Raw genomic sequence first — 57,671 nt, 5'->3', positions numbered from 1 at the left:
TCAGTTACAATCAACTTGAAGTTGGACACCATTAACTTACTACACAAAAAAGCAAAAGAAACGCAAGAATCGATCAATGAAATTACCGAAGCAGCATTACTAGCTTATTTGCACGGTAATATTACAAAACACAAATAAAGGAAGGCATTAATAATGACTTCGAAAATTACTGTTTTGGTTATATGCCAAGATTGTCATAGACGTATTAATAAAAATACACCCTTCATAAATTATGAGGGACTATATTATTGCGAGCCATGTTTTGATGAAAATGCAGAGAAAATAGAATCTGACTGATAATTCCGAAGCGCTCAATCAACTGCTTCCATGGTCGAAGACTCTTCCTGCAGATTGCCACGTCCCAAGTAAAACTAAATAAAGCATATAATAAGCGCCCCCTGAAAGACAGGTGGGCGCTATTTGGCGCTTACGTATGTTTCGACTTTTCATTGCCATAACTACAGGTTATTTCAATATTGTGTTATTATTATCCTAATTACACAATATAAACCAATACAAAATTATTGAGAGGTAATAACATGAAAAGAAAAACAAAGGCGACTATCGTTATCATTGTAATGTTGGTCATTTTTGGTGGAATTTTTGGTTACATTAAATTCACCGAACAAACGGAGAAACCTGTTCCTGAAAAAGAAAAATCAACTGTTGTTGAAAATTCTGGAGAACCACTTGAAGATAAAAAAGTTACAGAGGAAGAACTGCTATATCCTGATAATTTAGTAGAACAAAAGGTGAGCGAAGCCATTCACAGCATGTCTCACCAAAAGGTTCAGTCTGGTGCTCAGTGGGGTCACACGCAAATAACACAAGAAAAAGTTGACCGATTGTTGGCTGTATGTAAAATGAACGATTATGAACATAACGATCTTTACATTCCAATATTGGAAAGATGGTCGAAAGGTGATTTTTCAAACGCCGTTGACGACCATAACAAAATTTGGAAAATGCATCAGGGCGGAAATGAAGACGCTCCAGGAAAAGCAACTCGTTTGTCGACTCCAGAGGAGGAAGGATATTATAAAAAAGAATATTTCGGAAATAAACCTGACAATCAAAATGAAACAAACTATGGCGCTCAGCGATGAGTGCTATTTTTCTATTTGTAAGCCATTTACCAGTCTGTTATCATAATATTAATTACATAAAACCACCAATTACTAAGATACAAAAAAATATCGGCGGAGGTTTTATATATGTCAGAGGAACAATAATCGCATCTGGAGACATGGTCTTTGTGCGATCAAGTAACAGTCCGTCAACGAATGCCAAGAATGCCTTCACACTCTCAAACTTCAATGGTTTACGAGAACGAGCTACGTTTCGATCTGTTACAGCTTGACCTGTTTCGGCAAGATATTGAGTCGTGTAGATATGTTTTCCGTTAATTTTCTTTACTTGAGTTGTTGTGCCACGAGCGAGCTCATACGTTTATTTTCTAAAAAGCCTTCTTTTAGTATTTGAGCAACTTCATTTCTACGACCAACAGATTCGTAGCTAATAGACAAGTACAGTGCCTTTTGATATGGCTCTTTCTCGATAAGCTTTTCAATCGTAGCTTCAACGTGCTCGTTTTTAATAAAGTGAATATCACGAACCGCTTCTTTAGCCTAGCCTTTAATAGCTCGCATAGCGTTGATTTCATAATCTTCGTACTCATCGTCATCTGAAGCAATAAATTCTAATAAGTTACGGATTGAACATTGGACACGATTGATACGAGCAGATGATGTTCCTTTGTCAGCCATTTCAAGGAAGAATCGTCTGTATTCACGTTTCTTTATACTCAATAAACTTTTATCAATTTCATTGTCAATCAACCAGCATAAAAACATTTTAATATCAGCTGTGTATTGATAAATTGTCCCCGCAGATCGACCTTTTGATTTCATTTCTAAAATGTAGTCGTCTACAATATTTTTATTTTCTTTGCTAACTTTTTCCTAAGACTCTTGGCTGAAAATTTTATCTCCTTTTTGTTTGCTCATTTTCATTCTCCTCTTTTTTTGAATATTAATATTCAATTAGTATGTATAAAAAAAACACGAGCCCAATTAATGGACTCGTGCTCGGGTATTACATATTATCTTCGTTCCATGGGTCGATAGCCCAAGTTTGACCAGCCACTGTTGCTTGAATACGCATTTTAGTGCGGTTAGCATCAGTAAGCTTAGTGAATGTATAGTTCAAACGACCATCGCCATTGAAGTTGCCTGCTGAATTTCTAACAGGAATTGTAGCTGAGATTTCACGATGAGTGTCCCACGAGCCATTTACGATAGATTGAATTCGTAGAATTGCTTTTCCGCCACTGTAATACTCAGTATCCACTGTACAAGCTACATCGTAATTTGAGCCGCTTTTGTCGCTGCCTACTACGCTAAGAGTGAAAGCTCCTGGTCCTGCTAATACACCTGCTGGTGGTTTGATAGATTTACTTCGAGAAAATGATGACATAATAAAATTCCTTCTTTCCAACGTTTTTAACAGTTTAACGACATATTTAGGTCAAATTCGATAATAAAATGTGAATTTTACAAGGGAGTTAACTACGAGAAATGGCGTTTGCTATACTGCTTACACTATATATGTAACGTGAATATCTCCTTTTGTGACGTTACATGGAAAAAATATTAAAATAAAAGAAAGACTGAAGGTTATGAAGGTCTTGGTTTGTATATTTTTTAAAAAAATGTTTAGGAGATGACATCGTTGAAATATCGGAAGGGGACTTTGAGCAGTATCGCTTGGGCAATTTTGAAATTGAACGTACTGATGAATACTTAATTAAAACGGAGGATGATTTAGGGGAGATGGCAAATGATCAGTTCTCAGATTTGAAAGTTGTTGAAATTCCTGACTATGTTAAATGGGGAATAGAAGAATATGTTGGTGACGAATAGGTGGCAGAAGTACATAGAACGTGGAGTTAGATACCGAAGATTTTAGAGGGCAGCGTTTAGTTGCTTTTTATTTTTCATCTTTAGACATCTTTCAAAAACGAGATCGGTAGAACAAAATAAAAAGCAACGAACAATCCCCATAGTCGGTATCATTCGTTGCTTTTTTCTCCTCTCCACTTCAAAATCTAAAAATTTTCAAAAGGAAAAATATATAGATATATACATGAATCAATTTCATAAGTCAGCTTTTTCAAAAGCGTAGGCTTCGCCCACTATCATTTTTCACGTTTTTTTAATTAAGCTGCTTGGGTCATTTCGTTTAGTTGTGCGTTAATCCGATCAACAGCTAGTTTACTGGCATTATAAATAAGCGTCACGAGTTCGAAATGTAGCTTCGCTTTCTTTCCGGTACAATGGCGCACATTATTTAACTGAAAATATAGCTTTAGATAGGCGTTGACGCGTTCCACAGCCGTTCGTTCTTTGTACAATTTTTTCCATATCCCCGAAGATGAAACAGCTTTTCTATATGAAGACACCCTATTCTACTTTAATTACAATATTCTTAATGATAAAAGGAAAAATTATGCTCATTCAACAAATTCAAAAATTAAAAAAATAAAAAGGTTTGTCAATAATGATGAAAGAATCATAGAAGAATCTTCTATAGACAGCATGATAATGCCTTTTAATTTATATTATAATTCACCCAAAGTTACAGGTGGTTGCAGTATCATTAGTTCTAAGCTAATTACTTCAGATCGAGTGGTTACTGATATAAATTTTTCAGATTTCCCTTTCTTAAAACTTTCCAAAAACCAATTAATCATAAGATTTGACAAATTTATCAACGAAAGGAAGTAGGGGGTTAAAGCATTTTGGGACAAGTGAGATTAGCTCCGAAACTATAGCTATGTTACAGTTTACGTATAACTGTATTAGAAAGGGTCATCAAAATGTGTGGACGTTTTAGTCTATTTTCTAGCTTTGAAGACATAATTCAAGCATTCGATGTTGAGAAAATGATCATTGAGGATGAGTATACAAAAACTTATAATATCGTACCGCCCAAAACATCATTTCTATTATTAATGATGGTTATATGAACCGTATGGGGTATTTAAGTTGGAGGCTTATTCCTAGTTGGTCAAAAGATCCAAAAATAAGAACTAAAATGATAAATGCTCGTTCAGAAACGGTAGATGAAAAACCAAGTTTCCGTGAATCATTTAAACGTAGAAGATGCTTAATTCCAATGGACTCATTTTTCGAATGGCAACAAACTAGCTCTTCTAAACAGCCATTTCGGATTAAGATGAAGAATGATCAGCTATTTGCAATCGCAGGATTATGGGATACTTGGAGCTCTTCTACAGGTGAGAGAGTTAATTCTTGTACAATGTTAACAACATCACCTAATGAATTAATGAGTTCTTTACATCACCGTATGCCAGTGATTTTACCAACAAAAGCGTATGAAACTTGGCTCAATCCTCTAGAACAGGATACACAATTGCTCAAATCACTGTTAGTTCCTTATCCTGCTTCTGATATGGAAGCATATGCAGTTTCAACTGCTGTCAATTCTGTTAGAAATAATGAACAATCCTTAATCCAAAAACTGATATAAGAGGAGTGGTTGGGTGCTAGTTGCTGTAGATATGTCGGGCAAAAAGAGAATTGCATTCGTGGGAGATAAAGTTGAATTACGTATGTTATCTAGATCAAATCAATTAAGCTGCCCGCAATGTCACAGAAGAGCATTTTTCCATGCGGGAGTTAAGAAGCTCCCTCACTTTAAACATGAGTCTCATGTAGAGTGTATAATCGATGGAGAACCGGAAACCGTTGAGCATTTAAATGGAAAGTTATTAATCTATAAATGGTTAAAGGAAAATTATTCAAAGGCTAAAATTGAACTTGAACACCGAATTAATAAAACAAATCAAATTGCAGATGTTTATGCTTGTTTTCCTGATGGGCAAAGTTATGCATTTGAAATACAATGTTCATTCATTACAGAAGAGAAATGGACTGAACGAAGCTTATTATATAAACAAGCAAACATTATTGATTTTTGGTTGTTTGGGTCGAAATTTTATAAAGAGATACCAGTTAAATCTGATGAAATAAGAACTAAGTTAAAATTGAAATCACTTCTGTTAGCAGTTAATAGGAGGAAAAGAGACATTTGTTTTATTGATGTTGAGCAAAGGTCTATCAAACAAATAGGATCATACTTAGGGATTTCGTGGCACACCGAAACCCATTTTGAAGTAGATATCCATACATATTCAATTCAAGAAATGCAAATTTACCAAACAAGGATTTTGGGGAATTCGAAGATCTTCTCGAAGTATGAAGAATGGTCTTTAAGCAGAGAAGATGAAGCGTCTAGATTATGGGAAAGACGAAAGAAAAACAGATTATCTATTGCTGCCGGTATAGCTGCAGCAAACGAAAGAAAAAGATTATTTAGAATAAAACAGGAAACTTATACAAAACAATTCTTAAATCATTTTGATATAAATAACTTGATGAGTACAATGACGAGGATTGAAAGAGACTTGTTTCATAAGTTAATTACAAAACATCGCCTAACTACTAAAAACTTCCCTGGAATTTTCAAAATTTTTCTTGAGAATTCCGAATATGTATATACACCTTATCCTCTTTGGCAATTATGGATATATGATAAATATATATACAGTAACAATAACCTTAAAAAAAACGTGTGGCCAGAGTATATTTATAAAGACTTTAAAGGGGTATTCAGAATATCTAAAAAACATGGATATGAGATTGCCATTTTGATAAAAGAGTACCTAATTAGACTTTCTAAAGTAGGGATATTAGAAATAAACTTTTATAATACCCATAAAAGACCTTTCAAAATTAAAAGTTACATAGCTCCTATAATTATTGATTTTAATAAAAATAGTTACTTAGCATTTATTCTTTCGGATTTGTATTCATCCGATTATTTTAAGGACAAGCAAAGTGCTAACGTTATAAATACACTAGAAAATTATAGAAAACTAGTTCAACTAGAAATCGAACGACCTGCGAAAGTTGACACTGCATTATTTGATTATGTATTTTTATCAATCGAAGAAGGTACCATGATTCTGGACAGTAACGAATCCACCTTCTTTTATAAACTTTTTGGAAGGGTGTACGATAGAAAAAAAATTACTGTTGATGAATACAATACATTTACGATTTGGTTGGAATGGAAATCACAAAATCAATAAAGAAGCATGTTAGGTAGGCTCTTGTTGATATATCTTTACTTACATATTTCTCGTGATCACCATTGAGTGACGCAGTAATGTCCAAAAAAGTTGTCATTTTGAACAATCCTTATTCAAAATGACAGCTTTTTATATAAATGTAAATTGTCAATTCAAGTCGAACATGGCAGATAACTCATGAATATCTCAAAAGGCGTATTGAAATTAAGAACTTTTCTAGGTACTTGATTGAAATTCAAAAGAAACGTCATGATTTCATTTCGAGTTAACTTGTTAAAGTCGGTTCCTTTTGGATATGTGCGTCGGATTCGACCATTTGTATTTTCATTAGTTCCACGTTGACCTGGGACGCCAGGATCTGAAAAGTAGAATGGGATTTCCAGTCCTTTTTCAATTTCGATCCACATGTGAAATTCCTTTCCCCTATCGGCTGTTATTGATTTCACTAGTTTTTTGGGGAGGTTTTTCAGAAGAGATATAATTTCTTTAGCTGTTTCGTAGGCAGTTTTAGATGCTAATTTTTGAACGATTGTAAATCTGCTCATACGTTCTGTAAGTGTGAGAATCTGGCTTTTGTGACCTTTACCAATTATTGTGTCTACTTCCCAGTGTCCTATTTCGCTTCGTGGAGCCTGTCGTGCATGAATTTTTTTCAACTGTGGCATTTTTCCACGTGTTTCTTCTTGGTTGTTTTTCAGTTTCTTTCCTTTACGGATGAGGAGCTTTTGAGACAATTGGAATAGTCCTGCTGCTGCGTATCGGTAAATACTTGAAACGCTTATAGCGAATGGTTTTTTGTGTTCTTTTTACAATCATTTCAGGCGACCAGCCTTTCTTTAAATGGACAAGAATATACTTGATATCATCTAAATCAACCATGGGCTTACAACCACAGTTTTCACGCTTATTTTCATAATCCATTTGCGCTTGAAGTGCATTGTAAGGGCAGACACGGTCCAATTCGTATTTAATCGTGCTTTTGCTTCTTTTTAGTTGTTTTGCGATATAGGAAATAGATTTATTAACCAGTCTATATTCTTCGATTAAAACACGTTCCCATGGTAAAATGTGTGTATAGCTCATCGGGAGCACTCCTTTATTAGTTGATTGGCGTTAACTAATGTGTACCCGATTGAGCTATTTTTTATTTATCTTTCGTTCGACTTAATATGATAATCTACAAAAGTAAAATAGAAGATTTAGAGTGATTAATAATCAAGCTGTATTCTAAATCAACAAGAAGAAGGAAATCGCTTCATAAAAGCTAATAAAACTCCTAAGACACCTACTACAACTCCTACAACAATTAGGGCTACAAGGATACGGAATTGAAGAGAGAAAACTACTTAATCCTTCTCAATAAATTGATCAAGCCATGTCTCTACTGCTTTTTTCACGTTTCTTGATTTCTCCATAAATTCATCCATAATATATCCGATTAACCTAGAAAGTGAAGCTTCATCTGCTTCATATGGATTATCTTTCTGTATATAAGCCAATACCAATTCAAGTTGCTTCTTTCTTTCTGGGTCTAAGATGGTTTGTACATATTTACTAATGTAATCGTTGACGATGTTTGTGTTCTGTATGGAACTTTTCAGAAGCAGTGCTGCAGCATTTGAAATTGTAGTGTCTAGTGAGTAAGCAAGTTCAGCTAAGTCATCGTACAGTCTTTGATCGAATCGCATAGATACCCTTGGCTTTATCCCAGGTGTCTTCTTTCTTCTCTCTAATAGTAAATCTTTGTTGCCGATGAATACTGTATTTCTAAATCGATAATCTCTTCGGAAATGAATGGCCAAGTTATCGATTACTATTTTCGTATACAATCCTTTCTTACAAATTGTTTCACCAACAGTCTTCATCGGACTACCTGTGATATGTGATAGCCTTGAAATACACTCGTATAGTTCGTATTCTACACAAGGTTTTATATCAATCTTACGATCTGACCTCACTCTTTTTCCTATCTTTTTTTCTGGCTCTTGTATCACTCTCTCGGCTTCTCTCTCCACTTTTCCTAACCTCTCTTCCAAACTTTAGTCTGGGACACATTCATTTTGTTCTAGATTTAAAAGTGTATGAAATTTGGTAGGGGAGTATGATGAAAGCGTTTAAAACTTTCATAATTGGGCATACTAAATTAAAAACGGGAGGTATGGTCGATGGGATATAAAGTGAAAATGACATCAGAAGAGTCAAAAAAAATTATGCAAGGTTGCAAAGGTCAAGGGGAAAAATATGGCTTACCAGGGAATAAAAAAAAGTCAAAAGCTATAAAGAAATAACGAATTAAATGGGGAGATAATCATTTCCTTTTTATAAATTTAGAGAATTCACGTCTAGAAAAAGCGACATTCCTACTAATTATTTTTTAGAAGTTGTTTTAACTTTTTTGAATTATGACACTGAATTATATATAGTAATGGGCTAACTTGTAAGCTGGTTGGAGTACCACTGGACGGAAAAACCTGTAAGTTTTACGAGGGCAGGGAAGGTATTGAACCTTACATAGTTGCTGACAATTACCGCTAATTATAAGCTTACTAATTAAATAAAAAGGAGAGGGATGTAAATTTACCCCTCTCCTTTTTGTTTTACTAAATAACCTATTTCTATAGTTGAATCTGTTTATACTTATTGAAGTTCAGAACGAATCGATTCTTCAGGATAGTATAAATCTTTACGTAAGCAGACATCTCGATGGGTGAGTGTTTCACTTTTAAAACGAATCCAAATTTCATCATCTGCCATGACTCCATGTGTTTTTCGTACAATGCCCCAGCGATTATACGATTGCATATCCAGTGAAGCCAGTAATTCTTTTGCGTTGACCCGAGTAGGAGGAAAGGTACGCCATTTTAGCCAACGTTCTATTTCATCTAAGCTAATATGCCCTTCCATATTCGGTGAAAATTGTTTGTTAAAATCATCAATATAGTTAATTACATATGGTGTGCCACCATTTACTGGTTTTAAATCAACATGGGCAATAATGTCATCCATCCACATTACGTCAAAAGTCATGTAATCAATCAATGGATTCACTTCCTTCAATGAATAAGTGTTTCAATGCTGGATCCCGCAATTGTGAAAGTAATACGTCCTTAGCACGTCCAAAATCGTACTGAGATTTTTCGATTGCAGTTACTAATTTCTCTTTATCAATGAATCCTGGTCCTTCGTAAAGGCTAAGTTGTTTTGTGAAGGATGAATTCAGTGGTTTTGCCTTTAATCTTCGCTTTAAAATCGTTAATGGTTTGCTAGGTGCATAGTCTTTTTCATCAGATAATAGGCTAAGTCCGTTATCAAAAATCGGAGCAAGCTCCCATGTTTTTTCTTTTGGGTCATATAAGAATAAAATGTTATTTGTATGCCGATCTTCATTAAGAATAAACGCATCGAAAGCGAATAACTGTGCAATCTGATGATTTACTACGAGTCCTGTATACTTTTCCACCTGCTTCATCAATTGCTCGAACTTTTCTATAGTAGAAAGAGTTTTGTTACTTGTAATCGAATCAGTAGAGCTGAAATTTGCTTCAAATAAGCGCTCTAGTGTCACTTCTTGTTTTGTACCACGAAAATCGAGTGAATAGCAGCCTTCAAATTGTTCACCGTCAGCTAATTGAATGATACATGGCTGATAGACGATATATTTAGAGCGGTCAAGAGTTGAGCATTCAAGAACGAGTGAAGCCAATACTTCTGCTTGTCCCTCATAACCTCGCGCATTTTGTTTGACCCACTTGTTGCCGATACGCCATTTCGATTGATCGCCTTTACTAGAAGTACTAATAATACGTTCAGCGTCGATAGGAATATGAATTGTTTCCATTTCATCACATCCAATTTTATATGAGTTTAGTTTATTATATAGTGCAGCATCGATTACCGCACGAAAAGTTGTTCTTCTTATGGTGCTATCTTTTATAGAAGTGAAAAGAAAAGACAATTAATGAGTGAGAACACAAGCTTTGTTTTTTTCTAGGTGTTGCTCTATCAAAATTTTACGTTTCAATTACTTTCTGCATATTCACTATTATTGAAATGTTTTAAACGACATCTTTATAACAAAATTCAAAGGAAGCTCAATCATCAGAACAATTAGAAGTGACAAAAGAATGAAACTATGGTGAGGATAAATAAAAAATGATAATACGATTACTTTTTCTTGTTTTAGGAACACTATCACTAATAGGGTTATATAATGTACTTTTAACTATATGGTGGGACGAAGAAGAGTAGTAGATTTGTTTTTGTACTATTATTAATAGCTACAATTATCGGTGGTGTTGCTACATTCATCATTATGTCTTCTTTTTGCCTTATGAACCGCTTTTTTCATTCTAAATAAATAGAATAACAAGTTTTCATGAGTAATTTAAAAATATAACATGTAGTTTTATGTTCTAACAAAATCTATTTCCCCTGCAAGATACGCTTTGATTGAACGTACGGCTATCGTGTCTAAACCTTAACTTCTGCTGAAGTAACCCCACCTTGGGGTCCAATAGCAAAATGCGGAAAAACATACTCTAAACAAATTTCGACATTAATAAATCTGAGAGTTCCTACGCTAAGGAATCATGAGGCAGTAGAAGCTAATAAAGCAAACAAGTATATGTGGTATTTTTTGGGAAACAAAGATAGTATCAGCAGTGATTTTAAAGTAGTTGGAACTGACAAAGAAGGGAAAGAACATCCCGTGTTGGTATCTGGCAATGATACAGTATAGCAATATTCCAATACTTCCATTAGCCCTAATAACGGTGCCGATTCCCATATCCCATCGAATATGTTGATCCCTACAAGTGGATTATGGAAATTAGAAATAAATTTTAATGATAAATTATTTGATGGAATAGTTATAAACGTCAAAGATAGTTAAATCAACTTCAACTAACGAGTGCTTAGTTCAATAAGGGTTTTTAAAATAAAGTTTGATTAAAATCATCTCTACTCTATAGATTTCTTAGAGGAGAGTTGATTTTTTGTTGGATATTTATGTTAGTATCACTATAAAGATTGTGAAGAAATATTAATACGTAGAAACTCTATCGCGACGGAGAAAAGAGGAATAGGTCATGATAGTTATACAATACATCCAGAAACAATATACAAGAAAGGGTATTACGAGGGAACTAGGGAGCATTCCGATCCCGTTGATTGGTTTGAAGAGCAATATAACTGGATTATTTAGCAGATGAAAAAACGATTGCCTAACTATTAAGGCGATGAATATACTATTTGGGTATAGAAACGACGTCCTGATAGAAATGAACCAGTTCATTTACAAAGAGGAACCAGAGGAGTTATTCTTAAATTAGAAATTTCAAATAAAGATATTCTTTGATAGAATGCTTTGTATTTTTAGTAAATCTTTATTAAGTATAGATTGGAGATATTAAATGTGAGTAATTTATTTATTATAGGAAATGGTTTTGATATAGCCCATGGATTAAAAACATCGTATGATGATTTTCGGAAACATTTAATTTTAGATACTCAAATTGAAATGGATAGTTTAATTATTCCCGAATCGAAACCTACGCCGGATGGAGATATTACATATGATGAAATAGAAGTTTTATCTATGTTGTTCTATTTAATCAGTGAAGCTGAGTCTGATACTGAGAAGTGGAGTAATATAGAAGCTTCTCTAGCAAATTTGAATTTTGATGAAGCTCTTGATTATTCTCCTGAAGTTTTAGATGATGATGGAGATATAGACTTTTGGAAAACATCATATAATAATGAAGATATTGCATCAAATCTTGTTATCCCTACATCAACAGTTCAACAATTATTTTCAGAATGGATTAATACAATAGATATTACTAGAGCAAAATCGAAGATGGATTTTTTTGAATTAGTGGAAGAAAGCGATTTATTTTTAACATTTAATTATACAGAGACATTAGAAGAAATTTATAATGTACCTAGTAAACAAATTTGTTATATTCATGGGAAACAACATGAAGAAATTTACTTCGGTCATGGTGTTACTGATGATGTAACAGATTATTTTATGGAGAATTATATTGGATCGGAAAATAGTTTAGCTGAAATTCATGAAAATTTACGTAAGAAAACTGAAATAGCTTTAAAGAGTAAAATGCATTTTTTTGAAAGATTATCCAATACCAATATTGGAGAAATATACTCTTATGGATTCTCATTCAGTGAAGTAGATAAGGTATATCTAAAAGAGATTTGTAAACGAGTGAATACGCAAAAAATAATATGGTTTTTTAATGATTTTGATGAACAGAACCATGATGATTATATTGAAACTCTTATAAAGTGCGGGTTCAAAGGTGCTTTTAGTACTTTTAATATTTCAAATAACGAAATTATGAGTAGATAAAATTTAAATAACTTTATTATTCTTCTTGAACAATTTAATTTGGTAAGAACCCGCTTATGAAACATCTTTATTATCTCTTTTCATCTAATGGATATAGAGCCTTTCTTATTGTAGTAAAACTCCCCAATTAGTACCATAAGTTCAACGTAATACAAATGAAAAATAATTTATTATTGATGTATAAAAAAGAATAAATGTGTAGAGTATATTATTGTCTAATCCATCGTTCTATATATAGCACCTTTTTGAATTAAACCCTATTTAAGCCGCAACATGTGAAGTATATAACTCCAAATAAGAAGGCAGCGAGCTAACTATAGCTATCGCTGCCTTTTTATTTAAAACACACATTCAACATTTTCCTTTTTATGCTAATATATTCATAGGTATAATGGATGTGATTTTCAATTTAAGGAGAGAATCTAATGGAAGCGACATTTTTTATAGATGAGAGCGGCAATACAGGGACAGATTGGCTAAACAAGGATCAACCGTTTTTTACTTATGGTGGATGGTTAATACCTAATGAAAAGATAGAGATAATAAATCAATTTTTACAAGGCTACATAGAAAAAGAACAAAGTGACGAGTTAAAATCGAATAAAATTTTAAAGAGGTCTGACGGTCTTGAAATCTTTGAAAGAATATATAATACATTTATATTTGAGTTCTCAGCAATTCCAATTTTTATAGTGGTGGATAAAGAATTTATGGTAGCAGCTAAAATTGTTGAAACATTTTTTGATTGCGCTTATAACCCAAATATAAATGAATACCTAACTCATCCTGTTGAATTGAAAACAGCGATAGCGAATTGTATAGTAAATTCTCAAGACAAGACATTACTTAATTCTTTTTCAACATTAATTAAAAAAGGGACAATGCGTGTTGAAGCCTTAAAAGAATTTAATTTTAAATTAGTAAGGTTATTTGAAGAAGCTGGTCATGAACAAGTTGCTAACACACTTCGAAATCTTAACGAGAAAAACCTACTAAGTATGATTGATGAATTTGAGACTGTAACTCAAAATGGAAAAATTAAAAATAGAATTACACTTACACAAACAATGTTACAAGAGATGTTAAAAAATGTGGAAATATACGCTAATATTAAAAATATCTCCGTGAATGTTAACCATGATAAACTTCGAGGATATTCAGAAGTATTTAAAGAAATAGAAGATAAATTTTTACAAGAAGAAGAACCGTTTGTATATCAAAATGAAACTACAATCTGGCTCAGTAAATTTCCTCATATTAAATCTATAGTTATATCTGATTCAAAGAATGTACCATGTATACAAGCGGCAGATATGTTATGTGGTTTTTTAGCGAAATCTTTTCAATTAATCTCTGAGATGAAAAATCTAAAAAAAATTGAAAAAGAGATTCTACGAAATCTTATTAGTCTTCCTGAAATTTATTTGTGTGATATTTGGAAATGGTATGCTCCATATAATTTTCAAAGAAAGTTAATATTGTCACTTAAGCCAAATTCGAAACCGCAACCTATAGATTACAATAAAATAATAAACGAAGATTTTCCAAAAGCCTTATCTCCAAAAGATAGCACGTTGGATTTCCATACTAAAAATGCAATTGTTTATGGGAGTAATCAGAAATAGGAACACTAGTTGTAAAAAAAAGCGTAAACTATCTTACATCCTCAATAAATTAACTGAAAAAGATTACGCAAGGAATAGCAGTCCTAAATTTTTAGAAATAGGCGTTTAGAATTCAATTTATAGAAACAAGTGTAAAATTATAATTTTCAATAATAGTAGAATCCTTCTTGAGCAATCTTTTCAAAATGGATTCTTTTTTTTGCTCAAACTATTGATAAGAACTAAAATGATAAATACTCGTTCAGAAACAGTAGATAAAAAACCAAGTTTCCGCAAATCAATTAAACGTAAGATGCTTAATTACTTAATTCCTATGGACTCTTTTTTCGAATGGCCACAAAATAGCTCTGCAAATCCTATTATGCATTGATTATATAGTATAATACTATTTAACTATATGCATATTTTAGAAAGTGGTGTTTAAACGTTAATGGTATATGAAGATAATAAATATGAGCATGTACAGGATTTATTTGAAGTTTATTCTACATTCGAAAACTCGAGAAAAAACTATGGTAGGTTATATAAGTTTGAAATACATATGCATACTCCTGCTTCTAATGATTATGAAATTGAACAACTTGAAAAAGGTTCAAAAGAAAAACGTATTTATTATAAAGATAGAACAATGAACTGGATTTTTGATTACTCTAAGAAAATTGGTATGATTGATGAAGAAAACTACCAGAATTACTTGAAGAATTATCAAGATGGTATTTATGGAATTGAATACATGCAGAAATTGAGAGAACGTGGATTAGATTTTGATGATTTTAAAGAATATTTTACATACTATTTAATCGCTTATAAGTTATATATGGAACAAATAGAAGGTGTTATAATAGCGGATCATAATACTATAAAAGGTTACAAAAAACTTAAGTCAATTTTATCTTATTGTTATCCTCATGAATTTAAAACAATACAGAAAAAAGATATATGGGTAATATTAGGGGTCGAAATCACTTGTTCAGATAAAAACCACGTAGTAGCTATGTTTGACGATAAGGATCTTGAAAGTGTAAATCAATTTTTAGATGAGTACATTTTACAAGGGGAAGGTACAATTGAACATAGTTTAAGTATTATTGAAAAAGTAAACGAGATTGGTGGAAAGGCTTATATTGCACATATAAACACATCTAACTTTAAGCAAGTCACAAAAGTATACAAGCAGAGGTTATTTGACTCCCCCTTATTTAATTTAGTAGGTGTAACTAAATTAGATACCAATGTTTATAATATTATGAGAAGTTTCACTTCTAAAGAAGCACAGGATTTCTGTACCTTTTATGAAGGTGATGCACATGGAATTAATAATATTGGTAAACAAAATACATGGATAAAATTGGACAATGTAAACTTTTCTAGTTTAAAAAAAGCGATTTTAAATCATCCCATTAGTATCTATAAAGGTGAAAAACCCAAACTTAATTCAAAATTTATTAAAGGTTTATTCATTCCTTTTGGCCATAAAGGTTTCTTGCAGGGTAATAACGGTTTGAAGGACTTTCAATTTGATTTATCTAAAGATTTGAATTGTATTATTGGCGGTAGAGGAACAGGGAAAAGTACGATTTTACATATGGTTGATACGATTCTCTCACAGGAAGCAGCAAATATGAAGACTCTTAAATTTTTATCATTACATGAAAAAATTTTTTTGACGTTTCGGCTGAATGATCAAGATTATATTATTCGTTTTTTAGCTCAAATTAATAAAGATGTACCCGTTGACAGTCCTGATTTTTTCTTAGATAAAGCTTTTGTAGGTAACCCTAAATACTTCGCTGAAAATGATCCAATTAAGCTCAGCAAAGACTGGTGTACTATCTATCGTGTTATACCTTCGAAAATAGAAGATGATTTTTTATTTAACAAAATTGATAATATAAGTGAAAAAGAGAATATTTTAAATACGATGTACAAAAATCATTACTCTATTAATAAAATTGTCTCTATTATTGAACGAGGAAACGTTGGAAAATTCATTAAAGATATTATGTTCTCTGGTGAAGCACAAGAAGAGTTTAAAGATTCTCTAAATGAGTTAGCCTATATGACAAAAGTTGAATTTTTAAAAAATATCAACTTAATAATCAATCGCTTAGAAACTACTGTTCAAATATGGAACACTTCTTTACAAGAAAAAATTGATTTATATAATCAAACTCAAAAAAATATAATTAAAATTGGTTTGACCCCAAATTTAATTAATGAAGAGAATTATTTGGATTATCTATTTGAAAAAATAAAAAATAAAAAAAACAAGCAGAATGTTGCTAATTCTATTCTTAAATGGAGCGATATAGAAGAATATTCGAAGGCTCAAATTGCTAAGATTGGATTATTTAAATATTTAAAATCTTTATTTAGTAAAGACTATTATTTTTTAGAATCCCACTATAAACTAAATGATTTTGTTAAAGTGAAATATACCATGAACCATATTGAAGATGGTCTTATAAATCCAAAAGATAGATCTACAAGAACAAAAGTTTTTAGCGAAATTCTTAATACACTTGCCACAGAACGTTTAGAGTTAACAATAGCAATGGAAAAAACTTATCAAAATTCTAGCAATTTTGAGATGTATTTTAATGTTAATGCTAAAGAGTCTGTAGATACTAGCGCAGTTTGTATGAAGAATGTGGAACTCCTATCTTTAGGTCAAAAGGTAGTTGCGATATTGACATTCATTATGAGTTATGGAAAATATAGCCGAGATTCAACACCTTTAATCATCGATCAACCTGAAGATAATTTAGATAACCAATACATATATAAAACATTAGTTAAAAGTTTGAAAAATATAAAGAATGAAAGGCAAGTTGTCATTGTAACGCATAATTCTACTTTAGTAACTAATGCAGATGCGGAACAAGTGGTCATTTTAGAATCTTTAGGTTCTTATAGCTATCTAAAAAAACAAGGGTATATCAGTAATAAAACTATAATGAACCACATAATAAACTATTTAGAAGGCGGAAAAGAATCCTTTAAAAGGAAAATGAAAGATTATCAAGCTATTTTAGAAAATGATTTTTCAAATTAAGTTAAATGTGTCATTTGTAAATAGGAAGATAGGTATCTCTCCTAAGTCTTTAAGTTTCAACATAAGCTGCGCACTATCTTTTTTAGTAATATATGCGATATATGACAAGCGTATAAAACAGTCAAAGAACATGCTGAAGGAGTACATGAGCAATCATTGAAATCGGACTATCAATCATTAAAGTTGAAGAAATAATATCAATTTGACTTATATAAAAAATTAATATTTCTATTATTGCTTGCAGATTGATTATAAATAAAAAAGACTACCCGGTTGATTGGGACTGACCCCAAAAGTATAGACAAATAAAAAAAGCATCTTCGATTGAATTCGGGTTTAGATACCTACAATTCAATTAGGAGGTGTTTTTTTATGGGAACAAGAGTGAGTTATCCATATGAATTGAAAATGAAAGCTATTGAAATGCGATTAGCTGGTTTGCCTGTGAAACAGGTTTTAACTGAATTAAATATACGAAATAAAACACAAGTTGAAACATGGATGCGTTGGTATAAAAACGGTGAATTACATCGATTTGAAAAACCTGTTGGTAAACAATATACCTTTGATAAAGGTCCTGTATATGAGAATGAACAAACAAGGTTAGAAGTGGAAAACCGTTATTTAAAACAACAGATTGAGGTTTTAAAAAAGTACGCAGAGTTGGAGAGGAAGTGGTTGGAGAAGTAGCTGTACAGTTAGTAGAAACATTAAAAGAAATAATGAGTGTGAAAGCTATATGTATGCACTTAGGAGTTGCACGATCTACCTATTATCGTTGGAAACAAGCATCTACTGATGCAGGATCTCGCCAAGGAATTGAACGACGTATTGGTGAACTCTGTCGTGAACATAAATTTCGATACGGTTATCGGAAAATCACTGCACTCTTACGCCAGGAAATACGAGTGAATCATAAAGTCGTGCAACGCATAATGCAAAAATATGGCTGGCAATGTCGAGTGAAAGTAAAAAAACGTAAACAAACTGGACAACCATACCACATTGCAGATAATATACTGAACCGTAGTTTTGAGGCAACTTCACTTTTACAAAGGCTCGTGATATTACTTACTTGCCTTTTGGCCAGAAACAATTGTATCTTTCAAGTATTCAAGATTTATATAATGGCGAGATTATTGCCTATTCTATCGGTGATTGTCAAGATACTGATTTTGTGTTGAATACCTTATCCCAATTAGATTCTTTACCCGAAGGGTGTACACTGCATAGTGACCAAGGTTCGGTATACACATCTTATCGATATCAACAAGCTGTCAAAGGAAAAGGCATTATCATGAGCATGTCCCGTAAAGGTACGCCCGCTGATAATGCCCCCATCGAATCGTTTCATTCTGCATTAAAGTCTGAAACGTTCTATTTAGACAATTTGAGGAGTACTACGACGGCAATCGTAAAACAAACTGTCAAAGACTATATAAAGTATTATAACTATATCCGAATACAAGCGAAACTAAACAACCAGTCGCCGGTACAATACCGAAAACTGGTTGGATAAATGCTTTTTTGATCTCTGTCTTAAATACAGGGGTCAGTCCCATTTTGGGTAGTCTTTTTATAAGTAATGGAATGTATTATGTAGTAAGAAGTACATTGTTGGTAAACTCTAGTAATAGCTTATATTTTCATTCATCATTCAAAAATAGGTAGAGTTTGCTCATTCTAGATTTAAAACAATTATTCATTTAAATAGTTTGTAATTTCAGTATTTACTCTTTCTATGAGCATTTCTCCTAATGAATCTTTGCTGTTTTTAACAATGTCGACATAGTAACCAATCGAGAAGTGGTTAAGTGTATCTAATGAGAAGCGATTGAGAGATATTAAGTTGTTTTTCGTTACTTCATAATCTTGAAATTTCGTACCAATTGATAAATATGCATAGTGAATAGCAACGGATTCTAATATAGAAATATATTGCTTGTCTGTTTTTATACCAGCTTTCTTTATAACCTCAATAGCATAAATAATATAATAAAATGCAAGTTCAAATTCTAGTCTTTTTTCTACTTCATTAGATGCTCCATCTAAATAACGATTGATATTATATTGCGAATAATGCAATTGTAAATCCGGTCCAAAGTATTGAAGACTTTTCTCTAAATTACTAATCACTTCTGATAACTTGAGAGTTTTTTCATTCATCGGGTCGAATGGACCTTTATATTGATAACAATATTTCATAATTAAATTTAAATTTGGTGATATAAGACTTCCGTATATATCACGATAATATTTTTTATTTTCACGCCTTGAGGTGAAAATGTTATTCAATACCTGTGCAATTATTGCGGCAATAAAAGCTACAGATGCAGTTATAACAGCTGGAACATAGTTTAAATCCATATAATATTACTCCTTAACTATCTAGTCGATTATAGATGTATGGACCAATTCTTCTTATTTATTAATTAATTTGATTTATTTGTACGTTGCTGCTCCATTTTGTCCAAAACTTTTTGACTATCTGTATTGGCCATGTTGGTGTATAGAGAAGTCGTTTTAATATCATTATGGCCTAGTTGATCACGGAGAAGGATGATGTCTCCACCATTTCGTATAAAATCCACTGCAAAGCTATGACGAAGCTTGTGAGGACTAATGCCATTACTCTGTCCAAATGCTGCTGTATACTTATTAACGATGTTTTGAATTGCTCTACGAGACAACGGCTTTGCACTACCACCATAACCACTAACAAAAAGGAAAGGGCAATCTTTTGCACCCTTATAGCGGGATTCACGGATTTGCATGTAATGTTTAAGATCCTGAAGCGCACTCTCCATAACAAGGACAGTATCTTCCACGCCGCCTTTACGAGTAATTTCGATAGTATTTTTATTAAGATGCACTTTTTTTATGTGAATTGTAGCAATTTCTCCAACTCGCATACCTGTACCTAATATTAGCGAATTGATTGCTAAATCTCTCTCCATGTCACGTTCATATCGTAGTTTTGTTGTTGCAGCAGTAAGTTGATTGCCGTATCCATTTTTAATAAATTCGAGATACTCATTTAATTCTTCATCATTAAGTAGAACAGAGCTAATATTCCTAGCACGTCTGTTGGCAGTTTCACGTTTTGTATGTAGAACAATCTTGCTCATCACGTTTCTATAGAAGTAGCATTCACCATCATCGTTTTCGGTCTCTTTTGTTAAATAATTAAAGAGAGCCTTTAAAGCATTCACTGATAGTTCCACAACTGCTGGACCTCTGTGTTCAACGGTACCTTCATCTTGCGAGATATTTTCCTCTTTTAAAAAGTCCAAATATAACTCAATTGTTTCCTTCTTCATTACTTCAAGTTCTGTATAGGGGATAGCAGTTACACTAGGAGTACTTATAATGCCTTCAGAAAGCGTCCAGTTGAAGAAATGCTTATATCTATATAGATACTGTAAAAGTGTGTTAGGGGATAGACCAGCGCGTTTTTTTGATAAGATATATTCTTTTACATAATCCGGCATTGGTTCCTGGTGTTTTTCTATTAAAGCTAATACATGTTGCTGTTCAGGTGTAAGAGCCAAACCGTTCCACTCCATTTCATTGTTCACAAAATATAATTTTAACGAACATTTGTTCTTATTCCGAGTGTGTACTCAAGAAAATATTAACATAACTAGCGAAAGGGGTATCTTTTAATTCATTTGAAAAATTACCCAATTCATATAGTTTTACATCCTTTAAAAATGCATGTAATTCTGGGCTTTCATTAATTAATTCCAAGACTAAGTCATTTTTTGAATTTTTACCTTTGCTAGTACCATTGTAATTTTCAATTATTGTTCGAACTATTCCTAATAAAAGATCTGTGAGTTCAATGCCATACTCTTGTTGCTTAGGTAAATATCGAACCTCACTAAGTTTAAAGTTTTCTCCTCGATAAATAGATTGTATGTTGAGTTGTTCAAACATTCGTTGCTTTAAATCATAATTTTTCGCCTCATATGTATGATCATGTTCTATTGCTACATTAGCATCAACAAAGGTATGACTGCCATATTTTCGAATTAATCCATACACAACGCGTTCGGGGAATTTTGTATAAATGGTATGATCAACCACATCTATGTATTTATCTTTAATATCTTGAGAATCTAATTCGATTTTATTTTGATTAAATGATGATGTTGCATTGCTGTAAGAATAATTTTTTTAATTTTTTTTCGAGTGCTACTATGACCACGATATGAGGTCCAATGTATATCGCTGCTTCGAATAATGCCATTAAGCTCCTGCATTTCATTTAAATCATAATAATTGGAGGGTATCAAAATAGCCCCCATTAAATGTATCTTTTCTGAGTGTTTGCCGCTTTCATCAAAGTAAATCCTAACTGGGAATGTTATTCTGGCTGTCATTGAAGCACCTCATCTATAGTTGTTATTGTTATATTGTGTATCCGTACAAATATCTTTACAAAAAGTGTTTACTAGTGGATAATTAGGTTAAGTTAATAATGCGATAAAGTAATGTTTTATTGGTTGCTCCTTAATTCGCAACCTGTGAAACTTTACTATACACGACCTATTGGCTGCTCCTTAATATGCAGCTTGTAGGTTTTGTACATAAAATAAAAGGAGCTATCTATAATGGATAAGCTCTTTTTATTATATCATAACTCAATTTTCATTATTCGTTAAATTACCCTTTTGCGAACAATGATGATTAGTAGTTTACCATCTTCTCTCTCTTAATTTAGTAGAAAAAAACACCTCTAAAATACTTTTGAGGTGTCGTTATTTTTGAACTAGTTGAACGTATTTATGCTTTTCGGCGTTAAGGATACAAGGGGTTAACGAGATAAAGCTTTAGCTTCTTCTTCAACTAAACTGCCCTGTTAGTTCAATAAAGAAAAAAGAGCTGCATACGCAACTCAATGATCTTCAAGTAAAGCACCCCATTAGTTGAGTAACATCGGCTTAGTATTTAATTGTAATTGCTATTGTGCCCCATTCTTTTTCTTGTTCTGGAGTGTAAATTTCATAAGTTCCGTTTACCATATCTTCCATTGTCCATCCTTCACAATCAAATTCTTCAAAAGGAATATCCTCATACATTTCTTTAAACGTATGGTATGTTCTGAGTTCTGTTACTTGAACTTTTAATGTTTCATCTTGTTCAGGAACCTTAATAAATTCAATCGTATCGCCAGCTTTGATTTTCCTTCTCTCATAGGAGCCAATCTTACCCATAATAAGGGCACCAGACACTCTACCCTCACGAATAGAATGTACCAAGCGCAAAGGTAGTGAAAAATGAAACTGGAAGCAAACAACAAGTTAGTCATGATTGGAGATTCTGTCACGGTGCGAATGCGGCTGTAACGGCCGATAAGAGATTAAGGAACAAATAGAATCTTGTCAATGAAATAGGAGGCTTCTTGGCGAAGCAAAGGTGCTTTGGACCGGAAATCGACTGAACCGTCAGAATTGGTTATTGTGACTGGATCCGTAACTCCGGCAGCAACAAGCTTGCTTACGGCCTTGATAGCCGATTCATCGGTTTGCCCTGCCAATCGCACCTCATCGCCAAGCGGCCATGGAAGAGGAATGCGCGTTAAAATGACGGCCATTTCTTCCCGAGTTATCGTGCGATCCGGTTCAAATCGGCCTCCAGTCTCCTCCCCCAACCAATGCTGCTCGACCGCTGCCTGTATCTCTTTGACTGCAAAATGGTGTTCGATATCCGTATAACCGGATTTCGATTTAGAGGGCGGATAGCCGACAGCATGCAGTAGCATTGTGATGAATTCCGCACGGGTCATGGGCGCCTTGGGGTCAAAGCTGCGCCCATCTCTTCCATTGATGATATCCAGCGAATGGAGCTTTTCAATAGACGGTTGGTAGGGGCTTTCTTTCGAGACATCGAAAAACAGCGCTTTTTTCTGTATTTTGGGCGAATAGGCAATCGGTGACTTGGCAGGTCTGTACATATTAGCAATACCGCCATCCTTTTGTTCAATAAATGCTATTTTCTTCCCGTGGTCATCCATAAACAACAAGGGATCTATCTTTTTCAAAGTAGTCTTGCTATTTCCCAATTTGTATCTGTCTTCCGCTACAAGTTGTCCGTTATTGTACGTGATTCTAGTCACAAATGACGGGGTATGCAGGTCTTTGTATAATCCGACGTAACGCGCGGCTTGCTGTTCTGTCAGAGGTGATACCGATTCAGGCGTCTTGGTGCTCTTCGGATAATAATGGTCCATAAAGGCAGCATACAAATCCGAGCGCAATTCGGAATCATTATTATAAATGACGAACATTCCCGTTTTGCGCTCAGGCAGTAGCCATGTAAATGAGGCATGGCCGGGGATGTTCCCACCTTTGCTGACGACATACTGACCATTCGACAGTTCATTGAAAATGCTTTCAAATCCATAGCTTGTAATAGGTATGGCCGGATGAGCGAAAACGGAAAACTTGCTCATTCGCTGAACACTTTGTTCGCTTAACATTTGCCGATCTCCGGCCTTTCCTTTTTGCAGAAGCATGGTCATGAATTTAGCCATATCGCTTCCGGTGGACAACATTCCGCCCTGAGGCATGTCCGTAGGATAAAGGCCATACTCCGGATATGGCGTGCCTTCCGGATCGTAAGCTGCAGCCATTCGGGCTTTAAGCTCTGGGGTTACAAGATCATGGGAAGAATTCATGCCGAGCGGCTGAAAGATGTTTTTATCCATGTATTCATGAAAAGGGAGCCCGGTAACTTGTTCCACGGCATATCCCGCCAAAGCAAAAGCATAATCGTCATACTGGTAGGCTTCCCCCGGCGTCCGGACGATGGTTGGCATTCGATCCATTAAGAAATCTCGAAGAGAATTCTCTTGATTGAGAAGATCGGGCGAGGCGTCATCGTCTTTTTCATATGGGAAATCGAACCCAGTCATGTGGGTCAGCATATTTTCCATAGTTAGCGGTTTACCTGTCGAATTGGGTATTGTGATACCTCCGAGATAAGATTGGATGTCCTGATCCAGCTTGATCTTCCCTTGGTCAGCAAGCTGCAGCACAGCCGCAGCCGTAAGTGTCTTAGAAATGGAACCGATGCGAAAAACGGTATTGGAATCAACTGGGGTTTTGCTTTCTTTGTTTGCATACCCGTATCCTTTGGATAATACCACTTGTCCGTCCTGAACGACGACGAACATGGCACCCGGGACATTGAACTTCTTCAGGCTTTCCCCAAAGTAATTGTCCGCGAAGGCCTCCACTTCTTTGGGGTCAACCGGACCGCTTGGAGCAGCAGGAACAGCTGCAGGCTGAATCGCTGTGATTGTTTGCCCCTTAAGAGGGAGCTGTTCCGGACTGACACTATCCCCTCCGACCAAAGCAATCAAGTAAGTCACAGCTAGAGACGTGCTTAGCGTTACAGCGAGCACTTTTGAAACTCTTTTTTTACGCATTAAAAAATCCTCCATCAATAAAATTAGTATAGTCTAGAAGTACCCTCTCAGTGTAACCTGATGGATTATTTCCCCACAGTCTTCCGTCCAGTTCATTCCCTAGCCTAAGGTCAAGCAAAAAAAGGGGATGTTGATGGACTAATTTCAAGTTCTATTGATCCACGCAATAAAGACTTGGAAAGCAGAAAAATTGAAAACTACCTAATTACAGATGAGAAGGCTGATTTTTCAACTTCTAAAGTATTGTTTGCAGACATTACCTTTAAAAAATGGTAGCGAATCAATTATTCCTTTCAATGTCGTAAATGGGGCACCTCACGAAACGGAAAATATAGTGCGTTAAGCCCGACAAGGTGACCACATATGTTCATAGAATCGGTGATTGAGCCATATAAAAAAATATAACAAAAATTTGAATATCTGGGATGACGATGTGGTTTCGATCCACGCTAGCGCTCACATTCAGAGTGTTTTCTTCTTCTGACTAAATGCGTGTATATATTTAATTGTAAGTCTCCATAACACTTTCCCCAACAAAAACATCAACACACCAATCACAATAGAAGTTGGTAAGAACTGCATTGGGCTTGGTGTAAATGCTCCAATTTGGATTGTGATTCCGGTAATATCATATCCTCTAAGATGCCTGATAAATTTAATAATTCCGCCTATTGGTGTAATAACTCCACTTATCATTAAAGCAATGGAAAGAGTACTGATAATCGGCAAAACAAACATACCGATGGCGCCTGCAAAGCTGCTACAAAAAGCAAATACAGCGGCGAGTTTACGCCAACTAAATTTACTGTTCTTTGAAATGGCATCACCTAAGTATGCTTTCGCTAATTCTTTTGGGTTTCCTAACCTTTCGATGATTTGCTCAGTAGTAAGACCAGTATTTTGCAACTCAAGCATTGCACTTTTGATTTCTTTTACAATGTCAATACGCTCGGAAGAGGACAAAGCTTTTAAATACTTTTCAATTTTTTCAAGATAGTTATCCATAATTTTATACTCCTTTAATTTCTGCTATAGCAATTAATAAATTATCCCATTCTAAGGACATAGCGTTAGGTATTCGTTTCCTTTTTTTGTTATGGAATAATATTTTCTCGGTGGCAAAGCCTCTGTACTATCTTGCTAAGATGAAGAAACATATTCTTCTTTCAATAATCTTCTAAACAGAGGATAAATTGTATGTTCTTTTACAGCAACGATAGGAAAATGCTCTAACTTAATTATGATTTCATACCCATAATATGGTCTTCTGCAGAAAAAGTAGCGTATTTATACTATAAAAACTATGATGAAATTTTTCCGCTTTTTCCGTTTTTCCTACTTGTTAAATTCAGCAAATAAAATGTTTTTAAAAGGATTAGGACTGTTATCTCTACCCAAACTGTTCAAACTGACGACCAACGTATGATTGCCTCCAAGTGTACCTCCAGCAATCGTAGAAAACCCTAGAATGCCACCTGTGTGTCCCCATATCGAGACACCATTTGGAAGCTTAAATTCAGAGATTCCAAGACCATATCCTTTGATTCCTTTTCTTCCTACAGGAACTGTAGTAAGCATTTGTTTTAGTTGCTCTTCCTTCAGTAACTTGCCACCGAGCAAGTAAGAGAAGAATTTATTTAAGTCGTCAGCATCAGAAATCATATCTCCAGCCGAGCTTCCTGCACTTGGATTATAATAAGTTACGTCTTTTATCTCACTTGTTTCGTCTGGTTGTGAATATCCCCGGGCATGCTTGGTGCCTGGAATAACGCTTGAATTGCCAGGTAGGAATGTATCCAACAATTCAAGCGGTTCAATAATCCGATTTTCAATCTCTTCCGCGTAGCTGTTTCCGGTTACTTTTTCAATAAGAATACCCAATAATACGTATCCTGTGTTTGAATAAGACCAGCCCTTTCCTGGAACAAAGTCTGGGGGCAGAGAAATCCCCAACTTCACTATTTCTTCAGCCGTATACGATTTTTTTGTATCCATAAAATCAGCGTCTTTAGATCTTGAGTATTCGGCGATACCACTTGTATGGTTCAATATCTGCCGGATGGTAATCTGATTACCATTATATCCGTTTCCTTGAATGACACCAGGTAGCCATTTTTCGATGGAGTCGTCTAGATTCAAGCGGTTCTCTCCAGCTAATTGAAGTACAACCGTTGCGGTGAACGTCTTTGTCACGCTGCCAATGCGAAAGCGATAATCTGTTTCCATTGGTTTCTTGGTGCTCAGATTCGCTACCCCAGTGGCATAACCCCACTTTTTTCCACCCTCAGATGTTTTAGCAAGTATCCCCGGGAATCCAAGTTGCAATGTATCCCGCATAGCTTGCTTGACGGAATTATGATCTTGTTGAGTGCTTGTTTGTAAAGAACTAGATGTTTTACCAACGCTATTCTGTCCTAACAAGCGGATCGCATACTGTATTCCACTAACACCATAATCGGACAACAACTTAGAGGCGAGCTCCTGTGCCTTTTCTTTTACTGTATCACTATTCGTTAAAGCAAAAGCAGGGGTGACCGGTAATGCAATAAGCATAGTGGTCATTACTATAGAAATCATCTTCTTCATTATTAATTCCCCCTCGTATTCCTTCTAGATGTGACTTACTGAATTCATCATACAAGGAAGAATGCTGTTAGAATGAAAAGCGCCCTGAAACGCAAAAAACAATCCCTAAACAACATGTTGTCTAAGGATTGTTCGTTTAAAATGGCAGTAGGACCATATTATGAAATACTTTATGTTTTGTTTCAATGGTCATATGACCACCGTACTTGTCGCAGATTCTAGCTATGTTCGTTAATCCAATACCATGAAATTCCGGGTTTGATTTTTGGCTGTTTAAGTGGGCAACTTCATTCTCCATATGATTCATGATGTGAATGAGAAGGGTAGACTCGGTAGAATGTATTTTTATAAGAATGTACCTATCTTCTGCGACTTTCGACTTTTTAGAAGCCTCTATTGCGTTATCTAGCATATTTCCAATGACAACACATAAGTCATAACGGTCAATATGGACTACTTGTGAACATAAGTTAATCTTTGTATCTATTCTTATGCCATTGGCTTGTCCAATACTAAGCGTATTAGTGACAAGAGCATCTATAACGAGATTCCCCGTATTAACCCGCTGATAGGCTCCTTCGACTTTATTTAATGTCGTCTTAATATGTTCCAGTGCAGTTGTTAACTCATTTCGCTTAATACACTCTTCAATATACAAAAACTGCTGATTCGTATCATGAATGATTCTTTTAATGGATTTGAAGCTGTGAACGACTTTTTCGTAATTCGCATCCTGATAGTCCATCTGATGTTGCAACTGAGTATTCTCATGCATGAATTGAAATTTATCAATGATCGTATCAAAAATATAGAAAATCATAACGTTTAAAAATAGTAATACTATGACGGATATGAAAGAATAGGCGTCCTTATAAGTTAGAATATTCAGTTGGTATATACTTACGATAGGAATAACCGAAAAAAATATGTAGTAACGATAATGCAAAGAGTAACTTCTACGTTTTGCAAGTAGTCGTATGATCTGAATGATAGCAAACATGATCATGCAGCTGAGTAAAATAGCTTTCGTGTAGGCTATTGGATCATGTTCATTTACAGGGTCAAAGCTAAACTCAACTGAATATAGGTTATAAAAAAAATAAAGAGATATAAAATTAACTAGAGATATTAAAACACCGTAAAACAAAGAAAAAATGATCTTTTCTTTAATTTCTACTTGATAAGATTGCGCAAAACTAAATATTATGAGCAATTGTAGAATCAAAGATAAAATAGGAGAGATGGGAATAACCAGATAGGTGTAATCAAGCAACCCAAAGATAAGGAAGTAAATGAATCGATTTTGTTTTTTAGCTGATTTATCAAAAACCGAGTTGAAGAAAAAATTAATTTGCAAGCCCATCACAAGTATAATACTGCAGACAATAAGAAAATTATTTTGAATCATATCAATCGACCTTCATAATCATAAATTTGGTGTAAGTATCTTTAATCTCTTTAATTTTAGAACGGCCTATAGGTAATTCCATACCATTGGACATGAGAACCACTCCGCTAGCAAATTTCTTCACATGAAGCAGATTAATAATAATAGAACGATGGATTTGTAAGAAGTTACAGTCCTTTAAGGCCAAAGCATAATCTGAAATGATGCCTTTACTTTCATAGGTTTGATTAGTAGTGGTAAAATGTAGTTTGCTTTTTATAGTTAAGCTTTTGGCGGCTTCAATACTAATGAGGTCATCATATTTTATAATGACTTCTTCATAAGATGACTTGATGACCATAAACTTTTTATCAAGCGCTTGAAAATATTGGCATACCTTGAGGATTTTCTCCTCCATGATCGATGCGGCAATAGGTTTTATCAAATACTGGAATGTCATGACATCAAAACTTTCCACCATATATTCAGGGTAGCTTGTCAGAAAAATAATTTGTTCATCCAGGTTATTTAACCCTCTTATTTTTCGGGCTGTTTGAATCCCGTTTATCCCACCCATTTCAATATCCAAAATTAAAATATGGAATGGAGTTTCATTGCGCTCATAGTAGGATATCAACTGCTCCCCCGAGCCGAATAATTCGATTTCAAATTCTATATCTGTTTTTATGGATAAAGTAATTAGGATGCTTTTAACAAGCTCACTTTGTTTTTCCTCATCATCGCAAATAGCCACTCTATACAAAAATGATACACCTCTCATATCTAATACCTTTATTCTAAAACCCTATATAAGCATGATACAACCTTTTGACTTTGTATAGATAGCTTTTGGATGAAATGCAAATTAAAATCCTTCAATAGCAAATGAACGAGCTTCTTTTTCGGAGTTTCTTTGCATACTTATCCCCCTGAATATTTCCTTGACTGTACCTTACCAATTTTCGGAGGTGTTTTGAATGTCTTATTTATAACATCCATTTGGAGCTAAGCTGTAATTCCAAGCTGTTTTAGATCAGGTATTTCCTGAATATAAGGGTGTATTTGGAGATTTACATTCTGTTGTATCTTTGAAAACATTGTTGGCGTTCCCACGAACGTTCTCTAACTTCTCTTGAACCACTTGAACTTGAACTTCGAGACTATGTGAATTGGTTTAACAATATTCGAATTCATCAAACTTTGGATTATAAAACGCCCGTTGAATTTAAACAACAGACCTTATAAAAGTTGTCTAGTTTAGTGTTGACAGTTCAGCATCAACATTACCAAACATTATTTATAGAAGCTATAAAATCGCCTATATCACCTATTTTTGATATGTGGTACCTGAAACCTTGAATCGTTCACGTACCCCTAGCAGATGACAGCACTCCCTCTTACGAAAGTAATCCTTTATTTCTTGCTTTTTGCACGGCCTCTTCTCGATTTTTGACTCCTCTTGTAATGTAACTGTGTATCCTAAACCCTCAAGTCTACATACATTTCTTTTCGTGTTAATAGGTAGTAAGATATTCGCAACATGGCATGCGCTACTACAATTCCTGCTCGTTTTTTGCCTTTTCGAGCTGCTGTAAGCCTATACAGTGCCCCGAGATAGTTTTTAGATCCTCTTACAGAGTGAGCTTCTTCTGTTAATGCTGATCTCAGATATTTGTTTCCTTTCTTGGTTTTAGCTGATTTTCTTTTTCCAGCACTTTCGTTATGACCAGGAACTAATCAAAACGCTAGGTCAGTTCAGATGACACCGCTTTTTAAATTAATTTTATAGTAGATTTACGAGAGCTTACAAAAAAAACACCTGATGAATATGGTGTTTTTCACAAAAATCCATCAAACTTTTTTATGTGCATTCTATACATTACGAAAAGCTAGGATATACCAAATAATATTAGCAATTAATGTTGCTGTGCAAAGAACAATTACTACTGGTGGTGGGGAAGCACTTCCGATTATTGAACTCGTAATAGTAAGACCAATCACAATTGTAAGAGCTATAAATATTCCTGTCCCACAAAATATTGCCATAATATATTTCATTGCATGAATCCCTGATTTGTACAAAATTAAAGGGATGATATATAGGGCAAGAAATATAATGATATCTATCCATAGACGTACAGAGTTAACATTATTAGGTTTCCATTCGGACAACGGGGGTAAGATCGAACTAAAAATATACATGCTACAAAATAATATTGCAGATAACAATGTTATAATAACCAAGCTTTTTTTCATTTATGCTCACTCCTTGACTTCAACTACTAAATTACTAAATTTCGGCTTTTTGATAAAGTCCTTGATTTATTTATTTATTATTTGTAGTTGTTGTGATGATACTTGAATCTTTTAATGATATTACTTCAATCGATGCCGATTTATCAAAATTATTAGTAATTTCTTTCTCTTGTGATGTTGCTAAATCCCAAGAGATAAATTTAAGATGAAATCCTAATATTGCTGTTCCAACTGTTCCAATTATAAGAAAGATTAAAGTAACTATAACTATTTTTCCAAGTATTGCATGCTTCATCCTTATTCTCGACCCACTCTCTTCACGATTTGGATATTCATTTGTAAATAGCGCAATATTAAAATATAGGACCATCGAGCCAAATAGGTTGTTCCAATAATTACTAAAACACCAATACTAATCGGTATCATAATATTAAAAATACCTGCTACCAAATCGCTGCCAGCATTTAAGAATACTTTAAACCAAATAAGAATTGGGAAAATGATCAGACAAGGTGCTGCTAAGTAAAGACTTAAAATGATTGAAAAAGGGATTATTATCAATGGTATTGTCACACACATATTGAAAAGCCCTAGTGCTGAATATTCAAAAATTGCTCTTGAGATATTACTTATTGATCGATTTTCTTTAGCATATGTGATATAAAAATCTGCTGATAAATCTTTCGCAATCGCTTTCGGTGATCCAAGTGATTCTACCGTTTCTTTCTCTGTTTCTCCATTGACTTCTGCTAATTTAAAATGTTCTTGATAATCCCTTAAAATTTCATAGCGTTCTTCTTTAGGGATCTTACGTAAAAACCCTTCAAGTTTCGTTAGGAATTCCTGTTTCGTCATTCTCTAATCCCTCCTTAATAATACGGTATACCCCTTCGGAAAATGATTTCCATTCTTCTAGTTGCTCTTCCATAAAAACTTCCCCTTTATCTGTAAGATGATAATATTTTCGTGCCGGTCCCTCTTGTGACTCGATGATGTAGGTTGAGAAATATCCTACTTTTGTCAGACGTTGTAACAACGAATACACCGCACCTCCTGATATGACAAACTTATCAGAAATCTCATTTACAAGTTCATATCCGTAGCGATCCTTTTGTGCTGTTAACACTAAGACACACAATGTCAGTACGCCTTTTTTAAATTGAACATTCACAATTATTTCTCCTATATTTATATTTAAGGTACATTACATAGTATAATACCTGATTATAAACAGCTATTATACTATCTAATGTAGCTTAACATTAAATGGTACTTATTACAATTATTTATACATCACGTCTGTTGATTCACCAAATATAGGTAATCTCCTTGCAGCAGATCCCTTTATCCTAGATTGACTAACTGCTTTTTTCAATTGATCAAAAAACCATTTTACTAACACAAACACACTCAATGAGATGAAAAGTTGCGTAAATACTGCATTTTTAGAGTTTCCAAATAGGATAGGCAGATTCAAATAGCCTTTGATCCAATGGAAAAAAGATTCGATAGCCCATCTCGCTTTATACATGTTGGCAATTCCCTCTGCACTTACGTTCATCACATTTGTAACGACACGAATACTATGCCCTTCATGATCACAGAAAGTGACGACGCGATAACGGTGGATAGTACGCGATTGCTCCGTTTCGACCTGGCACGTCACATCGCCGAGCACATTCGAATCGAGCTGTTGGATTCATTTAAGTGAGCGTAGTTGATGTAGTTCGACATTGTCACGCAGGCGAATTACGAAGAACTGCTTCTGGTCTTTGAACTGGTCGAACCGGGCGTGCTTGCCATATGCGCGGTCTTGGACAAGGATAAATGCTTTATTCGCATGGCGAATCTGAATATAACCTAATATTTAATAACTGTGAGCATTTTGTTGTTTGGGCAATGAATGGTGACTACTAATGTATAAGCATAAAAAAAGCCGTTTATTCATAATTCGGAATAAACGGCTCTATTATTTGTTACTAAACACTTTTCACTTTTTTAATTGTTTCCCATAAATTCTGCAAGATCTCTAAGTCGGTATCCTCGAACAATAATAATTCATTATACCAATAACGACGTATTTCTTTGTTTGGCATCTGACTTAATAGCAAACTCATTTCGTAATGATCAATTGATTATACAAGAAAATCAATTGAACAAGAGAATAGTTCAGCTAGCTTTTGAATATCTTTTAAGCCAGGTGTACTACAATCGCGCTCCCAATTCGAAATAATCTGCGCTGATACACTTAGCTCTCGAGCTAACGTTACTTGAGAATAACCATGCTTTTTACGGAGCGCTCGTATCATTTGCCCTATCATATATTTTTCACCTAATCTATTTATTCTACACTCAAACTCATATTTTCTAAGAGCCTTACTATTTAATTGGTGAACCAACGAGAGCAATAATTTTGGATTGTTTAATGAATGGTCAAGCGCTACCGGCTTTGCGAACAATGGATTTATACAAGTAGATTCTCGTATTTCTTAGATATATTGTAGTTCAGTAAAATAGAGACTTTATAGATGGGAAATTGAACAACTTTATTATTTCTTCTCAAAATCTTAATATTCTGCAATCTCACCCGATTACAGAATATTAAAGTCATTATTATAAATGCTGCCTTTATCTTGTTATTTATAAATTCTAGGAACTCTGTGACCTAAGTTACAAGCAACTTCATTCGATATGGTCTCTAACCTATTTGCCACTTCATCTAATGATATAAAATGATTTCCTTGACCCCCATAAACGACCACCTCATCACCAATATTTGCACCCTTAATATCAGCTACATCAATCATACAAAAATCCATACATATTCTACCGAAAAGAGGAGCTTTTTGTCCGTGAATAAGAACGTAAGCCATTGTAGATAATCGTCTAGAATATCCATCCGCATACCCAATCGGAATAGTTGCAATAACTGCTTTATCTCTTTCAATCTTAGTCGCTCCATATGATACACCAGACCCTTTCTCAAGTGTCTGGATATGGATGACTTTGGTTTTTAACTGCATAGCTTGTCTAAGATTAACTTTTGTATTATTCACATCTTTAGATGGATAAAGACCATACATTGAAATTCCGATACGAACCATATCGTAGGTCATATTTGAAAATTCGATAGTTGCGGCACTATTCGCAATGTGAAGTAAGGGAATAGAAACTTTTCGTTTTTCCAATTCTGCCAATAGACTTTTCCATCGGTTCGTTTGTCTTTCTGCATACGATTTGTCGGCTTCATCTGTGGTAGCAAAATGTGAAAACACTCCTTCTAGATAGATCCCTTCCATTTTTGAAACGGTATCGATAAAATCATTTGCTTCTTCTGCTTGCAGTCCCAATCGTCCTATTCCTGTATCGACCTTGACATGAACCTTTGCCTTTTTTCCTAAGATCTGCCCATACTTTGATAAAGATTTTGCATGTTCTAAATTAAAAATTGATTGTGTTAAATCCCAATGCACAACATGCTTCGCTATTGAAGGTGGTGTGTAGCCAAGTATCAGTATGGGGACTTTAATATCTGATTTTCGAAGTTCAATTGCCTCCTCTAAACTTGCAACAGCCAAATAATCTACCCCAGTATCAATAGCTTCTTTGGAAACCTGGGATGCTCCATGTCCATAGCCATTTGCTTTTACAATTGCCATTATTTTTGTTGAGTTTGGAATTATTTTTCTAAATTCACGAATATTATGTGAAATATTGCCATGGCAAATTTCAGCCCATATTGGTCTATACATCATTTTTCCTTACTTTAAGTGAATTTTCAATGATCAAGTCAAGTAGCTGATGATAAGGGATACCTGCTGATTGTGCACTTTTTGGCAACAGACTGTTTTTCGTCATCCCGGGTAATGTATTAACTTCCAACACATAAGGGACCCCGTTTTTAATCATCATGTCTATTCGGGCATAAACGCTACACTTCAATGATTTATAGCAAGAAATTGCTGCAAAAGCGGCACGATTATGTGTTTCGAGCGGGAGCTGGACCACCTCTTCAATGGTAGCCACATCATTATATTTCGACGTATAATCAAAAAACTCACCCTGATGACGAATGGAAATCACCGGTAAAAGCTTACCATCCAATATCGAACAAGTGATTTCCTCGCCCGTAATAAGCTTTTCGATTATCGCTTCGGAATCCCATTTGAATACTTCAGTAATCGCAGATTTTACCGTTTCTTTGTCATAAACAATTTTTACTCCTACACTCGAACCACCTGAATTAGGTTTCACAACTACTGGGTAGCCCATCTTGTCTAGTTCATCCATATCAAGTTCTTCCATGTTCATAAGGTGAATCCAATCCGGTGTTTGCACACCTTCATACCTGATGATTTTTTTCGATATATTCTTATCCATGCATAAGCTGCTGGACAGGACACTGCTCCCTGTATAGGGAACTCCCATAGTTTCAAGAGTACCTTGAATGGTGCCGTCCTCACCGTACTTGCCATGTAGCGCTAGAAGCGCAACGTCAAGATTCCTCGCATTTTCCACTAAATCTTCTTTTTTCTCTATGTGGATTGGTACAATTTTATATTTATTTTTATCTAAATGAACCATCATTTCTTCACCTGTCATAAGCGAAACTTGCTTCTCGGAAGAAACCCCTCCCATAATGACGCCAACTCTCATTTTTTTAACCTCCAAAATTATTTTTTAAGGTGTCCCCTATGATTTTAATTCCCTGAATAATCTCTTTTTCTTTTAGCCTAGAAAATCCTAATCGTAACGTATTCTTTCCACTACTATCCGTGTAAAAAACATTGCCTGGCGAAAAAATAACTCCCTTTTGGTAACATGCTTCTAAAAGCTTTTGTGAATCAATGTTGTTATCTAGTTCTATAAAAAGGTGGAGACCACCGTCACCGGTTATTCGTTTACAAGGAATACATTGCTTACAATAATGGACAGCTAGTTCATATTTTTTCTTATAGACTGCCTTCGCTTTTTTTATATACTTCTCAAAGTAGCCATCATTTAAATATTGATATAACACCGCTTGGTCTAAAGTTGATGTATGAACCGTTCGAGCTCTTTTCATACTTTCCAAGTAATAAATCAACTCTTTGTCTGCTAAAATCCATCCAACCCGCAAGCCAGGAAAAAGAATCTTAGAGAAGCTGCTGATATATATGACATTATTGCCGAGTCCAGCAAAGGCAGCCAATGGAGCCTGATGTGATCCCGAGTAACGTAATTCTTCATTAAATCCATCTTCAACGATAGGAAGCTGATAGGCCGAAAACAGATCCATGATTTTCTTCCTTTTTTCAGAGGATGTTACGATTCCAGTTGGATTATGATAAGACGGAATGAAATAGGCAAAATCATATTCCTTTTTTGATAAGCATTTTTCTAGCTTCCTAACATTGACACCGTCATCCTCCATATCAATTCCATCGATTTCAAAGCCATGTAATTGAAAGAGCTTAAGGGCAGAATGATGGGTTGGATTTTCACAAATAAGACGGCCGTTCTTTTTATTTAAAGTGGATAAAAGAATATCCAGACCTTCCGTGAAGCCATTGGTAATTAAAATATCTTTATTTCTAATGTCTACCCCCTTAATCTCCATGTAGTGAAGCAGGTATTCGATAAGTGGTTTATAGCCCTTTGCATAGCCATAGTTAAGAACAATGTCTCCTTCAATGGACATCCGATTTAAAAAGGCCTTTTTAAAATTCCCTACATCAAATAGCTTTTCATAAGGTGCGATACTAGTAAATGAGATCATTTCCTTATTCCAGCGCACTCCATGCTTCATGAGGTCTAATTTTTCTGCCAAAAAGGTTTGCTCGTTGATTTTTTCAGTCCAATTCAACTCCATAGATAAGGATTTGAAGGTCTCTACATGACTTACAAAGTTTCCTTTTCCTTTTACCGCATAGATCAGTCCCTCTTGCTCCAAATCCGCATAAGCCGTTAGAACGGTGTTTCGGCTGATGGATAATAATGAGCTAAGTTCACGGGTGGATGGAAGCTTTTGGTGCTCAAGCAAATGCCCGTTGGTTATCATTCTTTTTAAATATTCCTTAAGCTGAATATATAAAGGACGGCCTTCCGTTAGCTTAAAATCGTTAAACACTGGATTCATCCCCTTGCTTATATTTTACATTTCTTCACCGATTCCAAAAGGTCCACTCAAGAAGTATTTTTACGGTCTTGTGGTAGGGTTTGGAACTATAAAGATACCATTTAGAGTCTTTGAATAAATGAAAAATCCAGAAAAATTATAGGAATGAAAGAGACGATTACTATTTATTCCTTATTTAAAATCTCAACACCTAAATGAGTTGTTCACTGAACTTAATACTCAAGGTAATAGAATGCCACGTGTATAGAGAGACAACGTAACAATCCTATGGTTAATGTTTATTGTTAATAAGTTTAGTGGTTTGCTTTTTTAAATTCCCCAATAATGTAGATGTAGAACACACAAGAAATCTGTCAGAGGCAATTATTAACCTCAATTATATAAATGATGATTTTTCCAAAATTGAAGAATTAATTACAAGTATTTATGTAAGTCAAACAAAAGTAAATAACAATTAAAAGATACGGTTTTGTAACTGTGCTTTTTTATTTTAACTATCGAATATGTTAGTTAAAATAGGGCAAAAAAAAGAAAACCTTGCCATTCCGCAAGATTCACTGTATTACTGAAAGATTAATTTCCATAAACGGCATTCCCCATTTATGCATTTATATTGCTGAATTTTTTATTATTGTATCCGATTCTGTATGTAGCATCAACCAAGCGATAATAGAAGGTAGAATTTTTTTCGATACTAAAGGCGACTTTCATAACGCTTAAAGCGATTTATTAAAAATTTAGTAGCCTTTCGTATAATGCAGAATAATTCTGCTTACACATATTAACGATTCACTCCCCTATTTTAATTGCTACGAACTTACTCCTTCTTTAATTGATTTAGGATATCTGCAAATTGTTGTGAATTCTCTGTACGAATGAAGCTATGAAATGGATTACCCTGCTTTTGAATACGGTCTATAACGGCAGGAATAGTAAACATTGTTGGTGTTAACGAATGGTTTACTTCTTCCCAATTTAGCGGTGTTGAGATTAATTCTTTTTCATTCCCTCTAGGAGAGTAAGGAGCTGCTAACGTAGTCCCTGCTTTTTGCTGAACATAGTCGAGATATAATCTGTTATTCCGATTCTTCTTTAGTCTTTCAGTGGTAGACGATCGTGGCTCTTGCTCACATAAAAACTTACATACAAACTCGGAAAACATGCGTGTATCATCATAAGTAAACATATCAAAGGGTAATGGTATATAAACTTGTATACCATTACCTCCTGAAGTTTTAGGGAATGACTGAAGTCCAAACTGATTAAATATAGTTTTTAAGCGTAGTGCTAGAAGAGTTAATACGTTAGTAAGACTACTCTTGATATGTATGGAAGACATCTGAACATATGTTAAGTATAGTATTCATTTGTGTAGATGTAGCATATACTGATTTTTCTTTTGAAGAATTGAGAGAACCACGATTTCAAACATTTCACTTTGATAAGTATCAAAAAAAATGAAAACAAAATTAAACTCGCTTCCTTCATTGAGGAAATATAAAGCTGTAATTCCCTTCCAAAGGAATTACAGCTTTTAGATAATAAGAAAGTTGATTAACCTCAGTTAGTATTCAAACTCCTGCTGAAAGACTCTCCGTATTAGAGTATTTAGTATTAATTTCGTTAAAGAAAAAACTGTGTGTTAATCTAGCATTTTCTACGTCTGTTCCAAATTTGTGAGTAATCGAATGAAAATATTGTGATCCCTTAAATAAAACTAACCTATTATATTTCATAGGAATTAATTCTATTAACTCCCATGCGTCCGGATTTTTTGTATCGGGAGCAACTACTTTTCTATCAAAATCTCCAAAACCCTTATACCCCATTTTTAAAAATGCCTCTTCACTTTGTGGGATTTCTATCATGCCTGTTTCCTTGTGTTTATATATTGCTAGACCTCCTACGCAATCCTTATCTAAAGTCAAATAAATCATTGCGGACCAATCCGGCGAATCTATATGCACATCACTACGAGATAAAGCACCTTCTACACTATATCTGAATTTACCATAAACATATTTATCAGGATTAATATGTATATCCTGGCTAATATATTTTTTAAACTTTTCTGCGTGATCTTCCGCAAAAAAAGATATTTCACTCTCAAATCCAGGGTAATTTGAGGTATCACCAAATTTCAAGTAATTTGTTCGTAATGCCAAGTTTCTAATTGCGTCTGGAGTTTCGTAAAAATCATCTATAATATATACGTTATCTAGCATGGTATTCCTCCTTTACTCTCTAAATAACTTGGAATTGATCTAATTATTTCTTTCAGCTCATCGTAGGTACTATAGCTAACAACACTTGCATGTGCATATTCTGTGATTTGATATAGAGTTATTAAACTCTCTTGAAAATTCACACCTGCAAATTGGTAATGTTCTACCAATTCCCTATATGACTCTTCACTTGAAATCGAAATTATAGAAGGGGGTTGGGTAGAACCTTCATCTTTTTTAAGGTAGAAGATGTGATTAACTATTGCACCAGTACTTGCAATTTTGCTAAATGCTTTTGTAGCGGGCAATGATTTTTTTATAATTTCGCCATCCTTCTCTTCCCTAGGTAGTACAAGCCTTGGAAACGGTTCGATAAATAAACTTCTTTTCCTGCAATACACTGTTTCATCAGTTAACAATTCAAACTGCTTGTTTGAGTTAACCAACTCCAATGTACTTGTCGTCTTACCACTTCCTTGAATTCCTACAAATAAAAAAGCTTCGTTTTGATTGTTTTTTACAGCGCCTGCATGCAAAGCTACAAATGAATTTGAAAAAGGTTCCTTAACAAATGGTGGTAGCACAGGTTGATATGAGTCCCACGGCTTTATCTCAGAACTCCCGAATTCTTGGAAATATACACCATCAAGGATTAACTCTTGATTTTGAGTTGGTCTAGTCCTATATAAATACCTTCCAGATTCTTCCCATTCGCAATAAATAACAATATCAGGAACATTTACCATTTCTACAATAGAGGCTGAAAAAAATCTTTTTATACCTTTTAAGCAATTTTCGAATTTACATCGTACTTCAATTATTCCACCCAAAATACCAATTCTACATATATATTTAAAATCTTTCATATTGACCTCTTTTCTTTTTTTACTCTATAAAAGCCCTACTTCGGCTATCGAGATCGCAACATCTAATCCTAAAGAATATACTACTTGTAGTACGTCTAAAATCTCAATTGCATATACTTTGATAGCAAACTAGCATTATAGGAAATCCATCTAATCCAGTTACATTATTATCAGCCTCATAGAGATCTTTAATTAGAAGTAAACTGATTTCTCGAAAAAAATTCTAATATTTGTTATATACTTTTACGATAACTTTCTATATGTGCGCTTCTATGAAAAGCACTCCTTCTCAAAATCTATGCTTTAAACAATATAAATAGAAAAATGATAAGATTTTCACTAGTGATATTTAAAAGGAATAAAATCAGTTTTTGAATATGAATTAAATTTATTTAATTCCAACTTTATTTTTAATAGAATATATTAACTTTTCTAACGTATAATCCTTTATAGGATTAGCGACCTTAAGTGTAAATGCTATTTCTTCAAATAATTCAAAATTCACAAAAACTACGTATTCATTTTTATTGTCAATTAATACTACTTTATTTGTGAATTTCTTGTAGTTCCAACCACGCAAAAAAAATAAATACGAGGTCTCTAAGTCTTTTATATTATCCATGGTCATACCCCACTGTAAAATAGTAATATACATTTCCTTTAGAATTTCCGAACTTTAGCATTTGATTTGTCTCAATATCTTTTATAGCAGGTGTCATAAATACACCTAGACCTTCTTCCAAACAACTAATACATATTCTCTGACCAATACTTCCTAGTTCTATCAAAGATATTTCGTAATCTTCATTTTTTTCGAAATCTATATCTCTTTTCACCCATATATCGATTGCCCCTTTTCCTGCCCAGGGTTGTCCAATTATCGTTGAACGAACTTCTGTGTCACTAACACCTATTTCATATTTATAAAGTTCGTTATTTTCATATTTATAAAGACCTGGTTGGATATTCTCAACATTTTTAACGTTAATTATAAGTTCGTTTCTACCTTTTTGATCTTTTGGTATTGCAGTTTTCAATATCAATTTAAACTTTTCAAGAGGAATCTCTTTAGCAGTAAATTTCCTGCTAGTTTTTCTACTAAACAAATTAGTAGGTTTATTGATTATTACATCATTTCTGAAAGAACTTTCTCTTTGATAATTTATTTTATTATGAGCTGCACAGTGCACCATGAAATTAAGGTACCAGTTATGTTGTATCCAAGGAGATAACTCATTGTAGAATGATTTAGCATTATTTTCAGGTAATAGTGCATTCAATTTTATTAAGTTTTCTAGTTGTGATTTTTTTGCTAATAATTCACGGTAAATGCCCTTTTCAGAAATATCTCTATCACCTCTCCTAGAAGGAAGACAGTGGGTCAAGACTTCAAATTCCTTGAATGAAATCTTAGCTGAACTAGTTATTGGCCAAAGCGTATTGCAAATAAGATTCCCTTCTTCAAAGGTAAAGTATGCTGTCGGATTAGTCATATATCTTCCAGATTTTGAATTGATATGCTCCCTGTTTTCAACTTCAATGGTATTAGTTTGTGATTTTTTAGCAGAAGAATCAGTACTTATATGTACTATACAAAGTAAAGGTTCTTGTAACCAATCAAAGTTTTCCTTATTTTTAGACAATAATATAGAATCTACTTTTGAAAATAAACCTTTATATTCACAAACTTGTCTAATAGTTTCTACTATATGACCTGCATCTAGTAGAATTGCTCTGTAAGATCTAATGTCACGATATCTCCACATAGGGCGATCTACTTTGGAGCGTATTAAAATCGATACTGAATTTTCATAAACATCTCTGACCACATTATTATCTGAAAAGTCATCTTTAATTAAAGCATGTTCTTTGACATCATAAATATAGGCACCCTTTTTAACTTTTCCACAGTCTTCATTAAAAAAAATCACAGCTTCTGTAGGATGCTTTGCACCACCTGAAGGACTAGTTCTTCTATAACTGTCAACTGGATGACTCTTTATGGTATCTAGAGGTCCAAATACCGTTTTAAGTAATAGGGAAATGAATTTAAAATCTATAGAAGTATCTTGAGCGTTTAAATTTTCAATATTTTCATCACTCAAAAGTATTTTTTCTCCTTCTCGTTCCGTAAGCATAGGAGGATGTGGCCACAACTTAGAGTAATGAGACATAGTAGCATTATCTTTTTTTAACCAATTTGGATCATGATAATCTCTAAAAGGGAAATTATAAACAGCGTTATGATATGTTTCTACGAAAGAACGTGGTTTATTATCCGTATTAACAGAATCATCATTATTTACTAGTAAACCCTCTGTTAATAAACGTTTAAAATCCGATTCATTACTCAATACAGAGGTTCTGTTTTTTTCTGATTTTTCAGTCAATATAGGAACTATATCTGGAAGTTTATCTTTACCTACCGCAAGCATCGCTTTTTTTGTATCCGTATTATATATGACCCATTTACCTGGTCCTGAATAAGAAGGTGCATATAATTTACTTTGAATCATTATAAGGTTATTATTTGTTTTTAATTGCTTTTGTTCAATAACATTTATCATAATTTACCTCCGTATTTCAAATAGATAAAGGCTACAAAATCATCATGTTAAGATGTAATGTAGCCTATTATGAATTTTAATTAAGCATGTTTTGTAATAGGTGCTGGTAACTCCGTAACTGGAGTATTATGCTGCAACATTGAAGGAGCTAAATTAGGGATATCTTCCAGTAGTTCGTCACCTGTTGGAATGATAAAAGATACACAGTTATCTACTATTTTTGCCATTTCTTCAAAAGTTTTTATTTCGAACTTTTTCAGTTCACTATTAGTAATGAAATATTTCGCATCACTACCAGGGTGCTTAATTAATACTGATGAGTTTTCTGAGTGATTAGAAAACTCATTGATTTCATCAATTAAATCCCCGTTCGGAATTAAAAAAGTTAAGACATCCTCTTTCTGTTCAATTGACTTTGTCTCAAATTTACTTAATTCATCCGCCGTAATAAAATAAGAAATTGCGTTTTTTGAATCCTGAATCAGTACATCCGGTAACTTAGCAGTAAAAGATTCTGTTTCCGAAGTAAATAGTTCCTTCATAATATCAAACTCCCTTTTTCTAAATTATCTAAAATTATTAGACAAATTTAAATTATCAAATTATTTATAGTATGTCAAATTATCCCTGTAAAAATATCTCTTTTTTTATATAAAATAATTATATTTTGAAAATAATGTTAAGATTGTGTTACAATACTGATAATTTATAATTATTTGAACATTTCTGTAAAAATATGTTGAAGGAAGATGATATAAAATGGTTAACGAATTTATAAATGTGGAGAAAAAGTGGAGAGAATATTGGCAAAATAACGATGTATTTTCTACTGATATTAATGACAATATTAAACCAAAGTTTTATATATTGGATATGTTCCCCTATCCATCTGGTTCAGGGTTGCATGTAGGTCATGCTAAAGGGTATACAGCTACTGATGTAGTTGCCAGAATGAAGCGTATGCAAGGTTATAATGTACTACATACTATGGGGTGGGATGCTTTTGGTTTGCCAGCTGAGCAATATGCAATGCAAAACAAACAACATCCTAAAGTAATTACCAAAAAAAATATAAATACTTATAAAAAACAAATTATGAATTTAGGATTTTCATATGATTGGAATAGAGAAATTAATACTACTGATCCAGATTATTATAAGTGGACACAGTGGATATTCATTAAATTATATGAAAAAGGGCTAGCATACATGGATGAAGTATCTGTAAATTGGTGTGAAGAATTGGGTACAGTTTTAGCGAATGAAGAAGTAATTGATGGTAAAAGTGAACGTGGTGGATATCCTGTAATACGAAGACCTATGAAGCAATGGGTATTAAAAATTACAGACTATGCAGAACGATTACTTAGTGATTTAGAGGATTTGGATTGGTCAGAAAGTTTAAAGGATATTCAACGTAACTGGATTGGTCGTTCTGAAGGTGCTGAAATAACATTTAAAATCGATGGTGTAAATTTAGAATTTGAAGTATTTACAACAAGACCAGATACATTATTTGGTGCGACATACGCGGTACTTGCACCAGAGCACAAATTAGTAAGGAAAATTACAACAGATTCGCAGCGTTCTGCAGTAAATGCTTATATAGATAAAGTAAAGCTAAAATCCGACCTAGAGCGTACTGACTTAGCGAAGGAAAAAACCGGGGTATTTACAGGTTCATATACACTTAACCCTATAAATGGTGAAAAAATACCAATTTGGATTGCTGACTACGTGTTGTTATCTTATGGGACTGGTGCAATAATGTCTGTTCCAGCACATGATGAGCGTGACTATGAATTTGCTAAAGAATTCGAATTACCAATGATTTCAGTTATTGAAGGTGGCGATGTTGATAAAGAAGCATATATCGGTGAAGGTCCCCACATTAACTCTGGTATCTTAAATGGTTTAGATAAAGAAGAAGGAATTAGAAAAGCAATTGAATGGTTAGAACAAAATAATTTGGGTAGAAAAAAAATTTCTTATCGTTTACGTGATTGGTTATTCTCTCGTCAACGTTATTGGGGTGAACCGATTCCAGTAATACATTGGGATGACGGAACTATGACAACTGTTCCGGAACATGAACTACCATTAATGCTACCAGAAACAAACGATATTTATCCATCAGGGACAGGTGAATCCCCATTAGCAAATATCGATGACTGGGTAAACGTAATTGACCCTATAACAGGAAAAAAGGGACGCCGTGAAACAAATACGATGCCACAGTGGGCTGGGTCTTGCTGGTATTACTTAAGATATATTGATCCAAAAAACGATACTGCAATTGCTGATCCAGAACTTTTAAAAAAATGGTTACCAGTAGACCTGTATATAGGCGGTGTTGAACATGCGGTATTGCATTTACTTTACGCAAGATTTTGGCATAAAGTACTCTATGACATCGGTGTTGTTCCAACAAAAGAACCTTTCCAAAAATTATATAATCAAGGTATGATTCTGGGTTCTAACAATGTAAAAATGAGTAAATCTAAAGGAAATGTAGTTAATCCTGATGATATTGTCAAAAGTCATGGAGCAGATAGTCTGCGCTTATATGAAATGTTTATGGGTCCTCTTAATGCATCTGCGCCATGGACAACTAATGGATTAGATGGAGCTAAAAGATTTTTAAAACGTGTTTGGAATCTAGTATTAGACGAAGAAGGTAACCTACAATCAAATATTCAAGATGTAAAAATTAATGGGAAAATACAACAATCATATCATTACACAATTAAAAAAGTTACAGAAGATTTTAACGAATTAAAATTCAACACAGGAATAGCTCAATTAATGACTTTTTTAAACACAATATATAAAGAAAAAGTTATTGCAAAAGAAGTAATTGAAGGTTTTATAAAAATGCTTGCGCCAATTGCACCGCATTTGGCTGAAGAGTTATGGGAGAAAATTAGAAATAACCATACTATAACATATGAAAAATGGCCAGTTCATAATCCGGAAATTTCGGAAATTAATGAGTCGGAAATTGTTGTTCAAGTTAATGGACGATTGAAATCTGTTATTAGAGCCTCTATTGAAACTTCACAAGAAACTGTAGAAGGATTAGCGTTAGCAGATCCAAAAGTTAATAAGTATATAAATAATAAATCAGTATATAAAGTAATATTCGTCCCTGGAAAATTAATCAATTTTTTGTGTGAATAGTTCTAATAGGTAGATGCCCATATATTAAGTTTGTATAGAAAAAGGATGTTTTTTTTATGAAAAGGATGCAAGTACCTTCAATTATATATTTATGGTTTGGTCAAGGTATTTCCAGTATTGGGAGCTTAATTTATAACTTTGCTCTAGTGTGGTATGTCCTTGAACAAACTAAATCTCCATTTATCTTAGGAACCGTAATATTTGTAGGAATGATTCCTAAAATCATATTTTCAATATCTGCTGGAGTAATAGGTGATAAGGTATCGAAAAAAAATTTTTTAATTTGGATGGATTTCATACGTTTTTTTATTACCTTTGCTTGGGGGTTATCATTAATAAATCGTGAATTTCAATTAAGTGAAATATATATAATTACTTTTATTATTTCTATTTTAGATGCTGCATTTAGACCTATATACGGAGCTATGATACCATCTTTAATGCAAGGGAAAGATCTAACCAAAGCTGCGTCCATTAATGAAACTATTTTTAGATTTGTTTCTATTTCAGCCCCTTCATTGGCCGGATTCGCTATAATCTATTTTAATTTCAGCGAATTTATCATTTTTAATAGTATTACATTTTTGGTAGCAACTATTTCAACACTCTTCATTAAAGAAAATGAAAAAAAACAACTAGATATCCATAAAGAAACATTTATTAGCCAATTAAAAAGTGGATTAGTTTATTTTTATCAAAATAAATTAATTCTCTGGTCGACTTTACTAATTACATTAGCAAATTTAGCGGTAGTGAGTTACAATGTAAATTTAGCAAATCTTGTGCAGAATGAGTTGTTACTATCTCCAAACATATATGGAACAATTTTAACATTTTACTCGATAGGTGCATTGGTAGCAACCCTACTTCTTAGCATGTTAAAAATTAAAAGAAGTCGAGGCATGCTTTATGTTAATTGCTTACTTGTCGGAGGGGCTTTATTTACCCTGATTTTCCTAAATCCAAATCAGTGGACACTTTATGCAATTTTCTTTGGAGTTGGCTTTTTCTTTGCTATTACTAGTACTATATCAACAGCTATTTTATTCGAAGTTCCTTCAGAGGATTATCGTAGCCGTATATTAGGTATTGCTAGTATCTCATCGTTACTATCACCAATAGGAATACTATTTTGGGGAATGTTAGGAAGCTATATTAGTTCTGCTACAGCACTAGCTTTAGCAGGTTTTGTAATTATATTCGTTGCTATAATAGGATATCGTACTCCGCTAATTAAATATAAGTAAAGGGTTAGTGAAAAATAAAGCATGTAATAAGAAATTAGGGACGATTGAACTGCACCCCAATTGTTATGCAAAAAACTAACAATTGGAGGTGTTTTTTCTATGACAAAATTTACAATAATAGATAAATTAGTTCCTTAGAATGTAATGTAGGATTTATTAGTAGATTTGGAAAGGTTACCGCCTGACTCAATCCATTATTAAGACTTTTTCTGTGGTAAGTTTATATGCATTAGGGGATGTTCTAAACATATGGCAAAAAGAATATTATTTAGGTACATTTACACTCTACTTTACATGGATTGGCGGGCTTGATATTTTTTAAGAGCAAAGTGAATATCCTTAAACTGCCTTCATGGCTCGGGACTTAGAATTTCTATTGTTCAAAAAGGGATATCATAATTCACCCCATAGAACAAGTAGATAAAGGCTACATTACATATATATATGTAATGTAGCCTTTTTTAAATTATATTAAGCTTTTTTCCGAACAGGTATCGGCATCTCTAGTGGAGTATTAGCCTGCAACATTGATGGAGCTAAATTAGGGATATCTTCCAGTAATTCGTCACCAGTAGGTATAACAAACGATAGACAGTTTTCAATTATTTTTTCCATTTCTTCAAAAGTTTTTATTTTATATTTTTGCATTTTATCTTGAGTAATAAAATAATTCGTATTACCACCCGGGTGCTTAATTAACACTGATGATTTTTCTGAGTAAGAAAAATCGTTGATTTCATCAACTAAATCCCCGTTCGGTATTAAAAAAGTTAAGACATCCTCTTCCTGTTCAATTGACTTTGTCTCAAATTTACTTAATTCATCTGCCGGAATAAAATAAGAAATTGCATTTTTTGCATCTTGAATCAGGACATCTGGTAAGTCTGCGAAAGCTGAGAAAACTTCTGTTTCTGATAAAAATAATTTCTTCATATTTAACATCTCCAATTTTCTAAATTATCTAAAAATTATCTTAGATAATTTCAAACTACCAAACTATTAATTGTATGTCAAATAATTACTGGGTAAATAATGTGAAACTGATATTGTAAGGAAGTTAACCTGCGGTTGGAACTTTACTTGGATGGCTTATTCTAGGAGAGAACATAGGTGTAACGTTTTGGATAGGCTCTGTCCTAATTTTCAGGTATTTTATTAATCTAAGAAAAGAAAAAAGACCCCCGGGATAAAGCCACGGGTTTCTATGTGATTTGATCAAAGACTGTACGATGACTTAGCGGAACTTGCTTGCTTACTCACTAGACACTACAATTTCAAATTGCTGCACCCCATTTCTCTATTAAGTAAAGAGGAAGGAAATAGGGCCCTCCCACCCGGCAAGTTACATAACATAATTATACCGTATTTATGAAGGTGAAAAGCTCAAAACTCCTTGCTCTATAGTGTGTCCAATGATAATTATTGGCTTTACTACTTATTATTTTAACAAGCTATATAGATTTCATAGTCCGGAAATGGTCCACTCTATAAGATTTAGATTTACTTAATTTGCACTTCCGTATATTGATAAAGATATGCCTAAACGGTATTGTTCAATCATAAATAGGCTATCACTTTAGATAGAGCCATTTAACTATTCGTAATAAATACTTAAAATCAAAACTTGAATACATTTTAGGACTAGCGCATATATTACTATCAGATCGGGAATAATTTACTTTATGCGATTCAACTAAAAATATAGGTTTTATTCTCTATAAAAGCACAAAAGGATGTTTATACACTTTTTGTGCTTTTGCTTTGTTATTACTGTAGCCGTTTGAATAACTCTTCCTCTACCGCTGTTTTTAATGCTTGATTCGCATAATTTAGATGAAGATCTTCTCCAGCTGTTCGTATTTGAATATCACTGAAATACTCGCTCGTTCGATGCCATCCTATTACTTGTATTCCCCTTCTTTTTAATAGCTGTTTTGATTTATAATAATCACTTTTCAATTCCTTTAATAATGTATCCACCAATACTAAATAGATATTTTTCATTTTCAATTTCCCTAAATGTGAATGATCTTTTTGTAAAGATTGAATTGCTAATTCTAATATCAAGTATTGGTGCAATTGGTTATGTTCATCAATCGTTATCATAGAAAATCATCACATAGGCGTATATCGCAGATTGCGGAGAGCTGTATTCGTTTATTCACTAACGAGCTTTGAATTAGGCAGTCGTCATGATAAGGATCAACAGCTTGTAATAACCCCTCGGTAGTGAAAAATTCACCGTTATTCCAAGTGGTGATGAGCACGGGCTCATGAGTCGTAAGTGCTTGAGACATAATCATTTGAAAGTCCTCTAATTGATATTCATCTAATTCAGGGCGTTTTATATAGTTTTGTTCCTTTTTCCAATGCTTTAATATAGTTAGATGTTCTGGAAGCATTAGCGAAGTCCATTTTTTATTCCCTCTATCGAAATTTGTCATACTATATCCCATCTTTATGAATTTTTAAATGTGACACATTCCAATCGTTCACCCACTATGTCCACCAATTAATTGCTCACGTTGAATCGCAGTACCACTTTTAGTAAAGGAAGTGGCACGTAACAAAGATGTTGCTCCAAATCGCTCTCTTATGTGATCCATCGTGTGTGCTAGTGTCTTACGTTTAACTTTGTCTACATCAAACAAATCTAACTGTATACTCTGTTCAGGTTCCAAGTTGGTAATACGTACAGACAGTTGACGTGCTGGCTCACCTGCAAAGTATTTATCTAATAACTCTTTACATACTGCGTAAAGCTCCATTGTGTCACTTGTAGGCGCTTTTAAAGTCTTGGAGCGATAAAAGCCTTTTGTCATGGCGTGCTTGCTATAGGATAGCCCTAGCGTTAATGTACGTGCTGCATAACCCGCTTCCCTTGCCTTTCGTGCTATATCCTCACACATTTCTAAAAGTACAACTAGAATTTCCTTACGTGTATGATAATCCCGCATTAGCATTTGGCCTTTTCCAAAACTCAATTGTTTAGATAGTAATGGCTCACCGAAATTTGAAAGGTCAATCCCCCATGCATGATAGTAATATTGTGTACCCATTACACCAAATGCCCTTTCAAGTCTTTTTAAGTCCGTGCGTGCTAAGTCTCCTACTGAATAGATCCCCATTTTATTAAAATTATGTTCCATCTGTTTGCCAATACCCCACATTTCGGATAAAGGATGGACTGGCCAAAGTTTTTTATCCACATCTTCGTAAGTCCATTTTGCAAAACCAGTTTTCTTTGCTTCAAGATCGAGTGCCAGTTTTGCAAGTAGCATGTTAGGACCCATACCTACAGCAGTACGAATGCGGAATTGGTTAAAAATTGCTTGACGAATAGCCTGAGCAGTATCTTCTGGACTCCCCCACAACCTGTTCGTTTTTTCAAGATTAACGAATGATTCATCGACTGAATAGACATGGATAGCCTCTGGTGGCACGAAATCGCTTATTAATCGCGTGATTGCCATAGACATTTCCAGAAAGAAAGACATTTTAGGCTCAAACAAGCGTATATCAGGATGTTTAGGAATCTCGTATTTCCTTGTACCTGTTTTTACACCAAACCGTTTTTTCATTTCTGGACTGGCTGCTAATACCACACTGCCTGCTTGATTTAAGTTTCCAACTACAGCTATAGGCACTGTCATCACGTCCAAGTTTTCAATCATAGCTATACAACTAGCATAAAATGACGTTGCGTCGATACAAATGATAGGTTTATCCGGCAGATTATCGTACATGCTAGACATAAAAGGGACTCCTTCAGAGGAACGTTTGTTCTTATATTTTACAAACATACGTTTGATTTAGCAAGTGAATTTATATTGTTATTAAATGGGTGAAATTATACGTGAGTAATGTACGAATCAGTGAAAACCGTGGAAAGACCAATATTTAGACGGCCAATATAAAAAAGAACCTCGCCATTCCGCAAGGTTTCTTGTATTTCTTGAAAAATTTATTTACATAAACGGCACTCCCAACTTTTGCAATATACATTGAAGAATTTTACGTATTGTAACCATGTAGAATCAACCAAGAGATAATTGAAGATAGACCTTTCCAGATTGTTCAATTATCGTATGTACGCATCTATTTGACTAATAATTTTACAAATGTATTTAAAGAATACCTAATCGTAATTATAGTTTCCATCTTCGGATTGTTCTAACAACCCCATATCATCATGTATAGCCTGTAGTTCCAGTAGTTCACGAACTCTAAGTGATTCTTCCATAATTCCTTCATATTCTACTGTTGTTAATTCAAACCTCTTATATTTAATTTCATCTTCAAATTGCTCAATTTTATTTTTAAAAAATTCTATTGTTAAATTATGACATAACTTAATTTTAACTATTAAACTTTTAACTTCATTATCATCTAGAAATATTTCAAAGTGCATTAACTTGTTTCTTTCTTTATTAATCTCTTCTAATAATGTTTTAAAATCTTCTGAAATTACCGTATCACATAGAAATTGCAGTCGATTAATAGCTTCATTCAATCCTACTGTATTTAATTTTGGATTAATGTCAAAAACTGTTTTGTCACTCTCTACATGTTTTTCTAATTTTTTTTTCGCCTCGATGTAACCTCTAATATCGGTAAATATTAAATACTCTTGTTGTTCTTTAAGTAATAGTTTAAAAAGGACCTCGTTTGCTTGAATTAGATAGAAGAGAGCATCCTTAATATTGTATTCTTTACCTACTGCTAATTCATCGATTTTTTCTATTTTTTCAAAGCATACTCTTATAGAGTCCAATCCATTTCTTTTCAGGTCAAAAAACATAAATAATCTCCTTAAAATTCATTAGTTTATAATCTTTATTAAACATTCTTTACTATCAATATTCAACCTTTGTAAATTAATACAGAACCAAAACTAACTTTTATAATGCCAAAAGCTTTTGGCGATTTATTAAAAATTTAGTATATTTTAGCGTAATGCAGAATAATTCTGCATTACACATTTTGCGATCTCTTAGAAATAGCAGCATATATGGCGCTACATGTTGTAGATATAATAAGTAATCATCCTTCTGTATGTTATTAAGTGGAATCTATTTTGTCCTCTTATGATAGCTGTACACTTATCTCTTTAACTTTACTAAACTTACCTTTTCAACCTATCTTTAGGATACACTAACATGGTACTATAGTCATAAATAAAGTAGAGGTGGAAATATGAATAAAAAAGTTTTATGGACGACTATATTATCAGTTATTGGGGGTATCGCAATTTTCATTATTTTAAATGCAATAGAAAAAAAGCAGGAACTACAAAGGAGTATCGAAGAGGATTTAGCACATAACTTCGAAACTTATACAGTTACGTTAGATCCTAAAGATTTACCAAAAAATATTTCTATAGACTTTGCAAATAACGTTAATACAACTCTAAGCTATTTAAATCATCATATAGGTATACTTCCAACAAAGGTTTTAGAAGCGGATAAAAATGATACACGTACAGTTCTTGAAATTAAATATTATACTGAAAATTTTTTAAAATATTTAAAAACAATTGAATTAAAAGCAGGTTCTAAAAAAGAGATTGAATTAAAGACATTAATTCTAAAATTGAAAGAATCATCTACTATTATGTCTGAAAATATTTTAGCTAACTTGAAAAGTGAGGACCTAGATAAAACAGTCAATAAAGATTTTTTGAGAGTACAAGAGGATGCAATGAATGTATCTACATGTATTTTTAATAATGGGCTTACAAAATACTACATTAGAGTCACTAACGATTATATGAATGAGCCTTTTACTTTGAATGATAGTGAACCTATTAGTTTTTTAGGTGTAGATTCTGATGGTAAATTCAATCCTTATATGAGTAAATATACTGTATTAAAAAAAGATACATTAAAAGGTATAAAGGAAAAAACATATACACCATCTACACCATCAAAAACTGTAACAACTAATAGTACAAAGTATGAGCCATCCATTGGAATGACTGATTATGAAACAGTTGATTCTACATGGGGACGTCCAAACAACATTAATAAAACTGAAACAATATATGGTGTAAAAGAGCAATGGGTATATGATAGAGGATATTTATATTTTGAAGACCATTATTTAACTAGTATTCAAACTTCGAGATAATATTATCTATGAAATTTTTACTCACAACAAAAAACTTTTTTATAAAGACTAAACTTAAATTGCTGGGTGAGAATCCATTTTGAACAATTTTTTAGATTGAATTGCATATCATAGAAAAAGAGAAATAAACCTCATTTTTCTAAAAACGACGCTACCTTTTTAGACGTTTGAAAATAATGCACTCTATTGAAAATCATGGAAATGTTGATGCTATAGGCTTTTAAGGGCTGTTTAATCAATCTTTAATCTTTACTATACAAACTAAATCTACCTCAAATCTAACCCAGTCATTTGAACAATGACTGGGTTTCTTTTATTGTAAAACAAGTTTTACAGCAACCTTTTATTTAAACTTATTTCAATCTCATACTTGTCCTATTTTCTCTTTTCCTTCTTTTTTTGCTATTACTCTTCTTTTTTAGAATATATATTTCAAATTTGCTTATAACAATATGTAAAAGCATCTTAAAATACGAAATTCTATAGAGTAGACTTTTTCTAGGTAAAACTTTTACATCTCTTTTTAAATTAACAATAGACTTAAAAAATTTACAACAAGGAGGAGCTAAAATGGACACAACTACAATTGAAATAGTTTTATTAGTCGCACAAACATTATTTAAAATGTCATTAGCAATCATAGCAATGATTATAAGTATTATTACTATGTTCGTTTTTTATGGCATTAGGATCTATCTTTTATTCCCAAAAAAATAACTGAATTCATGCACCAATATAATCGGCAGGGACCAAATTAATGTTCTCTGCCTTCTTGTGCAATATTTAGTTCACATTATTCTCTACATACTTGAGTATTCAACTTTTCTCATTCGTATGTCTATAGCACATTTTAATACTTTATAATGCTTTTCATCCAAACTAGCAATCCAGTCCATCACATTGAAATGTTCGTAGCTGTTCCACATATTCATGGAAAACTTTCCAAGCTGCACCATTTATCTTGTTAAACATAAGGGATTCTTTTTTCTTCAAAGTCTTCTGTTTATTGATAAAATAAATTTAAGTCAATTTCTACACACCCCTTCGTTTATCTCCAAAATAGCAGTAAAATCTATATATCTGATTTACCAGATATAACTAAAAATTCAACCTTTTAAACACTCGACCGTCTCACTAAGATACAATGTGATTAAGAGATTAAAAAAGAGTGATATTAAAGGGACAATGTTCCAACGAGAACTATACAAAATTATTTGAAACAGAGGGGTAAATTGCATGGGATTTTTCAGAAATGTTTTTGATTTTGTAGACTGTGTTATTTATGATGCTAAAGAATTAAAAGTAGGTATTAAAGAGGTTGTCCATGAAAGTAAACGTGATATTATCTCTGATTTAAAGCGTGATGCCCCTCCAGTTGGTAATATTATTGAAAAGGCTGACCGCTTTGTTACAACCTATAAAAATACGACTGAACAGTTACCCGTCTCCACACTTTCAACTATTCCACAATGGGGAAAATTATTAAAAAATGCAAACAAGTATGAAAGCCAAGCAGTCGATAGTGATACAATTACACGAGCCAAACACTTACAGATGAACCGTTTAGGTTATTTACATCATGCTTTATCGCTAGGTGACAGTACAGTTATCCATTATCAAGATGGTATGGTGAAGATAGAGTCAATTGAACATTTCGCTAAAGGCGCAGCAATTCATATTGTCAGCACAACAAAACTGTATCATGATGAAAAAATTATTGCACGAGCATATTCAAGACTTGGCGAATCTGAATATAACCTAATATTTAATAACTGTGAGCATTTTGTTTCATGGGCAATGAATGGTGACTAATATTGTATAGGCATATAAAAAAGCCGTTTATTCATAATTTTGAATAAACGGCTCTATTATTTGTTACTAAACACTTTTCACTTTTTTAATTGTCTCCCATAAACCCTGCAAGACCTCTAAGTCGTTATCCTCGCACAATAATAATTCGTTATACCAGGAACGACGTATTTCTTTGTTTGGCATCTGACTTAATAGCAAACTCATTTCGTAATGATCATTTGATTTCACTAGAAAATCAATTGAACAAGAGAATAGTTCAGCTAGTTTTTGAATATCTTTTAAGCTAGGTATACTACAATCGCGCTCCCAATTCGAAATAATCTGCGCTGATACACTTAGCTCTCGAGCTAACGTTACTTGGGAATAACCATGCTTTTTACGGAGCGCTCGTATCATTTGCCCTATCATATATTTCACCTAATCTATTTATTTTACACTCATACTCATATTTTCTAAGAGCATTACTATCGATGTATCAATACGATAAGATGTATCAACCCCAACATTATCGTTTTTAGTTAACAAAACAGTTGTTTTATAACTTGTCTTATCTAAATAGTAGAATTGAATGTAATACTTTCTATCGTCTATACGTCTCGTTGATATATCCTTTAGTTGATTATTTTTCGATAGACTACCTATTGCTTCTTGTATAGCTGCTTCTTTGTCTGTCACAAGGTCTTTACCATTTAGTAGCTTCTCCAAGGAGTCTATTGAAAATGCACTTGTAAAAGCATCTGCATCGCTATTAAGTAGCCCCATTTGTAGTAAAACAATCGGAGCTAGTTGAGGATTTTCAGATTCAACATTTTCACCTATTTTCAAATCAACCATCCCTAGTTCTTTTGGCAAATGATTAGTAATAAACTTCAACTTGATATCATTCGTACTTTTTTCACTCTTGAGCTTAGTACTCATTTCATCTACCTTTGTTGATGTAATTTCAGTTTCCTTTTTGTTAGAGATAATACTAAACATCACAATACTTATGAGGGAAAAAATCACAACAACACTAATAATGATTTGATATTTTTTATCCATAAAATCACACCTAATCCGCATATGGAATTATTTGAATTGGGTTAACAACAGTGGAGTATCCGTTCCTTGCACCCCTATGAATTTCGAAGTGTAAATGAACTCCTGTCACCCTTCCACTTGCTCCCATTGCACCTATTATTTGCCCTTTTTTTAATGTTTGATTTAGAGACACTGATATACCCGACATATGAGCATAGACCGCTTCATAGGTTTTACCATCTATATTGTGTTTAGCCCAAATATAATTTCCCCAACCCATACCACACGAACTATTCAAATTTCCTACTGGTGGACAACCTGTACTTACTCTAGTAACTACTCCAGGTGATATTGCACCTATTTTGGTACCTGCAGCATTAGCTATATCGACACCATAATGAAATTCAGGACCTGCTCCAAGGTTTCGCCAACCATAGCCACTAGTTATCCTACCTTTTGTTGGTTTCATTGCTCCAGCACCGTCAGAGTTTGGTAAACTACCACTACCACCGCCACCACCATCCGTGTAAGAAGCTGCTGCTTTAAATTCAGCGGCCTTTTGCTTTATCTTTGCCACATAGGATGTATCATGATTGTACTTCCATATTGCTTGATCAATATTACTGTTAAATCCATTTTTATATAAAAGATAAGAAGTCGACATTATTGCATCTGCAATATTCCATGGCGATGCCTTACCGTCACCATCACCATCTTGACCATAACCACCATGCTTTTTTATAGTTGCCATATTACTTAATACGCTGTCATCTACATTCAAATTTCCTACTCCACCACAACCCGGGAATGACCAGCCTACCCAAGTACAAGGCATAGTGCTGATAGGTAACTATTTGAGGTTATCTCCTAGTTTTCCCCCAGCCCAAACCGTACGTGCGACTTTCACCGCATACGGCTTTCCATCGAAACAATCATGTTAATTTGATCAATGTATGTATCCTAATTCTCACGCCTTAGCTACTATGAGTTAATATAACCCCATCAACTACTTTCGATTGAAGCGGGTTGTTTCGAACTACATTTCTAATCTAATATCTTGTTCCGACTAACTCCCTTCGCTCCACAGACATTACCCTGCTTCAGCACTACTACGAAGTCTCCGCCACTACTTGTCCATCATTGGGTAACCATTCCCTCCGGATTAAGCAGCTTCCCATGTTCCGATTTATTTATCCCTTTTTTGTATAGCCTTAGGTACTCACTTTACACCGCACTTACTCACCAGACGAGATGGACTATAACTGTCTGGTTCATCTATAACAACAACAACTAAGCTGTTATGACGTCTTTTATGCAACTTACTAGCATAAATGATTCAGTGATTATACAACCCTTTGAATCTACATAAGGTTGAGCGACATTTACGATGCTTCAAACATGAGTTTCTTTCGTTACCATAGCTAACTTTTATGGACCCCCGCACGATTTAGGACATGTAGATATTGCCCTCACGTTACGACTTTACCTAGCTTCATACATTCATTAAATGGTCAATGTCTGCATGTAGGAGTATTAGGGTATTGCATCTTAGCCCTTAGCAATAACAAGGTATTTCACCTTGCTAATCAATAAATCAGTTAAATACGAATGTATTCTC

54 protein-coding genes and 9 pseudogenes (1 of these 63 only partly in view) are annotated in these 57,671 nt (G+C 33.7%); 20 read left to right on the top strand and 43 right to left on the bottom strand.

Translation table 11 applies throughout. The annotated features are described in order from the left end of the window. Together ACZLO7_RS22445 and ACZLO7_RS22440 are read left to right on the top strand one after the other, a co-directional pair. Window positions 1-138: the end of a helix-turn-helix domain-containing protein gene (locus ACZLO7_RS22445; protein WP_464941129.1), read on the top strand. It extends 867 nt beyond the left edge of the window; the window shows 138 of its 1,005 coding nt (coding positions 868-1,005); the start codon falls outside the window, past its left edge; the stop codon is at window positions 136-138. Window positions 139-539: 401 nt separating this feature from the next. Next, window positions 540-1,106, top strand: a complete 567-nt coding sequence (locus ACZLO7_RS22440) for a DUF6241 domain-containing protein (RefSeq protein ID WP_464941130.1) — start codon at window positions 540-542, stop codon at window positions 1,104-1,106. Between the two features lie 522 nt (window positions 1,107-1,628). On the opposite strand, the gene ACZLO7_RS22435 is transcribed toward ACZLO7_RS22440, so the two are convergent. Continuing rightward, on the bottom strand, window positions 1,629-1,910 hold the full coding sequence (locus ACZLO7_RS22435; protein WP_464941131.1) for a site-specific integrase: 282 nt from the start codon (window positions 1,908-1,910) through the stop codon (window positions 1,629-1,631). A 184-nt stretch (window positions 1,911-2,094) separates the two neighbouring features. Further along, window positions 2,095-2,475, bottom strand: coding sequence for a hypothetical protein (locus ACZLO7_RS22430; RefSeq protein WP_464941132.1), 381 nt, complete (start codon window positions 2,473-2,475; stop codon window positions 2,095-2,097). Between the two features lie 290 nt (window positions 2,476-2,765). On the opposite strand from ACZLO7_RS22430, the gene ACZLO7_RS22425 reads away from it, so the two are divergent. After that, window positions 2,766-2,921 carry a hypothetical protein gene (locus ACZLO7_RS22425; protein WP_464941133.1) on the top strand — a complete coding sequence of 52 codons (156 nt, stop codon included), beginning with the start codon at window positions 2,766-2,768 and terminating at the stop codon, window positions 2,919-2,921. 296 nt (window positions 2,922-3,217) lie between these two features. Here ACZLO7_RS22425 and ACZLO7_RS22420 read toward each other — a convergent pair. Then, window positions 3,218-3,451 (bottom strand): annotated as a pseudogene (locus ACZLO7_RS22420) (IS5/IS1182 family transposase); the annotation flags it as partial. A 426-nt stretch (window positions 3,452-3,877) separates the two neighbouring features. On the opposite strand from ACZLO7_RS22420, the pseudogene ACZLO7_RS22415 reads away from it, so the two are divergent. Together ACZLO7_RS22415 and ACZLO7_RS22410 are read left to right on the top strand one after the other, a co-directional pair. Beyond that, a pseudogene (locus ACZLO7_RS22415) lies at window positions 3,878-4,551 on the top strand (SOS response-associated peptidase). Between the two features lie 13 nt (window positions 4,552-4,564). After that, on the top strand, window positions 4,565-6,175 hold the full coding sequence (locus ACZLO7_RS22410) for a competence protein CoiA (RefSeq protein ID WP_464941134.1): 1,611 nt from the start codon (window positions 4,565-4,567) through the stop codon (window positions 6,173-6,175). A gap of 152 nt (window positions 6,176-6,327) precedes the next feature. Here ACZLO7_RS22410 and ACZLO7_RS22405 read toward each other — a convergent pair whose 3' ends face one another. The 3 genes from ACZLO7_RS22405 to ACZLO7_RS22395 form a co-directional block, all read right to left on the bottom strand. Then, window positions 6,328-6,942 carry an IS30 family transposase gene (locus ACZLO7_RS22405; RefSeq protein WP_511261438.1) on the bottom strand — a complete coding sequence of 205 codons (615 nt, stop codon included), beginning with the start codon at window positions 6,940-6,942 and terminating at the stop codon, window positions 6,328-6,330. Next, complete coding sequence (locus tag ACZLO7_RS22400) at window positions 6,884-7,258, bottom strand: helix-turn-helix domain-containing protein (RefSeq protein WP_511261429.1); 375 nt, start codon at window positions 7,256-7,258, stop codon at window positions 6,884-6,886. Before ACZLO7_RS22400 ends, ACZLO7_RS22405 begins: the two co-directional genes overlap by 59 nt. Before the next feature lie 263 nt (window positions 7,259-7,521). Next, on the bottom strand, window positions 7,522-8,190 hold the full coding sequence (locus ACZLO7_RS22395; RefSeq protein WP_464939609.1) for a hypothetical protein: 669 nt from the start codon (window positions 8,188-8,190) through the stop codon (window positions 7,522-7,524). Window positions 8,191-8,340: 150 nt separating this feature from the next. Between ACZLO7_RS22395 and ACZLO7_RS22390 the strand changes: the two genes are divergently transcribed. Next, window positions 8,341-8,463 (top strand): hypothetical protein, encoded by a 123-nt coding sequence (locus tag ACZLO7_RS22390; protein WP_464939610.1) that lies wholly within the window; start codon window positions 8,341-8,343, stop codon window positions 8,461-8,463. A gap of 349 nt (window positions 8,464-8,812) precedes the next feature. On the opposite strand, the gene ACZLO7_RS22385 is transcribed toward ACZLO7_RS22390, so the two are convergent. Both ACZLO7_RS22385 and ACZLO7_RS22380 read right to left on the bottom strand, forming a co-directional pair. Further along, window positions 8,813-9,214 (bottom strand): hypothetical protein, encoded by a 402-nt coding sequence (locus ACZLO7_RS22385; RefSeq protein ID WP_464939611.1) that lies wholly within the window; start codon window positions 9,212-9,214, stop codon window positions 8,813-8,815. Beyond that, window positions 9,207-10,013, bottom strand: coding sequence for a hypothetical protein (locus tag ACZLO7_RS22380; RefSeq protein WP_464939612.1), 807 nt, complete (start codon window positions 10,011-10,013; stop codon window positions 9,207-9,209). The genes ACZLO7_RS22385 and ACZLO7_RS22380 overlap by 8 nt, the downstream gene beginning before the upstream one ends. 918 nt (window positions 10,014-10,931) lie before the next feature. On the opposite strand from ACZLO7_RS22380, the gene ACZLO7_RS22375 reads away from it, so the two are divergent. The 6 genes and pseudogenes from ACZLO7_RS22375 to ACZLO7_RS22350 all read left to right on the top strand — a co-directional run bounded on the left by ACZLO7_RS22375 (window position 10,932) and on the right by ACZLO7_RS22350 (window position 18,744). Continuing rightward, the gene (locus tag ACZLO7_RS22375) at window positions 10,932-11,066 is read left to right on the top strand and encodes a DUF4871 domain-containing protein (protein ID WP_511261437.1); all 135 of its coding nucleotides are present in this window, start codon (window positions 10,932-10,934) and stop codon (window positions 11,064-11,066) included. A 522-nt stretch (window positions 11,067-11,588) separates the two neighbouring features. Continuing rightward, window positions 11,589-12,545 carry a bacteriophage abortive infection AbiH family protein gene (locus ACZLO7_RS22370; protein WP_464939613.1) on the top strand — a complete coding sequence of 319 codons (957 nt, stop codon included), beginning with the start codon at window positions 11,589-11,591 and terminating at the stop codon, window positions 12,543-12,545. Between the two features lie 425 nt (window positions 12,546-12,970). Beyond that, on the top strand, window positions 12,971-14,170 hold the full coding sequence (locus ACZLO7_RS22365) for a DUF3800 domain-containing protein (RefSeq protein WP_464939614.1): 1,200 nt from the start codon (window positions 12,971-12,973) through the stop codon (window positions 14,168-14,170). A gap of 226 nt (window positions 14,171-14,396) precedes the next feature. Further along, window positions 14,397-14,540 carry an SOS response-associated peptidase family protein gene (locus tag ACZLO7_RS22360; RefSeq protein ID WP_464939682.1) on the top strand — a complete coding sequence of 48 codons (144 nt, stop codon included), beginning with the start codon at window positions 14,397-14,399 and terminating at the stop codon, window positions 14,538-14,540. A 60-nt stretch (window positions 14,541-14,600) separates the two neighbouring features. After that, window positions 14,601-17,225, top strand: a complete 2,625-nt coding sequence (locus ACZLO7_RS22355) for a Spaf_1101 family AAA-like ATPase (protein WP_464939615.1) — start codon at window positions 14,601-14,603, stop codon at window positions 17,223-17,225. Window positions 17,226-17,597: 372 nt separating this feature from the next. Continuing rightward, window positions 17,598-18,744, top strand: a pseudogene (locus ACZLO7_RS22350) (IS3 family transposase). A 179-nt stretch (window positions 18,745-18,923) separates the two neighbouring features. Here the strand turns inward: ACZLO7_RS22350 and ACZLO7_RS22345 are convergent. The 11 genes and pseudogenes from ACZLO7_RS22345 to ACZLO7_RS22295 form a co-directional block, all read right to left on the bottom strand. Then, window positions 18,924-19,592 (bottom strand): hypothetical protein, encoded by a 669-nt coding sequence (locus ACZLO7_RS22345; RefSeq protein ID WP_464939616.1) that lies wholly within the window; start codon window positions 19,590-19,592, stop codon window positions 18,924-18,926. Between the two features lie 65 nt (window positions 19,593-19,657). Continuing rightward, window positions 19,658-20,791, bottom strand: a complete 1,134-nt coding sequence (gene xerS, locus ACZLO7_RS22340) for a tyrosine recombinase XerS (protein ID WP_464939617.1) — start codon at window positions 20,789-20,791, stop codon at window positions 19,658-19,660. 40 nt (window positions 20,792-20,831) lie between these two features. Then, a complete protein-coding gene (locus ACZLO7_RS22335; RefSeq protein ID WP_464939618.1) occupies window positions 20,832-21,314 on the bottom strand; it encodes a hypothetical protein in 483 nt (160 codons plus the stop codon). 32 nt (window positions 21,315-21,346) lie between these two features. Further along, window positions 21,347-21,610, bottom strand: coding sequence for a hypothetical protein (locus ACZLO7_RS22330; protein WP_464939619.1), 264 nt, complete (start codon window positions 21,608-21,610; stop codon window positions 21,347-21,349). 561 nt (window positions 21,611-22,171) lie between these two features. Continuing rightward, a pseudogene (locus ACZLO7_RS22325) lies at window positions 22,172-22,501 on the bottom strand (ASCH domain-containing protein); the annotation flags it as partial. Between the two features lie 89 nt (window positions 22,502-22,590). Next, window positions 22,591-24,660, bottom strand: coding sequence for a serine hydrolase domain-containing protein (locus ACZLO7_RS22320; protein WP_464939620.1), 2,070 nt, complete (start codon window positions 24,658-24,660; stop codon window positions 22,591-22,593). A 462-nt stretch (window positions 24,661-25,122) separates the two neighbouring features. Continuing rightward, a complete protein-coding gene (locus tag ACZLO7_RS22315) occupies window positions 25,123-25,665 on the bottom strand; it encodes a DUF1700 domain-containing protein (protein WP_464939621.1) in 543 nt (180 codons plus the stop codon). Window positions 25,666-25,800: 135 nt separating this feature from the next. Beyond that, window positions 25,801-25,878, bottom strand: coding sequence for a hypothetical protein (locus ACZLO7_RS22310; RefSeq protein ID WP_511261436.1), 78 nt, complete (start codon window positions 25,876-25,878; stop codon window positions 25,801-25,803). Window positions 25,879-25,995: 117 nt separating this feature from the next. Next, window positions 25,996-27,051 (bottom strand): annotated as a pseudogene (locus ACZLO7_RS22305) (serine hydrolase domain-containing protein); the annotation flags it as partial. A 331-nt stretch (window positions 27,052-27,382) separates the two neighbouring features. Further along, window positions 27,383-28,654, bottom strand: a complete 1,272-nt coding sequence (locus ACZLO7_RS22300) for a GHKL domain-containing protein (protein ID WP_464939622.1) — start codon at window positions 28,652-28,654, stop codon at window positions 27,383-27,385. 1 nt (window position 28,655) lies between these two features. Then, window positions 28,656-29,396 carry a LytR/AlgR family response regulator transcription factor gene (locus ACZLO7_RS22295; RefSeq protein ID WP_464939623.1) on the bottom strand — a complete coding sequence of 247 codons (741 nt, stop codon included), beginning with the start codon at window positions 29,394-29,396 and terminating at the stop codon, window positions 28,656-28,658. 365 nt (window positions 29,397-29,761) lie between these two features. Here ACZLO7_RS22295 and ACZLO7_RS22290 point away from each other — a divergent pair. Continuing rightward, a pseudogene (locus ACZLO7_RS22290) lies at window positions 29,762-29,878 on the top strand (IS3 family transposase); the annotation flags it as partial. A gap of 243 nt (window positions 29,879-30,121) precedes the next feature. Here the strand turns inward: ACZLO7_RS22290 and ACZLO7_RS22285 are convergent. The 6 genes and pseudogenes from ACZLO7_RS22285 to ACZLO7_RS22260 all read right to left on the bottom strand — a co-directional run. Next, window positions 30,122-30,370 (bottom strand): annotated as a pseudogene (locus ACZLO7_RS22285) (transposase); the annotation flags it as partial. Window positions 30,371-30,505: 135 nt separating this feature from the next. Next, entirely contained in the window at window positions 30,506-30,889 is a 384-nt protein-coding gene (locus ACZLO7_RS22280; RefSeq protein ID WP_464939624.1) for a DUF5391 family protein, read from the bottom strand. Window positions 30,890-30,959: 70 nt separating this feature from the next. Beyond that, window positions 30,960-31,184 (bottom strand): hypothetical protein, encoded by a 225-nt coding sequence (locus tag ACZLO7_RS22275; protein WP_200750448.1) that lies wholly within the window; start codon window positions 31,182-31,184, stop codon window positions 30,960-30,962. 2 nt (window positions 31,185-31,186) lie between these two features. Next, window positions 31,187-31,744, bottom strand: a complete 558-nt coding sequence (locus tag ACZLO7_RS22270; protein ID WP_464939625.1) for an HAAS signaling domain-containing protein — start codon at window positions 31,742-31,744, stop codon at window positions 31,187-31,189. Beyond that, window positions 31,713-32,060 carry a PadR family transcriptional regulator gene (locus ACZLO7_RS22265; protein WP_464939626.1) on the bottom strand — a complete coding sequence of 116 codons (348 nt, stop codon included), beginning with the start codon at window positions 32,058-32,060 and terminating at the stop codon, window positions 31,713-31,715. Before ACZLO7_RS22265 ends, ACZLO7_RS22270 begins: the two co-directional genes overlap by 32 nt. A 111-nt stretch (window positions 32,061-32,171) precedes the next feature. After that, a pseudogene (locus ACZLO7_RS22260) lies at window positions 32,172-32,738 on the bottom strand (transposase). Here ACZLO7_RS22260 and ACZLO7_RS22255 point away from each other — a divergent pair. Next, window positions 32,717-32,806 carry a lecithin retinol acyltransferase family protein gene (locus ACZLO7_RS22255; RefSeq protein ID WP_464939627.1) on the top strand — a complete coding sequence of 30 codons (90 nt, stop codon included), beginning with the start codon at window positions 32,717-32,719 and terminating at the stop codon, window positions 32,804-32,806. The pseudogene ACZLO7_RS22260 and the gene ACZLO7_RS22255 overlap by 22 nt on opposite strands. A gap of 218 nt (window positions 32,807-33,024) precedes the next feature. Here ACZLO7_RS22255 and ACZLO7_RS22250 read toward each other — a convergent pair whose 3' ends face one another. The 10 genes from ACZLO7_RS22250 to ACZLO7_RS22205 form a co-directional block, all read right to left on the bottom strand. Further along, window positions 33,025-33,210, bottom strand: a complete 186-nt coding sequence (locus ACZLO7_RS22250; protein WP_464939628.1) for a helix-turn-helix domain-containing protein — start codon at window positions 33,208-33,210, stop codon at window positions 33,025-33,027. A 315-nt stretch (window positions 33,211-33,525) separates the two neighbouring features. After that, window positions 33,526-34,644, bottom strand: coding sequence for an alanine racemase (gene alr, locus ACZLO7_RS22245; RefSeq protein WP_464939629.1), 1,119 nt, complete (start codon window positions 34,642-34,644; stop codon window positions 33,526-33,528). Next, window positions 34,634-35,545, bottom strand: coding sequence for a D-alanine--D-alanine ligase (locus ACZLO7_RS22240; protein WP_464939630.1), 912 nt, complete (start codon window positions 35,543-35,545; stop codon window positions 34,634-34,636). Before ACZLO7_RS22240 ends, alr begins: the two co-directional genes overlap by 11 nt. A 4-nt stretch (window positions 35,546-35,549) precedes the next feature. After that, window positions 35,550-36,998, bottom strand: a complete 1,449-nt coding sequence (gene pdxR, locus ACZLO7_RS22235; protein ID WP_464939631.1) for a MocR-like pyridoxine biosynthesis transcription factor PdxR — start codon at window positions 36,996-36,998, stop codon at window positions 35,550-35,552. An 826-nt stretch (window positions 36,999-37,824) separates the two neighbouring features. Next, the gene (gene ligD / locus ACZLO7_RS22230; RefSeq protein WP_464939632.1) at window positions 37,825-38,346 is read right to left on the bottom strand and encodes a non-homologous end-joining DNA ligase LigD; all 522 of its coding nucleotides are present in this window, start codon (window positions 38,344-38,346) and stop codon (window positions 37,825-37,827) included. Window positions 38,347-38,578: 232 nt separating this feature from the next. Then, window positions 38,579-39,232, bottom strand: coding sequence for a DUF6445 family protein (locus tag ACZLO7_RS22225; RefSeq protein ID WP_464939633.1), 654 nt, complete (start codon window positions 39,230-39,232; stop codon window positions 38,579-38,581). Then, entirely contained in the window at window positions 39,226-40,098 is an 873-nt protein-coding gene (locus tag ACZLO7_RS22220) for a hypothetical protein (protein WP_464939634.1), read from the bottom strand. Before ACZLO7_RS22220 ends, ACZLO7_RS22225 begins: the two co-directional genes overlap by 7 nt. A gap of 388 nt (window positions 40,099-40,486) precedes the next feature. Beyond that, window positions 40,487-40,720 (bottom strand): hypothetical protein, encoded by a 234-nt coding sequence (locus ACZLO7_RS22215; protein WP_464939635.1) that lies wholly within the window; start codon window positions 40,718-40,720, stop codon window positions 40,487-40,489. Next, window positions 40,713-42,665, bottom strand: coding sequence for a nitroreductase family protein (locus tag ACZLO7_RS22210; RefSeq protein WP_464939636.1), 1,953 nt, complete (start codon window positions 42,663-42,665; stop codon window positions 40,713-40,715). The genes ACZLO7_RS22215 and ACZLO7_RS22210 overlap by 8 nt, the downstream gene beginning before the upstream one ends. A gap of 80 nt (window positions 42,666-42,745) precedes the next feature. After that, window positions 42,746-43,207 carry a hypothetical protein gene (locus ACZLO7_RS22205; protein ID WP_464939637.1) on the bottom strand — a complete coding sequence of 154 codons (462 nt, stop codon included), beginning with the start codon at window positions 43,205-43,207 and terminating at the stop codon, window positions 42,746-42,748. A gap of 217 nt (window positions 43,208-43,424) precedes the next feature. On the opposite strand from ACZLO7_RS22205, the gene leuS reads away from it, so the two are divergent. Next, on the top strand, window positions 43,425-45,845 hold the full coding sequence (leuS, locus tag ACZLO7_RS22200; RefSeq protein ID WP_464939638.1) for a leucine--tRNA ligase: 2,421 nt from the start codon (window positions 43,425-43,427) through the stop codon (window positions 45,843-45,845). Between the two features lie 56 nt (window positions 45,846-45,901). Then, window positions 45,902-47,092 (top strand): MFS transporter, encoded by a 1,191-nt coding sequence (locus tag ACZLO7_RS22195; RefSeq protein WP_464939639.1) that lies wholly within the window; start codon window positions 45,902-45,904, stop codon window positions 47,090-47,092. A 471-nt stretch (window positions 47,093-47,563) separates the two neighbouring features. Here the strand turns inward: ACZLO7_RS22195 and ACZLO7_RS22190 are convergent, their stop codons facing one another. Further along, the gene (locus ACZLO7_RS22190; protein WP_464939640.1) at window positions 47,564-48,025 is read right to left on the bottom strand and encodes a hypothetical protein; all 462 of its coding nucleotides are present in this window, start codon (window positions 48,023-48,025) and stop codon (window positions 47,564-47,566) included. 128 nt (window positions 48,026-48,153) lie between these two features. Between ACZLO7_RS22190 and ACZLO7_RS22185 the strand changes: the two are divergent. Next, window positions 48,154-48,282, top strand: a pseudogene (locus ACZLO7_RS22185) (EamA family transporter); the annotation flags it as partial. 577 nt (window positions 48,283-48,859) lie between these two features. Here ACZLO7_RS22185 and ACZLO7_RS22180 read toward each other — a convergent pair. The 4 genes from ACZLO7_RS22180 to ACZLO7_RS22165 form a co-directional block, all read right to left on the bottom strand. Beyond that, window positions 48,860-49,198, bottom strand: a complete 339-nt coding sequence (locus ACZLO7_RS22180) for a YhjD family protein (protein WP_464939641.1) — start codon at window positions 49,196-49,198, stop codon at window positions 48,860-48,862. Further along, a complete protein-coding gene (locus ACZLO7_RS22175; RefSeq protein ID WP_464939642.1) occupies window positions 49,195-49,536 on the bottom strand; it encodes a YolD-like family protein in 342 nt (113 codons plus the stop codon). Before ACZLO7_RS22175 ends, ACZLO7_RS22180 begins: the two co-directional genes overlap by 4 nt. 48 nt (window positions 49,537-49,584) lie before the next feature. Beyond that, window positions 49,585-50,838 carry a Y-family DNA polymerase gene (locus ACZLO7_RS22170; protein WP_464939685.1) on the bottom strand — a complete coding sequence of 418 codons (1,254 nt, stop codon included), beginning with the start codon at window positions 50,836-50,838 and terminating at the stop codon, window positions 49,585-49,587. 392 nt (window positions 50,839-51,230) lie between these two features. After that, entirely contained in the window at window positions 51,231-51,893 is a 663-nt protein-coding gene (locus tag ACZLO7_RS22165) for a hypothetical protein (protein WP_464939643.1), read from the bottom strand. Window positions 51,894-52,288: 395 nt separating this feature from the next. Here ACZLO7_RS22165 and ACZLO7_RS22160 point away from each other — a divergent pair, with 395 nt between their 5' ends. From ACZLO7_RS22160 to ACZLO7_RS22150, 3 genes are all read left to right on the top strand, one after another. After that, window positions 52,289-53,221: a hypothetical protein gene (locus ACZLO7_RS22160; protein ID WP_464939644.1), complete on the top strand. Its 933-nt coding sequence runs from the start codon at window positions 52,289-52,291 to the stop codon at window positions 53,219-53,221. A 570-nt stretch (window positions 53,222-53,791) separates the two neighbouring features. Further along, window positions 53,792-53,938, top strand: a complete 147-nt coding sequence (locus ACZLO7_RS22155; protein ID WP_464939645.1) for a hypothetical protein — start codon at window positions 53,792-53,794, stop codon at window positions 53,936-53,938. A gap of 519 nt (window positions 53,939-54,457) precedes the next feature. Continuing rightward, window positions 54,458-55,033 carry a lecithin retinol acyltransferase family protein gene (locus ACZLO7_RS22150; RefSeq protein ID WP_464939647.1) on the top strand — a complete coding sequence of 192 codons (576 nt, stop codon included), beginning with the start codon at window positions 54,458-54,460 and terminating at the stop codon, window positions 55,031-55,033. A gap of 66 nt (window positions 55,034-55,099) precedes the next feature. On the opposite strand, the gene ACZLO7_RS22145 is transcribed toward ACZLO7_RS22150, so the two are convergent. The 3 genes from ACZLO7_RS22145 to ACZLO7_RS22135 are packed head-to-tail and all read right to left on the bottom strand — an operon-like array spanning window position 55,100 to window position 56,834. Continuing rightward, complete coding sequence (locus tag ACZLO7_RS22145) at window positions 55,100-55,441, bottom strand: helix-turn-helix domain-containing protein (protein ID WP_464939648.1); 342 nt, start codon at window positions 55,439-55,441, stop codon at window positions 55,100-55,102. Between the two features lie 18 nt (window positions 55,442-55,459). Further along, window positions 55,460-56,074: a hypothetical protein gene (locus ACZLO7_RS22140; RefSeq protein ID WP_464939650.1), complete on the bottom strand. Its 615-nt coding sequence runs from the start codon at window positions 56,072-56,074 to the stop codon at window positions 55,460-55,462. A gap of 10 nt (window positions 56,075-56,084) precedes the next feature. Continuing rightward, window positions 56,085-56,834 (bottom strand): M23 family metallopeptidase, encoded by a 750-nt coding sequence (locus tag ACZLO7_RS22135; protein WP_464939651.1) that lies wholly within the window; start codon window positions 56,832-56,834, stop codon window positions 56,085-56,087. Window positions 56,835-57,671 lie beyond the last annotated feature (837 nt).

The sequence above is a fragment of the Viridibacillus sp. d25.2 genome (assembly GCF_055456015.2).
This window is presented reverse-complemented; position numbering and strand designations above follow the sequence as displayed.

Coding starts and splice junctions, on each gene's coding strand:
- ACZLO7_RS22440 (WP_464941130.1), top strand. CDS start 540: ATGAAAAGAAAAACAAAGGCGACTATCGTTATCATTGTAATGTTGGTC.
- ACZLO7_RS22435 (WP_464941131.1), bottom strand. CDS start 1,910: ATGAAATCAAAAGGTCGATCTGCGGGGACAATTTATCAATACACAGCT.
- ACZLO7_RS22430 (WP_464941132.1), bottom strand. CDS start 2,475: ATGTCATCATTTTCTCGAAGTAAATCTATCAAACCACCAGCAGGTGTA.
- ACZLO7_RS22400 (WP_511261429.1), bottom strand. CDS start 7,258: ATGAGCTATACACACATTTTACCATGGGAACGTGTTTTAATCGAAGAA.
- ACZLO7_RS22390 (WP_464939610.1), top strand. CDS start 8,341: ATGGGATATAAAGTGAAAATGACATCAGAAGAGTCAAAAAAAATTATG.
- ACZLO7_RS22380 (WP_464939612.1), bottom strand. CDS start 10,013: ATGGAAACAATTCATATTCCTATCGACGCTGAACGTATTATTAGTACT.
- ACZLO7_RS22365 (WP_464939614.1), top strand. CDS start 12,971: ATGGAAGCGACATTTTTTATAGATGAGAGCGGCAATACAGGGACAGAT.
- ACZLO7_RS22360 (WP_464939682.1), top strand. CDS start 14,397: ATGATAAATACTCGTTCAGAAACAGTAGATAAAAAACCAAGTTTCCGC.
- ACZLO7_RS22355 (WP_464939615.1), top strand. CDS start 14,601: ATGGTATATGAAGATAATAAATATGAGCATGTACAGGATTTATTTGAA.
- ACZLO7_RS22345 (WP_464939616.1), bottom strand. CDS start 19,592: ATGGATTTAAACTATGTTCCAGCTGTTATAACTGCATCTGTAGCTTTT.
- xerS (WP_464939617.1), bottom strand. CDS start 20,791: ATGGAGTGGAACGGTTTGGCTCTTACACCTGAACAGCAACATGTATTA.
- ACZLO7_RS22330 (WP_464939619.1), bottom strand. CDS start 21,610: ATGACAGCCAGAATAACATTCCCAGTTAGGATTTACTTTGATGAAAGC.
- ACZLO7_RS22320 (WP_464939620.1), bottom strand. CDS start 24,660: ATGCGTAAAAAAAGAGTTTCAAAAGTGCTCGCTGTAACGCTAAGCACG.
- ACZLO7_RS22315 (WP_464939621.1), bottom strand. CDS start 25,665: ATGGATAACTATCTTGAAAAAATTGAAAAGTATTTAAAAGCTTTGTCC.
- ACZLO7_RS22300 (WP_464939622.1), bottom strand. CDS start 28,654: ATGATTCAAAATAATTTTCTTATTGTCTGCAGTATTATACTTGTGATG.
- ACZLO7_RS22280 (WP_464939624.1), bottom strand. CDS start 30,889: ATGAAAAAAAGCTTGGTTATTATAACATTGTTATCTGCAATATTATTT.
- ACZLO7_RS22275 (WP_200750448.1), bottom strand. CDS start 31,184: ATGAAGCATGCAATACTTGGAAAAATAGTTATAGTTACTTTAATCTTT.
- ACZLO7_RS22270 (WP_464939625.1), bottom strand. CDS start 31,744: ATGACGAAACAGGAATTCCTAACGAAACTTGAAGGGTTTTTACGTAAG.
- ACZLO7_RS22255 (WP_464939627.1), top strand. CDS start 32,717: ATGCTTTATTCGCATGGCGAATCTGAATATAACCTAATATTTAATAAC.
- ACZLO7_RS22250 (WP_464939628.1), bottom strand. CDS start 33,210: ATGATAGGGCAAATGATACGAGCGCTCCGTAAAAAGCATGGTTATTCT.
- alr (WP_464939629.1), bottom strand. CDS start 34,644: ATGATGTATAGACCAATATGGGCTGAAATTTGCCATGGCAATATTTCA.
- ACZLO7_RS22240 (WP_464939630.1), bottom strand. CDS start 35,545: ATGAGAGTTGGCGTCATTATGGGAGGGGTTTCTTCCGAGAAGCAAGTT.
- ligD (WP_464939632.1), bottom strand. CDS start 38,346: ATGTCTTCCATACATATCAAGAGTAGTCTTACTAACGTATTAACTCTT.
- ACZLO7_RS22225 (WP_464939633.1), bottom strand. CDS start 39,232: ATGCTAGATAACGTATATATTATAGATGATTTTTACGAAACTCCAGAC.
- ACZLO7_RS22220 (WP_464939634.1), bottom strand. CDS start 40,098: ATGAAAGATTTTAAATATATATGTAGAATTGGTATTTTGGGTGGAATA.
- ACZLO7_RS22215 (WP_464939635.1), bottom strand. CDS start 40,720: ATGGATAATATAAAAGACTTAGAGACCTCGTATTTATTTTTTTTGCGT.
- ACZLO7_RS22210 (WP_464939636.1), bottom strand. CDS start 42,665: ATGATAAATGTTATTGAACAAAAGCAATTAAAAACAAATAATAACCTT.
- ACZLO7_RS22205 (WP_464939637.1), bottom strand. CDS start 43,207: ATGAAGGAACTATTTACTTCGGAAACAGAATCTTTTACTGCTAAGTTA.
- leuS (WP_464939638.1), top strand. CDS start 43,425: ATGGTTAACGAATTTATAAATGTGGAGAAAAAGTGGAGAGAATATTGG.
- ACZLO7_RS22195 (WP_464939639.1), top strand. CDS start 45,902: ATGAAAAGGATGCAAGTACCTTCAATTATATATTTATGGTTTGGTCAA.
- ACZLO7_RS22190 (WP_464939640.1), bottom strand. CDS start 48,025: ATGAAGAAATTATTTTTATCAGAAACAGAAGTTTTCTCAGCTTTCGCA.
- ACZLO7_RS22180 (WP_464939641.1), bottom strand. CDS start 49,198: ATGATAACGATTGATGAACATAACCAATTGCACCAATACTTGATATTA.
- ACZLO7_RS22175 (WP_464939642.1), bottom strand. CDS start 49,536: ATGACAAATTTCGATAGAGGGAATAAAAAATGGACTTCGCTAATGCTT.
- ACZLO7_RS22170 (WP_464939685.1), bottom strand. CDS start 50,838: ATGTACGATAATCTGCCGGATAAACCTATCATTTGTATCGACGCAACG.
- ACZLO7_RS22165 (WP_464939643.1), bottom strand. CDS start 51,893: ATGTTTTTTGACCTGAAAAGAAATGGATTGGACTCTATAAGAGTATGC.
- ACZLO7_RS22160 (WP_464939644.1), top strand. CDS start 52,289: ATGAATAAAAAAGTTTTATGGACGACTATATTATCAGTTATTGGGGGT.
- ACZLO7_RS22155 (WP_464939645.1), top strand. CDS start 53,792: ATGGACACAACTACAATTGAAATAGTTTTATTAGTCGCACAAACATTA.
- ACZLO7_RS22150 (WP_464939647.1), top strand. CDS start 54,458: ATGGGATTTTTCAGAAATGTTTTTGATTTTGTAGACTGTGTTATTTAT.
- ACZLO7_RS22145 (WP_464939648.1), bottom strand. CDS start 55,441: ATGATAGGGCAAATGATACGAGCGCTCCGTAAAAAGCATGGTTATTCC.
- ACZLO7_RS22140 (WP_464939650.1), bottom strand. CDS start 56,074: ATGGATAAAAAATATCAAATCATTATTAGTGTTGTTGTGATTTTTTCC.